The organism is Mycobacterium heidelbergense (genome assembly GCF_050205645.1).
Lineage (GTDB): Bacteria > Actinomycetota > Actinomycetes > Mycobacteriales > Mycobacteriaceae > Mycobacterium > Mycobacterium heidelbergense_A.
This window is the reverse complement of record NZ_JBNMQT010000011.1, coordinates 1-57,671: the sequence shown is the minus strand read 5'-3', so window position 1 is coordinate 57,671 and position 57,671 is coordinate 1. Positions and strand designations below refer to the sequence as shown.

The following is a 57,671-nucleotide window of genomic DNA, read 5'->3' as shown; positions in this document are numbered from 1 at the left end:
GCAATATCAATTCCTGGTGCCGCCATCGGCGGTCGAAGAGTTCAAACAGATCATCCGAGACATTCAAGCCAGCGGTCACTACTCGGCGCTCAACGTCTTCAAACTGTTCGGGGCCGGAAACCAAGCCCCGCTTAGCTTTCCGATCCCCGGCTGGAATGTGTGTCTGGACTTCCCGATGAAGCCCGGCCTCAACGAGTTCCTCAACGAACTCGACCGCCGGGTGCTGGAGTTCGGCGGGCGGGTCTACACCGCCAAGGACTCCCGCGCCACCGCGGAAACCTTTCACGCCATGTATCCGCGCATCGACGAGTGGATCGCCGTGCGCCGCAAGGTCGATCCGCTAGGGGTCTTCGCCTCCGACATGGCCCGACGACTGGAGCTGCTCTAAATGGTGCTCGACGCGGTAGGCAATCCGCAGACCATCCTGCTGCTGGGCGGCACGTCCGAGATCGGGCTGGCCATCTGCGAGCGCTACCTGCAGAACGCGCACGCGCGCATACTGCTGGCCGCCATGCCCGACGACCCGGGCCGCGACGACGCGGTGGCCCAGATGAAGGCCGCGGGTGCGCGGTCGGTGGAGCTGATCGACTTCGAGGCCACCGACACCGAAAGCCACCCCAAGATGATCGAGCAGGCCTTCTCGGGCGGCGATGTGGACGTGGCCATCGTCGCGTTCGGCTTGCTCGGCGACGCCGAAGAACTGTGGCAGAGCCAGCGCAAGGCGGTGCAGATCGCCGAAATCAACTACACGGCAGCGGTTTCAGTGGGCGTCCTGCTGGCCGAGAAGATGCGCGCGCAGGGCTTCGGCCAGATCATCGCGATGAGCACCGTGGCCGGGGAACGGGTGCGACGCTCCAACTTCGTCTACGGCTCCACCAAGGCGGGCCTGGACGGCTTCTACTTGGGCTTGTCAGAAGCGTTGCGCGAGTACGGCGTTCGCGTCCTGGTGATCCGTCCCGGCCAGGTGCGGACTCGGATGAGCGCACACATCAAGGAAGCCCCGTTGACCGTCGACAAGGAGTATGTCGCCAACCTCGCGGTGACCTCGGCCGCCAAAGGTAAGGAATTGGTTTGGGCACCAGCAGCATTCCGTTATGTGATGATGGTGTTGCGACACATCCCGCGGAGCGTCTTCCGCAAGCTGCCAATCTGACCATGCGTAACGCACTGGCCAGCCTCGGCCAGCTGGTCTTGGCCGCGGTGGTGGCCGCGATCGTCTCGGTGGTGTCGCTGATCGCCATCGCCGGGGTCCAGTGGCCGGCCTTTCCGTCGTCGAACCAGCTGCACGCGCTGACCACCGTCGGGCAGGTGGGCTGCCTGGCCGGGCTGATCGGCGTGGGCTGGCTGTGGCGACGCGGCGGTCGCTACCCTCGGCTGCTGGCCCAGCTGGGCGGGGTGGTGTTCGTCTCCGCGTTCTCCGTCGTCACCCTGGGCATGCCGCTGGGCGCCACCAAGCTGTACCTGTTCGGCATCTCCGTCGACCAGCAGTTCCGCACGGAATACCTGACCCGGCTCGCCGACAGCCCCGCCCTGCACGACATGACCTACGTCGGGCTGCCGACGTTCTATCCGCCGGGCTGGTTCTGGATTGGTGGGCGCGTCGCGGCGCTGACCGGCGTGCCGGCCTGGGAGATCTACAAGCCGTGGGCCATCACCTCGATCACCATCGCGGTCGCGGTCGCGTTGGTGCTGTGGTGGCGAATGATCCGCTTCGAGTACGCGTTGATCGTCACCACCGCGACCGCCGCGGTGACGCTGGCGTACAGCTCACCGGAGCCCTATGCCGCGATGATCACCGTGCTGCTGCCGCCGGTGCTGGTGCTGACGTGGTCGGGCCTGCGTGCCGGTGAGCGCGAGCGTGACGCCACAGTCACGTTGGAGGCCGAGCGTGACGGCAGCGTCACGCTCGAGCCGGGGACCCAAGGCTGGGCCGCCGTGATCGGCGCCGGGATCTTCCTGGGCTGGACGGCCACGTGGTACTCGCTGCTGTTCGGCTTCGGCGCCTTCACGATGGCGCTGATGGCCCTGGTGCTGGCCGCCGCGCGGTGGCGGCAACACGGCGTCAGGGCCGCGCTCGACCCGCTGCGCCGGGTGGCCGTCATCGCCGTGATTGCGGCGGCCATCGCCAGCACCACCTGGCTGCCGTTCCTGTTGCGCGCGGCCACCAGCCCAATGAGCAACAGCGGCAGCGCCTTTCACTACCTGCCCGCGGACGGCGCCGAGCTGACCTTCCCGATGCTGCAGTTCTCGCTACTGGGCGCCATCTGCCTGCTGGGCACGCTGTGGCTGGTGGTGCGTGCCCGCACGTCGGTGCGGGCCGCCGCCCTGACGATCGGCGTGGTGGCCGTCTACCTGTGGTCGCTGCTGTCGATGCTGACCACGCTGGCGCGCACCACGCTGCTGTCGTTCCGGTTGCAGCCCACGTTGACTGTGCTGCTGGTCGCCGCGGGCGTGTTCGGCTTCGTGGAAGCCACCCGGTCGCTGGCCGGGCGAAGCCGCGCCGCCGTCCCGGTCGCAGCGGCGATCGGGCTGGCCGCGGCGATCGCGTTCAGCCAGGACATTCCCGATGTGCTGCGGCCGGATCTGACCATCGCTTACACCGACACCGACGGCCACGGCCAGCGCGGCGACCGCCGCCCGCCCAGCTCGGAGAAGTTCTACGCCGACATCGACGCCGCGATCCTGCGCGTCACCGGCAAGCCGCGCGACCAGACCGTGCTGATGACCGCCGACTACAGCTTCCTGTCCTACTACCCCTACTGGGGCTTCCAAGGATTGACGTCGCACTACGCCAACCCGCTGGCGCAGTTCGACCTGCGGGCCGCCCAGATCGAGAAGTGGTCCAAGCTCAAGACCGCCGACGACCTGATCCACGCCCTGGACACCTCGCCCTGGCCGGCACCGACGGTCTTCCTGATGCGCCGCGGCGCCAACGGCAACTACACGCTGCGCCTGGCCGAGGACGTCTACCCCAACCAGCCCAACGTGCGCCGCTACACCGTCGATCTGCGCGCCGCCCTGTTCGACGACCCGCGCTTCGTCGTCCAAACCATCGGCCCGTTTGTGCTGGCCATCCGCAGGCCGGGGGCCCAACCGGTGACGAGCGGCTGATGGCTACCGAGACCTCGCCCGACTTGGCCGAAGAACTACCATCTACCTCCGTGAGCGACACGGGAGCAAACCACCGGATCGCTCGCATCGTTGCCGTCGTCGCCGGTCTGCTGGGGGCGGTGCTGGCAATCGCCACCCCGGTCCTGCCGGTCAACCAGACCACCGCCCAGCTCAACTGGCCGCAGAACGGCACGTTCGAGAGCGTCGAAGCGCCGTTGATCGGCTATGTGGCCACCGAACTGAACGTCAGCGTGCCGTGCGCGGCCGCCGCCGGATTGACCGGACCGCAGAACGCCGGCAAGACGGTGCTGTTGTCGACGGTGCCCAAGCAGGCCCCGAAGGCCGTCGACCGCGGGCTGCTCATCCAGCGCGCCAACGACGAGCTGGTGCTCGTGGTCCGCAATGTCCCGGTCGTCACGGCCCCGTTGAGCCAGGTGTTCAGCCCCGCCTGCCAGCGGCTGACCTTCACCGCGCACGCGGAGCGGGTCACGGCGGAATTCGTCGGGCTGACGCAGGGGCCCAACACCGAGCATCCAGGCTCACCGCTGCGCGGCGAGAAGAGCGGGTATGACTTCCGGCCGCAGATCGTCGGGGTGTTCACCGACCTGGCCGGGCCGACGCCGCCGGGACTGAGCTTCTCGGCGACCGTCGACACCCGCTACAGCAGCAGCCCCACCCCGCTGAAACTAGCCGCGATGATCCTCGGGGTGGTGTTGACGGCCGCGGCGCTGATCGCGCTCTACGTCCTCGACAGCGCCGACGGCACCCGGCACCGGCGCTTCCTACCGCCGCGGTGGTGGTCGATCGGCGGCCTGGACGCCCTGGTCATCGCGGTGCTGGTGTGGTGGCACTTCGTCGGCGCCAACACGTCGGACGACGGCTACATCCTGACGATGGCCCGGGTGTCCGAGCATGCCGGCTACATGGCGAACTACTACCGATGGCTGGGCACGCCGGAGGCGCCGTTCGGCTGGTATTACGACCTGCTCGCGGTGTGGGCGCACGTCAGCACCACCAGCGTGTGGATGCGCCTGCCCACCCTGGTCATGGCGCTGACGTGCTGGTGGGTGATCAGCCGCGAGGTCATCCCCCGGCTGGGCCATGCCGTCAAGCGCAGCAGGGCCGCGGCGTGGACCGCGGCGGGCATGTTCCTGGCGACGTGGCTGCCGCTCGACAACGGGCTGCGCCCCGAGCCGATCATCGCCCTGGGCATCCTGCTCACCTGGTGTTCGGTGGAGCGCGCGGTGGCCACCAACCGGCTGCTGCCCGTGGCGATCGCCTGCATCATCGGCGCCTTGACGCTCTTCTCCGGGCCCACCGGCATCGCGTCCATCGGCGCCCTGCTGGTCGCGATCGGGCCGTTGCGAACCATCGTGCATCGCCGGTCCAAGCGTTTCGGCGCGCTGCCACTGCTGGCGCCGATCGCCGCCGCGGTCACCGTCACCGTGATCCTGATCTTCCGCGATCAGACCCTGGCCGGCGAGATGCAGGCCACCGCCCTCAAGCGCGCCCTGGGGCCCAGCCTCAGCTGGTTCGACGAGCACATCCGCTACGAGCGCCTGTTCATGGCCAGTCCCGACGGGTCGGTCGCGCGCCGCTTCGCCGTACTGGCGCTGGTTCTCGCGCTCGGCATCACGGTGGCAATGTCGTTGCGCAAGGGGCGAATTCCGGGCACGGCCGCCGGACCGAGCCGGCGCATCGTCGGCATCACCATCATCTCGTTCGTGGCGATCATGTTCACTCCCACCAAGTGGACGCACCACTTCGGGGTGTTCGCCGGGCTGGCCGGATCCCTGGGGGCGCTGGCCGCGGTGGCGGTGACGTCCGTCGCGATGCGTTCGCGCCGCAACCGAACCGTGTTCGCCTCCGTGGTGCTGTTCTTGGTGGCGTTGTCGTTCGCCAGCGTCAACGGCTGGTGGTATGTCTCCAATTTCGGTGTGCCATGGTCGAATTCGTTCCCGCAATGGCATTACGCCTTCGCCACCACGCTGCTCGGGCTGACCGTGCTGGTGCTGCTGCTGGCCGCGTGGTTCCACTTCGTCGCGCCGGACTCCTTGCGGACCCAAGCGCCCCCCAGTAATCGAGTGGCCGCAATCATTCAGTCCCCCTTGGCAATTGCCGCGTGGGTGCTGGTGGTTTTCGAGGTGGCATCGTTGACCCTGGCGATGACCGCCCAGTATCCGGCATGGTCGGTGGGGCGGTCCAATCTCGAGGCACTGACCGGCAAGTCCTGCGGCCTGGCCGAGGACGTACTGGTCGAGGAGGACCCCAACGCCGGCATGCTGGCACCGGTGACGGGCCCGGTCGCCGACGCCCTGGGGGCCGGACTGTCGGAAGCGTTCACGCCCAACGGCATTCCCGCCGACGTCCGCGCCGACCCGGTGATGGAACGCCCCGGCGACCGCAGTTTCGTCACCGACGAAGAGAAGGGCACCACCAACCAGGCCGGCACCGAGGGCGGCACCAGCGCCGCACCGGGAATCAACGGCTCCCGCGCCCAGCTGCCCTACAACTTGGATCCCGCGCGCACGCCGGTGTTGGGCAGCTGGAAGTCCGGCATCCAGGTGCCCGCCCGGCTGCGGTCGGCGTGGTACCGACTTCCCGCGCGCGACCAGGCGGGACCGCTGCTGGTGGTGTCGGCGGCGGGCCGGTTCGACCCGCGCGAGGTGCAGTTGCAGTGGGCCACCGACGACGGGGCGGCGAGCGGACACCCCGGCGGATCGTTCCAGTTCTCCGACGTCGGCGCGTCGCCAGCGTGGCGTAACTTGCGGCTGCCGATGTCGTGGATTCCGCGCAATGCCACCCAGATTCGCCTGGTCGCCGACGACGAGGATCTCGCGCCGCAGCACTGGATCGCGGTCACGCCGCCGCGGATTCCGCAGCTGCGCACGCTGCAGGAAGTGGTGGGCTCGCACGACCCGGTGTTCCTGGACTGGCTGGTCGGTCTCGCGTTTCCGTGCCAGCGGCCGTTCGGCCATCAAAACGGTGTCGACGAAACGCCGAAATGGCGGATCCTGCCGGACCGGTTCGGCGCCGAGGCGAACTCACCGGTCATGGACAACAACGGGGGCGGCCCGCTGGGCGTCACCGAGCTGTTGGTCAAGGCGACCACGGTGGCCAGTTACCTGAAGGACGACTGGTCCAGGGACTGGGGCAGTTTGCAGCGGCTGACGCCCTATTACCCCAACGCCCAGGCCGCCCGCCTGCAGTTGGGCACGGCGACGCGCGGCGGCCTGTGGAGCCCGGCGCCGCTGCGCAGGGGTTAGCGCGCATTACAGCCCGGGCAGGCAGTTGATGAACGGTATGCACGGCGGCGACGGCGGCCGCGGCGGCGGAAACCCTTCGATGATCGTCGAATTGGTCACCGGGCTGTTCTGATCGAAATACCAAGGGTGACAGGCGTTTCTGTCCCAGTCCGGCATGTTCTTCATCACCGGCGAACCCGGGCACCATTGGTAGGTGCAGCTGTTCGTCGGGCTAGGTACCGTGCCGCCGTCCTGGCACACCATCGGGGCGGGCTGGGCGTGGCCGGTTCCCGCCGTCAGGCCCAACCCGACGACGGCGAAGCCGCCCGAGAGCAACGCCCCCGCGAGCATCCGGTTCATGTTGTGAGAAATGTTCATGCCGCGAGTGCATCCGGTCAAGGTTGCTACCGATCCCAAATCAGGTATTGAAGCCGGACCATCGGTAAGCCTAGACTTACGGTTCGTGGTCACTTACCAAGCCGGTGGCGATGCCTGGCTGGCGCTGGCGGATCGAACGCGACGGGCGATTGTCGAGCGCCTAGCGCATGGCCCCGCGGCGGTCGGCGAACTGGCGCGCGACCTACCGGTCAGCCGGCCGGCCGTTTCGCAGCACCTCAAAGTGCTCAAATGCGCCGGGCTGGTGCGTGACCGCGCGGCGGGAACCCGGCGCGTCTATCAGCTCGACCCGACCGGCCTCGAGGCGTTGCGCGCCGACCTGGACCGGTTCTGGACGCGGGCGCTGGCCAACTACGCGAAGGCCGTTGAGATCGAAGGAGATGCTTCATGACCCGAACCCCGAGCATCCGGCACCACGTCGTCGTCAACGCCGGGATCGAGCGCGCGTTCGCCGTCTTCACCGAGCGGTTCGGCGACTTCAAGCCGCGCGAGCACAACCTGCTGGCCGTCCCGATCGCCGAGACGGTATTCGAGCCCCACGCCGGCGGGCACATCTATGACCGCGGGGTCGACGGCAGCGTGTGCCAATGGGCGCGCGTACTGGTCTACGAGCCTCCCAGCCGCCTGGTGTTCAGCTGGGACATCGGCCCGACCTGGCAGCTCGAACCGGATCACTCGAACACCAGTGAGGTCGAGGTGCACTTCACCGCGGAGTCCGACCAGCGCACCCGCGTCGACCTCGAGCACCGCCACCTGGACCGGCACGGTGCGGGCTGGCAGTCGCTCGCCGAGGGAGTCGACGGCGACGCGGGCTGGCCGCTCTATCTGGCTCGCTACGTCGGCCTCTTCGCCGCCGGGGTGCGGCGATGACTGGGGCCCAGTCCCTGATGAGCATGGCCCGCGCCGAACGGGCCGATCTCGCGGACTTCCTGGCCACCCTGACCCCGGCGGACTGGGAGGCCCCCACCCTGTGTTCCAAGTGGACCGTCAAAGACGTTGTCGCGCATGTGATCAGCTACGAAGAGCTCGGCACCCTCGGCCTGCTGAAGCGCTTCGCGAAGGGCTGGATCGTGCGGGCCAACCAGGTGGGTGTCGACGAATTCACGGCGCTGAGCCCGCAACAACTGCTGGAGTTTCTGCGCGCTCACCTCGAACCACGTGGATTGACAGCAGGTTTCGGCGGCATGATCGCTCTCGTCGACGGCACGATCCATCACCAAGACATCCGGCGCTCGCTGGGGCGGCCGCGCACCATCCCGGTGGATCGGCTCGAGAGGGTTCTCGGCCTGGTGCCCGGCAATCCCAGACTGGGCGCCGGACGCCGGATCCGGGGATTGCGACTCCGCGCCACCGACGTCGACTGGGCGCATGGCCGCGGCCCCGAGGTGACCGGCACCGGCGAAGCCTTGCTGATGGCGATGTCCGGCCGCCGCGCGGCGCTGGCAGACCTCGACGGCCCCGGCCGCGCCACGCTGGCCGCTCGACTCGGGGCGCCGGCGTAGCGCTATTTACAAGCCGTCATCCCCGCGTCCGTCGCCGGGGTCCATAGCGCCGTCCCCTACGATCGAGCCTCGTGCCCCACGACGGTAGTCAGCGATCGCAGCGGACCCCGCGGTTGATCGCCGCCGTCGCGGGCCTCGTGGGTCTACTGTTGTGCGTCGTCGTTCCGTTGCTGCCGGTCAAGCAGACGACGGCGACCGTCCTGTGGCCGCAGGGCAGCGCGGACGGTCACGTCACGCAGATCACCGCGCCGCTGGTGTCCGGCGCGCCGCGGGCTCTCGACATCTCCATCCCCTGCCCGGCGATCGCCACGTTGCCCGCCGACGGCGGCCTGGTGCTGTCGACCCTGCCGGCCGGCGGGGTGGACGCCGGCAAGAACGGGCTCTTCGTGCGGGCCAACAAGGACACCGTCGTCGTTGCGTTCCGGGACACAGTGGCCGCGGTCGCACAGCGCTCGGCGATCGCCGCGGGCGCCTGCAGCGTGCTGCACATCTGGGCCGACGCCGGGGTTGCCGGCGCGGATTTCGTCGGCATCCCCGGCGCCTCGGGACTGCTGCCGTCGGAAAAGAAGCCGCAGGTCGGCGGGATCTTCACCGACATGAAAGTGCCCGCACAGCCCGGGCTGTCGGCCCGCATCGACGTCGACACCCGCTTCATCACGGCGCCCACGCTTATCAAGACGGTGGCGATGGTCGTGGGCGCGCTGGCGGTGCTCGTCGCCATCCTGGCGATGGCGATCCTGGACCGGCGCAGCCGCGACGACACACTGATCAACTGGCGCTCGCCGATCGCGTGGCTGTCGCGGTACCGGCCGCGCGCGCAGTGGGCGACGTGGTGGCGGGTGGGCGCCGCGACGTGGCTGGCTGACGCCGGGGTCATCGGGACCCTGCTGCTCTGGCATGTCATCGGCGCCACCTCGTCCGACGACGGCTACAACCTGACCATCGCCCGCGTCGCGCCGAAGGCCGGCTACGTCGCCAACTACTACCGGTACTTCGGCACCACGGACGCGCCGTTCGACTGGTATCTCGCGGTGCTGTCCAAACTGGCGTCGGTCAGCACCGCCGGCGTGTGGATGCGGCTGCCGGCCCTGCTGGCCGGGATCGTCTGCTGGCTGATCATCGGTCACTGGGTGCTGCGACGGCTGGGCCCCGCGCGGGGCGGCCTGGCCGCCAACCGGGTGGCGGTGTTGACCGCGGGCGTGGTGTTTCTGGCCGCGTGGCTGCCGTTCAACAACGGCCTGCGGCCCGAGCCGCTGATCGCGCTCGGCGTGCTGATCACCTGGATGCTGGTGGAGCGCGCCATCGCGCTGGGGCGGCTGGCCCCCGCCGCGGTCGCGATCATCGTCGCAATGCTGACCGTGACGCTGGCGCCGCAGGGCCTGATCGCCGTCGCCGCGTTGCTCACCGGCGCCCGGGCCATCGCCCGCACGATCCGTCGGCGCCGGGCGACCGACGGCCTGCTGGCGCCGCTGCTGGTGCTCGGCGCCTCGCTGTCGCTGATCACCCTGGTGGTGTTCCGCAGCCAAACGCTGGCCACGGTGGCCGAATCGGCACGCATCAAATACAAGGTCGGTCCGACGATCGCGTGGTATCAGGACTTCCTGCGCTACTACTTCCTGACCGTGGAATCCAATCCCGACGGGTCGATGTCGCGGCGATTCGCCGTGCTGGTGATGCTGCTCTGCCTGTTCGGCGGGCTGGTGGTGCTGCTGCGGCGCGGCGGGGTGCCGGGTCTGGCCAGCGGCCCGGCGTGGCGACTGATCGGAACCACCGCGGTCGGCCTGCTGCTGCTGCATTTCACGCCGACGAAGTGGGCCGTGCAGTTCGGTGCGTTCGCCGGACTGGCCGGCGCGCTCGGCGCGCTCGCCGCGTTCACTTTCATGCGGATCGGCCTGCACAGCCGGCGGAACCTGACGCTCTACGTCACCGCGCTGCTGTTCGTGCTGGCGTGGGCGACGTCGGGCATCAACGGCTGGTTCTACGTCGGCAACTACGGGGTGCCGTGGTACGACATCCAGCCGGTCATCGCGAGCCACCCGGTGACGTCGATGTTTTTGACCTTGTCGATCCTGACCGGCTTGCTGGCCGCTTGGTATCACTTCCGCATGGACTACGCCGGGCACACCGAGGTCAAGGACAACCGGCGCAACCGCGTGCTGGCCTCCACCCCGCTGCTGGTGGTCGCGACGATCATGGTCGTCGGCGAGGTCGCCTCGCTGGCCAAGGGCGCGGCGATCCGCTACCCCCTCTACACCACCGGCAAGGCCAACCTGGCCGCGATCACCTCGGGCCTCTCGCCGACCAGTTGCGCCATGGCCGACGACGTGCTGGCCGAGCCCGATCCCAATGCCGGTCTGCTGCAACCTGTTCCGGGACAGAGCTTCGGCCCCGACGGCCCGCTCGGGGGCGCCAAGCCGGTCGGCTTCAAGCCCGAGGGCGTGGGCGACGACCTGCAGTCCGACCCGGTGGTGAGCAAGCCCGGGGTGGTCAACTCCGACGCCTCGCCCAACAAGCCCAACGTCGCCTACAGCGACTCCGCGGGCACCGCGGGCGGCAAGGGTCCGGTCGGGGTGAACGGTTCGCACGCGGCGCTGCCGTTCGGCCTGGATCCGGCCCGCACCCCGGTGATGGGCAGCTACGGCGAGAACACGCTCGCCGCCACCGCCACGTCGTCGTGGTACCAACTGCCGCCGCGCACCGCGGACCGGCCGCTCGTGGTGGTCTCGGCCGCGGGCGCAATCTGGTCGTACAAGGAGGACGGCACCTTTACCTACGGCCAGTCGCTGAAACTGCAGTGGGGCGTCAGCCGTCCCGACGGCACCACCCAGCCGCTCGGTGAGGTGTATCCGATCGACTTCGGGCCGCAGCCGGCGTGGCGCAACCTGCGCTTCCCGTTGACGTGGGCGCCGCCGGAGGCCAATGTCGCGCGCATCGTCGCCTACGACCCGAACCTGAGTTCCGAGCAGTGGTTCGCGTTCACGCCGCCGCGGGTCCCGGTGCTCGAAACCCTGCAGCAGCTGATCGGATCGCAGGCGCCGGTACTGATGGACATCGCCACCGCCGCCAACTTCCCGTGCCAGCGGCCCTTCTCGGAACACCTTGGCGTTGCGGAACTTCCGCGCTACCGCATCCTGCCCGAGCGTAAACAGACGGCGGTGTCGTCGAACCTGTGGCAGTCCAGCGAGGCCGGCGGTCCGTTCCTGTTCCTGCAGGCAATGCTGCGCACCTCGACGATCTCGACCTACCTGCGCGGCGACTGGTACCGGGACTGGGGATCGGTCGAGCAGTACTACCCGCTGGTGCCGACGCAGCAGGCGCCCGACGCCGTCGTCGAACAGGGTGTGATCACAGTGCACGGCTGGAGCCGGCAAGGACCGATTAGGGCCCTCCCATGAGCGCGACCACCGTTGACAGCAATGTCCGGGTGACGCGCTGGGTCGCGACGATCGCCGGGCTGATCGGGTTCATCCTGTCGGTCGCGACACCGCTGCTGCCCGTCGTGCAGACCACCGCGACGCTGAACTGGCCGCAAAACGGCCAGCTGAATAACGTTACGGCGCCGTTGATTTCGCTGAACCCGGTCGATGCGACGGCAACCGTGCCGTGCTCGGTGGTGCGCGACCTGCCGCCCGAGGGCGGGGTCGTGCTGAGCACCGCTCCCAAGAAGGGCAAGGACGCAGCGCTCAATGCGTTGTTCGTCGTCGTCAACGGCCAGCGCGTCGACGTCACCGACCGCAACGTGGTGATCGCCAGCGTGTCCCGGGATCAGGCCGCGTCGCCGCAATGCCAGCGCATCGAGGTCACCTCCACACGCGCCGGCACCTTCGCAACCTTCGTCGGGTTGACCGACGCCGCGGGCAAGCCGGCGGGCGGCGGTTTCGCCGATCCCAACCTGCGCCCGCAGATCGTCGGGGTGTTCACCGATCTGAGTGGTCCCGCCCCGCCGGGGCTGCGGCTGTCGGCGACGATCGACACCCGCTTTTCCACCACGCCGACGACGCTGAAGTTGCTTGCGATGGTGCTGGCGATCGTGTCGACGATCGTCGCGCTGATCGCGCTGTGGCGCCTGGACCAGCTGGACGGCCGCCGGATGCGGCGCTGGATCCCCACCCGATGGCGCAAGTTCACGCTCGTGGACGCCGCGGTGATATTCGGGTTCCTGCTGTGGCACATCATCGGCGCGAACTCCTCCGACGACGGCTACATCCTGGGCATGGCCCGGGTCGCGGACCACGCCGGCTATATGTCCAACTACTTCCGTTGGTTCGGCAGCCCGGAGGATCCGTTCGGCTGGTACTACAACCTGCTGGCGTTGATGACCCACGTCAGCGACGGCAGCCTGTGGATGCGGTTGCCCGATCTCCTCGCGGGGCTGGCGTGTTGGCTGCTGTTGTCGCGTGAGGTGCTGCCGCGATTGGGGCCGGCGGTGACGTCCAGCACGGCCGCGAACTGGGCGGCGGGAATGGTGCTGCTGACGGCGTGGATGCCGTTCAACAACGGCCTGCGCCCCGAGCCGATCATCGCGCTCGGTTCGCTGCTCACCTGGGTGCTGATCGAGCGGTCGATGTGCGCCTCGCGGTTGACGCCGGCGGCGCTGGCGGTGGTGACCGCCGCGTTCACGCTGGGGGTGCAGCCCACCGGGCTGATCGCGGTGGCCGCGCTGGTCGCCGGTGGCCGCCCGATCCTGCGCATCTTGGTCCACCGCCATCGCGTGGTCGGTACCTGGCCGCTGGTGGCCCCGATGCTGGCAGCCGGGTTCGTGATCCTCACCGTGGTGTTCGCCGACCAGACCCTCGCAACGGTGTTGGAAGCCACCAGGATTCGCACCGCGATCGGGCCCAGCCAGGCCTGGTACACCGAGAACCTGCGCTACTACTACCTGATCCTGCCGACCGTCGACGGTTCGTTGTCGCGCCGCTTCGGTTTCCTGATCACCGCGCTGAGCCTGTTCACGGCGGTGTTCATCATGTTGCGGCGCAAGCGGATTCCCGGTGTCGCCCGCGGACCGGCGTGGCGGCTGATGGGCGTCATCTTCGCCACCATGTTCTTCCTGATGTTCACGCCGACCAAGTGGGTGCACCACTTCGGGCTGTTCGCCGCGGTGGGCGCGGCGATGGCGGCGCTGGCCACCGTGCTGGTGTCACCGTCGGTGTTGCGCTGGTCGCGCAACCGGATGGCGTTCCTGGCCGCCGTGCTGTTCCTGATGGCGTTGTGCTTCGCCACCACCAACGGTTGGTGGTACGTCTCCAGCTACGGCGTGCCGTTCAACAGCATCATGCCGAAGATCGCTGGAATCAGCATCAGCACAATCTTTTTCATCCTGTTCGCCATCGCCGCGCTCTACGCGGTCTGGTTACACTTCGCGTCCAGGAGCCATGGCGAAGGCCGGCTGGCCCGGGCGTTGACGACCGCGCCGATCCCGATCGCGGCCGGCTTCATGGCGCTGGTGTTCGTCGCGTCGATGGTGGCCGGGATCGTGCGCCAATACCCCACCTACTCCAACGCCTGGGACAACCTGCGCGAGTTCGCCGGCGGCTGCGGCCTGGCCGACGATGTGCTCGTCGAGCCGGACAGCAACGCCGGCTTCATGGCGCCCCTGCCGGGCAACTCGGGTTCTTGGGGCCCCTTGGGCCCCTTGGGCGGGGTCAACCCGGTCGGGTTTACGCCCGACGGGGTGCCGGAACACACTGTGGCCGAGGCGATTCGGATGACGCCCAACCAGCCCGGCACGGACTACGACTGGGACGCGCCGACGAAGCTGGCCACGCCGGGCGTCAACGGGTCGGTGGTACCGCTGCCCTACGGGCTCGACCCCGCCCGGGTGCCGCTCGCCGGCAGCTACACCACCGGTGCGCAACAGCAGAGCAGGCTGACGTCGGCGTGGTACCAGCTGCCCAAGCCGGACGACGGGCATCCCCTGGTTGTGGTGACGGCCGCGGGCAAGATCGCCGGAAACAGTGTGCTGCATGGTCATACCACCGGGCAGACGGTGGTGCTGGAATACGGCATGCCCGGCCCTGGCGGCGACGTCGTGCCCGCCGGCAGGCTGGTGCCGTACGACCTCTACGGCGAACAGCCGAAGGTGTGGCGCAACCTGCGCTTCGCGCGGTCACAGATGCCCGCCGGCGCGGTTGCGGTCCGGGTGGTGGCCGAGGACCTGTCGCTGACGCCGGAGGACTGGATCGCGGTGACGCCGCCGCGGGTGCCCGAGCTGCGCTCGCTGCAGGAGTACGTCGGCTCGTCGCAGCCCGTGCTGCTGGACTGGGCGGTCGGGCTTGCCTTCCCCTGCCAGCAGCCGATGCTGCATGTCAACGGCGTCACCGAAATCCCGAAGTTCCGGATCACCCCGGACTACACGGCCAAGAAGATGGACACCGACACGTGGGAGGACGGCACCAACGGCGGGCTGCTGGGCATCACCGACTTGCTGTTGCGGGCCCACGTGATGTCGACCTATCTGTCCCATGACTGGGGCCGCGACTGGGGTTCGTTGCGCAAGTTCGACACCATTGCCGACGCCCATCCCGCGGAGCTCGACCTGGGCACCGCGACCCGCACGGGATGGTGGTCGCCCGGCGAGATCCGCATCAAGCCCTGATTGACGGTCCAGTAATCGCGGGCCGGGGGTTTAATTTCGGCCCGCTGCGGTCAATACTTATTTCCCTTGTGAGCTGGCCAACATATGCGGGAAAAGGTGACCCAATGCACACACTGACTCGTCTGGGCGCGTGCGCGGCAACGCTGGGCGTGATGATCACTCCCGCGACGACGTTTGCAATGGTCAAGGCCGCCGCCGAGAGCGGCACCAGGGTCGGCCTGATGGCCGATCTCCGCCGGTGCGATTTCAGCCTGGTGGTCAACGGGCCTCCCGTGCAGCGCCCGAGGCTCGGCAGCGGCTCGGTCCTGATAACCAGGGCCGGGTCAAAAGCGATCGCCCAAGTGCAACTGGCGGACCCAGCCCAGCCGGGCACGCATTTCGATGTCGGCCTGATTCAGGAACCCCTGCCGTCGATGGCTACGTGCGGGCCCGGGGATCCCGGCACCGCCTTTACCGGAATGGACACCGACGGGGCCGGCAATGCGACGGTGACGATTCAGGACACCATTCGGCAGGGCACCACCGGAGTCTGGGTGATCATCGAGCGGGGTGATCCGCACTCGCAGAACCCGGCCGAGTACTACACCTCCGAGTACCTGGTACCCGTATAGGCCGGCGCGCAACGGCCGCCGGGGGTGCCATGGCGCCCCAACGCGGGATGAAACACTGGGGCATATGCTCTCGACGCGCCTGTGCCTCGCATCGCTGGTCGGTGCCGCGGCGGTCGCTTGCGCCGGACCCCACGCGGCCACCCCGCCGCTTGGCCGGCTGAACTATGTGGCGCTGGGCGACTCGATGGCCGCCGCGCCCGGCGTGCCGGACCCCGCACCTCCCACCGGATGCCGCAAGTCGACCAACGACTACCCGTCGGTGCTCGCGCGGCGGCTCGGCGCGACCGGGTTCACCGACGTCACCTGCAGCGGCGCGATCACCGAGGACATCACCGATCACGCACAAGAGACCAAGGATGGGATGGTCGGACGCCAGATCGACGCGGTCCGCGCGGCCACCGACCTGATCACCATCACCATCGGGGCCAATGACGTCGGGCTGGCCGCCGACGCGGAAGGGTGCGAGGTCAAATCGCCCAACCCCGCGCCGTGCACCGAGGATTTCGTCTCCGGTGCGGTCGACCGGATTTCGGCGGCGATCGACGGGCATGTCCGCGGGTGGAGCATGCTGATCGACCAGGTCCGCGCCGAGGCGCCGAAGGCGCGGATCGTCTTGGTGGGGTACGGGACCCTGATCCGGCCCGGTGGCTGCTTTCCCGGGCAGCCGGTGTTGCCGCACGACTCCGACTACCTGCAGGCCAAATTCAACGAACTCGACGACCGGCAACGTCAGCTGGCCGCCGACAAGGGGATCGAGTACTTCGACACCAGGCCGATGTTCCAGGGCCACGACATCTGCGCCCCGCCCGGCGATCGCTACGTTTCCGGATATGGGGTGACCGACCCAGCGGTTCCCTTGCACCCCACCGCTTTTGGCGCGACGGCTGTGGGCGACGCGCTGGCCGGCTTCATCGGCCCGGCCGGCGCTCGTAGGTGAGCAGCACCAGGCCGTCGCCGACCGTGCGGACGTCGACGAGGCGCAGGTGTTTCGTGCCGCCGGTGTCGCCGAAAGGGCGATCGCCGGCGCCGAGCACGAACGGGAAGACCATCAATCGCAACTCGTCGACCAGGTCGTGTTCCACCAACGCGTGCACCAGCCGCAAGCTCCCATAGACGACGATGTCCCCGTTGACGTTTCGGCGCAAAGCGGTGACCTCGCGCAGTGGGTCGCCCGTCAGCACCGTCGTGTTGTTCCACTGCGGGTCGTGCAGGGTCGTCGACACCACGTGCTTGGGCAGGCTGTTCAATCGGTCGGCCCACGGGCCGGTGCGCGACGGCCAGCGCGCGGCGAAGAACTCATAGGTCCGCCGGCCCAGCAGCAGGGCCTCGGCGCCCAGCGCCTCGCCGAGTTCGACCCCGGCCCACGCGTCGTGGTCGCGTTCGTCGATCTGGCCGAACCAGCCGCCGGCCCCGAAGCCCTCGTCGCCGGTCGGGTCCTGCCCGACTCCATCGAGCGAGACGTTCTCGCTGACGATGATCTTTCCCATCCTTGACCTCCAGTCGGTGTTGTCGGCTACCACTAATGGAGACACCGCCCCGTGCGCCGTCGGGTCGGTGTCTATACGGATGGAGGTGACGCGAGGTGGTGGTCGGCGATCCGTACCGGGAGCTGATCGAGCCGTACCGCCGGGAGCTGCTGGTGCATTGCTACCGGATGCTGGGATCACTGCAGGATGCCGAGGACGCCCTGCAGGACACGCTGCTGGCCGCGTGGCAAGGACTGGCGGGGTTTGAGGGACGCTCCTCGCTGCGCACCTGGCTCTACCGGATCGCCAACAACCGCTGCCTCAACGCCCGTCGTTCGGCGAGCCGGCGCGCGGCCAAGGAGTGGGACGTGCCCAATGTCGAACCGCCCGAGCCCAGCCGTCTCGGGGAAGTCGTCTGGCTCGAGCCATTTCCCGACGGGCCGGAGGCTCGCTACGAGCAGACCGAAGCGATCTCACTGGCTTTCATTGCCGCCCTTCAGGTTCTGCCGCCTCGTCAGGTCGCGGTGCTGGTGCTGCGCGACGTCCTCGGATTCGACACGAGCGAGGTGGCCGACATGCTCGACGCCAGCGTCGAATCGGTCAAGAGCGCCCTCAAGCGGGCGCGTGCCGGGCTTCGGCGCAGCCTGACGACCGCCGGCGAACCCCCACCGGCCCGCGGCTCGCCCGCCGAGGACGCGATCGTGGCGAAGTTCGTCCGCGCGTGGGAGTCGGCCGACCTCGATGCACTGGTGGCCCTGCTGACCGACGACGTGTTCATGTCGATGCCGCCGATGCCGTTCGAATACGAGGGACGCGACGTCGTGGTCCGCTTCTGCGCGGCCCTGTTCGACGCGGGCCGCCGGTTCGACCTCGTGCCCACCCGCGCCAACGGTCAGCCGGCGTTCGGCGCCTACCTGCGCACGCCCACCGGGATCAGCCACGGCGTCGGCCTGTATGTCCTGGGCCTCGCCGGCGAGCGCATCCGCGCGATGACCCGCTTCGACAACAGCGTGCTCGCGAAGTTCGGCCTGCCGCGGTCGATTGCGCGCGAGGAACGTTAAACCGGGATCAGCCCGTGCTTACGTGCGGTGCGGAACCACAGTTGCTTGTCCCGCAACAGATGCAGCGACCTGCGCAGCAGCAGCCTGGTCTGGTGCGGGTCGATGACCGCATCGATGAATCCGCGCTCGGCGGCGGTCCACGGGATCGCCATGTTGAGGTTGTAACCCTCGATGAAGTCCTTCTTGATCTGCTGTGCCTCGGGGATGGTCGGGTCGGGGAACCGCTTCATCAGCAGCTGCGCGGCCCCCTCGGCGCCGATCACCGCGATGCGCGCGGTCGGCCAGGCGAAGTTGAAGTCGGCGGTCAGCTGCCGCGATCCCATGACGGCGTAGGCGCCGCCGTAGGACTTGCGCACGGTGATGGTGACCTTCGGCACGTCGGCCTCGACGACCGAGTACAGGAACCGGCCGCCGCGCTTGATGATGCCGTTCTTCTCCTGCTCGGCGCCCGGCAGGAAGCCGGGTGTGTCCACGACGAAAACCAGCGGGATGTTGAACGCGTCGCAGAACCGGATGAATCGCGCGGCCTTGTCGGAGGCCTCGTTGTCGATCGACCCGGACAGATGCATGGGCTGGTTGGCGATCACGCCCACCGGTCGCCCGTCGACCCGGGCGTACCCGGTGATGATGGCCGGCCCGTGTTGCGCGGCGACGTCTAGGAAGTCACCGTCGTCGAAGATGCGCAGCAGGATCTCGTGCATGTCGTAGGCCATGTTGTCCGAGTCCGGCACGATCGAGTCGAGCTCCAGATCGGTCGGGGTGGTCTCCGGCTCGAGGCCGGGGTTCACGATCGGCGGCTCGCCGACGGCGCTCGACGGCAGGAACGACAGGAAGTCGCGCACGTACTGGAACGCCTCGGCCTCGGAGTCGACCACCTGGTGGATGTTGCCGTAGCGGGCCTGTGCGTCGGAGCCGCCGAGCTCGTCGAGGGTGACCTCCTCGCCGGTGACTTCCTGGATCACGTCGGGCCCGGTCACGAAGAAGTAGCCCTGGTCGCGCACCGAGACCAGCAGGTCGTCCTGGATCGGCGAATACACCGCTCCCCCAGCGCATTTGCCGAAGATGAGGGAGATCTGCGGCACCAGTCCGGACAGCGCCTCGTGGCGGCGGCCCAGTTCGGCGTACCACGCCAACGAGGTGACCGCGTCCTGAATCCGGGCACCACCCGAGTCCTGGATGCCGATGATCGGGCAACCGACCATCGCGCACCATTCCATCAGCCGGGCGACCTTGCGGCCGAACATCTCACCGACGGTGCCCTGGAACACCGTCTGGTCGTGCGAGAACACCCCGACTGGCCGGCCGTCAATCATGGCGTGTCCGGTGACGCACCCATCGCCGTAGAGCGCGTTCGGGTCGTTCGGCGTTTTGGCCAGCGCCCCGGTCTCCAGGAACGTGCCCGGATCGACCAGCGCGTGCACGCGGGCGCGGGCGCTGGGGATGCCCTTTTTGTCGCGCTTGGCGACGGCCTTCTCGCCGCCGGGCTCTTTGGCCAATTCCAGGCGACGGTGGAGCTCGGCCAGCTTCTCCGCGGTGGTGTGCTGGATGGGAGCTGGCGCCATCTCCGTCACTACTTGCCTACCTCACTTGTCTGACCGGCTTGCGCCTCCACCTTATTCAGCGCGTCGGTGAGGTGGGCAGCGACCTTGCCGATGGTCGGTTCGTCGATGGCCTGGATGTGCTCGCCACCGATCGGAACCACTTCCAGGTCCGCCACGTACTCGCCCCAGCCGCCGTCGGGCTGACGGATCGCGTACCGCGGCTCGAATTCGATGACGTCGTCGTGGTAGCGATCGGCCATGTAGAGGGTCACGTGGCCGTCGTACGGCTCGATCTCGACGGTCTCGAGCGCCCGGTTGTCCAGATAGGACGTCCGCTGGTGCTCGACGATGCCGCCCGGAATTTGCACGCCGCTCTGCTGGACGATGTCCAGCACGAACTTGACCTGCCCCTCGTCGTCGAGCTCCTCGAGCTGCTCGTAGGGGATCGCCGGAATCTCGACGTTGAAGGTGCGTTCGGCGAACTTCGCGTAACGGTCCCAGCGCTTGCGGGTTTCCTCCCGGGTCTGCGGGATCTCCTCGCCGGCGCGCACCGTGTCGATCAACCCGACGAACGCCACGTTGGCGCCCATCCGCTTGAGCCCGATGGCGCAGGCGTACGCCAGCGCCCCGCCGAGCGACCATCCGACAAGGACGAACGGCTTGTCCCCGTTGAGTTCCAGCAGCTTGGGTACGTACTGGGCGGCCCGCTCCTGAACGGAACCTTCGACCCGCTCGAACCCGTACATCGGGGTATCCGCCGGCAACCGATTGAGCAGCGGCTCGTACACCACGGTCGAACCGCCGGCCGGGTGGAACACGAACACCGGTATCTGCGAATCGTCCTGCGGGGCTCTGATGGTGCGGACGAAGCCGTCGATCTGGCCCGCCTCCAAGAAGGTGCGCACCTTTTCGGCGAGCGCCTCGATGGTCTCCGACGTCAGCACGTCCTCGGCGGTGATGGAACCCTCGGTCCGCTCCGAGAGCCGCTCGGCCATCTTGCCGGCACTGTCCTCGTCGAGCTTGGGCAGCGGGTTGAAGATGCCGCCCGGCGACTTGCCCGTGACGATCGCCCAGGTGGCGAACGTGACCCGCTCGGCGGCGTCGCGCGGGGGCACGTCGGAGTTCAGCGCCTTGGCCACCGCCTCCTGGCTCAGCGCTCCCGCCAGGTTCGGCTGCGCGCCGTTGCCCGAGGGTCCCGACGGATCCGTCGGCGGCGGGGGAATCGGCGCGTCCGACGACGGCGGTGCCGGCTGCGCCTCGGGCTCGGCCCCCCCGCGAGCGGGAGGTGCCCCCAGCGGATCCGGCGTGGGCGCGACGACGGACGACGGCGTTGCGCCGCTGAGTATTTCGGCCTGCTCCCGTGCGATCTCCTCGGGTGTCAGCGTCTTCTGGTGCTCGTGCAGCTGCTCGACCTCGTCGCGGTGCTCGATCGCGTACTCGATCAGCTTCTCGACGGCATAGAGGTTGGCGTCGCGCACGGCCGTCAATTGGATTGGGGGAAGGTCGAAGTCGTACTCGACGCGGTTCTTGATCCGCACCGCCATCAGCGAGTCCAGGCCCAGCTCGATCAGCGGCACCTCCCACGGCAGGTCCTCGGGCTCATACCCCATGGCCGCCGAGACGATCAGGCCGAGCCGCTCGGCGATGGACTCGCCGGAATCCGGTGACCACCTGCCCACGCCGCTTGGCAGGTACCGGTTGGTCAGGCTGTCCGACAGCGTTTCGGCGTCGTACTCCTCGACGGGCGCCGCGGACGCCTCGGGTGCGGCGACCGTGCTGGGGGCGGCGGCGATCGTCGCTCCGGCGCCCACCGCGGTAGGCAACGCGGCGACATCCGAACCCGCACGGGACACCAGCGCGTCGTACACCAGGGTGAAGGACTCGTCGATGCGGGCGTGCACCTGAACCGAGGCCCCGCCCGGATGCCGAGTCATCGTCGTCACCAGCCGCGCGCCCGCGCCGGGCACCGCGCGCTGCTCGGACGCCACCAACTGCGCATCCGGAAGCACCTGTGTCGCAGCGGATCTCACCAACGCGGCCAGGTCCGTCTCGCCGTCGCGCGGCGCGAATTCCCACACGTGGCGGCCGTCCGGCAACGCGACGTGGGTCCCGGGCATGATCACCGAGCCGTCGCCGGAGAAGTGCACGTCCAGCCAGTGCTCTTTGCGCTTGAACCTCGTCGGCGGGATGTTCGCGTAGTCCTCGGGACCCTGCGCGCGGCTGAACAGGGTGCGGATGTCCAGATCGTGGCCGTGGACGTAGAGCTGGGCCATGGCCGAGATCATCGACTCGACGTCGTCCTGCTTTTTGGCCAGCGTCGGAATCAGTTGGGCGTCATGAAGACCCGCGGCGGCCGTGGTCAGGCCGATCTGCATCAGCGCCACCGGGTTGGGTGCGAGCTCCAGGAACGTGGTGTGGCCGCTGTCGACGGCGTTGCGGATGCCGTGGGTGAAGTAGACGGAATGCCGCATTCCCTTGACCCAGTAGGCGACGTCGTGGATCGGCTCGCCGCCGGGCTTGATGTAGTTGCCCTCGTGCACGGTCGAGAAGATTCCGACGGCCGGGCTGTGCGGTGCGATGCCCTGCAGCTCCGCGGAGAACTCGCCGAGCAGCGGGTCCATCTGCGAGGTGTGGCCGGCGCCCTTGGTCTGCAGCTTGCGCGCGAAGCGGCCCTCCGCCTCGGCGCGGGCGACGATCGCGTCGATCTGCTCGGGCGGACCGCCGATCACGGTCTGACTGGGTGCGGCGTAGACGCACACCTCGAGGCCGGGGAAATCACCGAACACGGTCTTCAACTCGTCGGCGGAGTACTCCACGAGGGCCATCAGCCGGATGTATTCGCCGAACAGCATCGCCTCGCCCTCGCCCATCAGGTGCGAGCGCGAGCAGATCACGCGGGTCGCGTCGGCCAGTGACAGCCCGCCGGAGAAGTAGGCCGACGCGGGCTCGCCGAGCGATTGGCCAACCACCGCAGCGGGTTTGGCGCCGTGGTGCTTGAGCAGCTCACCCAGGGCGATCTGGATCGCGAAGATGACGACGTTGGAAGTCTCGATGCCGTATTCGTGCGAGTCGTCGAGGATCAGCTCGAGCACGGAGTAATCCCGCTCGTCCTGGATCAGCGCGTCGACCTTCTCGATCCATTCGGCGAAGACCTCGTTACGCAGGTACAGGCTCTTGCCCATCTTGCGGTGCTGCGCACCGAAACCGGCCATCGCCCACACCGGGCCGCTGGTCACCGGCCCGTCGGTGCTGAACACGTTCGGCTTCTGCTTGCCCTCGGCGATCGCCCGCAGACCCTTGATGGCCTCTTCGTGGTCATGGGCCAGCACCACCGCACGCGAGCGTCCGTGGTTGCGACGCGACAGCGCCCGGCCGATCGACTCCAGCGACGACGCCTGCCCTTCCGGGCTTTCCATCCAATCGGCTAGCTCGGCGGCGGCGGCCCTCTTGCGCGACGTCAAAAACGCCGACACTGCGAGCGGGATCAGTGGCGCTGATTCTTCTTGTGCCGCAAGCTCTTCCAGCGCAATCTCTTTGAGGCGCAGCGCCTCGTCGGTGACGCCGGGTAGCTCGTATTCTTCCTCCTGCGCCTCGGAGGCATCGGGGATGATGTTGCCGAAATCGTCGAACCGCAGCGAGTGGCTTTCCAGCACCGGGGCTTCGGCCGGCTCGGTTTCGGCCGCCGACTCGACCTCGGGCGCGGGTTCGGGCTCCCGCTCCACGACGTCGCGGGGCAGCACCTCGCGCACCACCAGGTGCGCGTTGGCCCCACCGAAGCCGAAGCTGGACACCCCGGCCAGCGCGTAACCGCCGTAGCGCGGCCAGTCGGCCGCGGAGTCGATGACCTTCAAGTGCATGCCGTCGAAGTCGATGTAGGGGCTCGGCCCGGCGAAGTTGATCGACGGCGGCAGCTTGTCGTGCTGCAATGCCAGCACCACCTTGGCCAGGCTCGCCGCACCGGCGGCCGACTCCAGGTGTCCCACATTGGTTTTCACCGCGCCCAGCAGTGCCGGACGGTCCGCGGGACGGCCCCGCCCGACGACGCGACCCAGCGCCTCGGCCTCGATCGGGTCACCCAGGACGGTGCCGGTGCCGTGCGCCTCGATGTAGTCGACGGTGCGCGGGTCGATGCCGGCGTCCTTGTAGGCGCGGCGCAGCACCTCGGCCTGGGCGTCCTGGTTGGGAGCGATCAGGCCGTTGGACCGGCCGTCGTGGTTGACCGCGCTGCCGGCGATGACGGCCAGGATCTGGTCGCCGTCGCGGCGGGCATCGTCGACCCGCTTGAGCACGAACATGCCGCCGCCCTCGGAGCGGGTGTAGCCGTCGGCGTCCGACGAGAACGATTTGATCCGGCCGTCGGGCGAAAGCACCTGACCGATCTCGTCGAAACCGAGCGTCACCAACGGGGTGAGCAGCGCGTTGACACCACCGGCGACCGCCACGTCGCACTCGCCGTTGCGCAGCGCCTGCACCGCCTGATGCGTCGCCACCAGCGAGCTCGAGCAGGCGGTGTCCAGCGCGACCGAGGGGCCGCGGAAGTCGTAGAAGTAGGACACCCGGTTGGCGATGATCGAGCTGGCGGTGCCGGTGATCGCGTACGGGTGCGCGACGGTGGGGTCGGAGACCGCGAGGAATTGGTAGTCGTTGTTGGAGAAGCCGACGTACACACCGACGGCCTCGCCGCGCAGGCTCGACGCCGGGATGCGGGCGTGCTCGAGCGCCTCCCAGGTGAGCTCCAGCGCCATCCGCTGCTGCGGGTCGATGTTGTCGGCTTCGGTCTTGGCGACCGCGAAGAATTCCGAGTCGAAGCCCTTGATGTCCTTCAGGTAGCCGCCCCGGGTGCGGGCGGTGCCGACGCGCTGGGCGATGCGCGGCTCTTCGAGGAATTCCGACCAGCGGCCCTCGGGTAGATCGGTGATGGCGTCGCGTCCCTCCAGCAGGGCCTGCCAGGTTTCGTCGGGGCTGTTCATGTCGCCGGGCAGCCGGGTGGACAGGCCCACGACCGCGATGTCGACGCGCTCGGCCGGGCCCGGGCGCGACCAATCCGCGCCGTCCAGCTCGTCGGCGACCTCGGGCTCGCCCTCGATGATGCGGGTGGCCAGCGACTCGATGGTCGGATGCTGGAACGCCACCGCGACCGACAGCGTGACGCCGGTCATGTCCTCGATGTCGGCGGCCATCGCCACGGCGTCCCGCGACGCCAAACCCAGCTCGACCATCGGCACCGACTCGTCGATGTCGTCGGGTGATCTCCCGACGGCCCTGCCCACCCAGTTGCGCAGCCACTCGCGCATCTCGGCGACCGTCATCTCGGTCTTTTCGGCGGGCAGGTTCTCCTGAGGTTCGTCTGTGTCAGTCATGGTTCCTGATTCAGTCGTTGGCGCCGGCGAAGGCGGTCGGTGACCCGACGCCGCTGCGCAGACTGCCGTCAAGGTAGGCGGCGCGGCAGGCGCGGTGCCCGATCTTGCCGCTGGACGTACGCGGGATCGTTCCCGACTGCACCAGCAGCAAGTCGCGGACCGTGACGCCGTGGCGCACCGCGATGGCCGCGCGGATGTCGTCGGCGATCGGCTGGTAGTCCAGCTTGTGCGAGCCGGCGGCGCGCTCGGCGACGATCACCAGCTGCTCGGAGCCGTCGTCGGGGTCGTACTTGATACCGGCGTGCGGGTTGTCGAAGACTTCCTGCGGCAGTTGGTTCGCCGGCACCGAGAAGGCCGCCACGTAACCGGTCCGCAGCGCCTTGCTCGCTTCCTGCGCCGAGTACTCCAGGTCCTGCGGGTAGTGGTTGCGGCCGTCGATGATGACCAGGTCTTTGATGCGGCCCGCTATATAGAGGTGTCCCTTGTAGTAGGTGCCGTAGTCGCCGGTGCGCACCCACATGCCGTCGTCGGGGGCGCCCTCGGCGTGCGACTCGCTGATCCGCGACTTGAGGATGTTGCGGAAGATCTCGGTGGTTTCGGCTTCCCTGCCCCAGTAGCCGCTGCCCATGTTGTTGCCGTGCAGCCAGATCTCGCCGATCTGACCGTCGGGCAGCTCGCTGGCGGTGTCGGGGTCGACGATGACTGCCCACTCGTCGACGCCGATGACGCCCGCGGACACCTGCGCCACCGCGCTCGGCGAATCCGCGGCCACCTCGACGAAGCGCTGGTTGTTCAGCTCGGCACGGTCGACGTGGATGACCCTGGGCGCCTCGTCCATCGGTGTGGTGGAAACGAACAGCGTCGCCTCGGCCAGACCGTAGGACGGCTTGATCGCCGTCTCGCGCAGGCCATAGGGCGCGAACGCCTCGTAGAACTTGCGCATCGACGCCGGCGACACCGGCTCGCTGCCGTTGAGGATCGCTTTGACGTTGCTCAGATCCAGCGGCGGCTCACCTTCCTTGGGCGCACCGCGCAACGCGGCATGCTCGAAGGCGAAGTTCGGCGCGACCGTGATGACCTCACAGTCCGGAGCGTCGTCGGGCTTGCGCGCCATCTCCCGGATCCACCGGCCGGGCCGGCGCACGAACGCGGCGGGCGTCATGAAGGTGAAGTTGTGACCGATCACCGGCGACAACAGCGCCGTGATCAGGCCCATGTCGTGGAAGAACGGCAGCCAGGACAGGCCGCGGTCCACTTCCTTGCCTTCGAGCCCCTCCAGCACCTGCAGCACGTTGGTGGGCAGGTTCAGGTGGGTGATCTGCACGCCGGTCGGGGTGCGGGTGGAGCCCGAGGTGTACTGCAAGTAGGCGATGGTGTTCTCGTCGGCCACCGGCTCCTGCCACGTGGATGCCACCTCGTTGGGCACCGCGTCGACGGCCACGACACGGGGTCGCTCCTTGGCCGCGCGGCCGCGGATGAACTTGCGCACACCTTCGGCGGCCTCGGTGGTGGTCAGGATCGTCGACGGCGTGCAGTCGTCGAGCACGGCGTGCAAACGCCCGACGTGCCCCGGCTCGGAAGGGTCGAACAACGGCACCGCGATCCTGCCGGCGTACAGCGCGCCGAACAACGCGACGAGATAGTCCAGGTTCTGCGGGCACAGGATCGCGATGCGGTCACCCGGCTGGGTGACCTGCTGCAGCCGGGCGCCCACGGCGCGGTTGCGGGCACTGAAGTCCGCCCACGAGATGTCCTTGTATTCACCGTCACGTTCGGTGGAGAAGTCGACGAATCGATAGGCCAGCTTGTCGCCACGAACCTTCGCCCACTTCTCAACGTGACGAACCAGGTTCGTGTTCTCCGGGAACTTGATTCTTCCGTTGACGATGAACGGGTTGTGGTACGCCATGCCAGATTCTCCTGTCACAACACAATTAGGTCGGCTGCTCCGACGTTATAACCGCGCGCAAGCCGGCCCTGTCACGGCGCATGCTGAGGCGCGCGTCGATTGGGTGCCAGCTTCGACCCAAACGGGTCACGATCACAATGCTCTTACTTTTCTCTTAATGTTAAGGGGCGGCACGCGGCAGACCAAATCACAAGGTACCGCCGATTCCGTTACGTATCGGCCTCACTCGCGGCCATATCAGCCGTGTTTGGGATGCGGCGCGTTGTCGAGGAGCCCGTGGGCCCAGTTCAACGTCCAATCCGTCGCGGGGGTCCCATCCAAGTTCCAGAACTGGGTGGTGGCGTACAGCGCGTGCACCGGCTGCCCCGCGCCGCCGGCGAGCGTGTTCAGCGTGGCCGGCAGGTTGGCGACGCTGAACGCCTCGTTCGGGGCGGCGCAGATGAGATCGCCCGGCGCGCAGATCTCGTTGGTCTTGTCGTTGAGCGCGCCGAAGCCGCCCGGCCTCGCCCCGGTCATGGTCAACCCGAAACCGGACAACATCGGCACCTCCGCCAAGGTGACTTCGGCGCCCTCGCCCGGCGGGTTGGGCCCGATGTCGTTGCCCACCCCTTGCTGGCGACGGCCGTCGGCGATCAATGTCACACCCAGCACCAGGTCGTCGTCGACGGGGCCGCGGCCGTTGCCGATGTCGCTGGCGATGTCCCCGGCGATTACCGCACCCTGCGAAAAACCCATCAGCACATAGCTCGTCAACGGGCACTTGTTGTTCATGTCGGTCATCGCCTGGACTGTCGCGCGGGTGCCTTCGGCGCGGCTGTCGTTGTAGGACATCTGCGTGTCACCGCTCAGCGGGTTGTGGAACTGCGCCGTGTACGGGGTGGTGTACGACACCACCCGGGCGGCCGGAAACTGCTGGCCGAGCTGGGCAGTCACCTTGTGCAGCAACGCATTCGGGAACTGCATCGGATTGCCGGGGTCGTCCTGCACCGAGGACTCCCACGTGCCCGGGACGTTGATCAACTGCACGTCGGGACACGAAGCGTCTTGCGAGGCGGGTCGCGGCTTGTGCGGGTGGCTCGTCGTCGACGACGGGGGCAGCACGCCGGGCGGCACCGCGCTGGGCGGCGACGAAGGGCTGCGCAGCAGCATCACCACGCCCACGATGACCAGCAATACGACGCCGGCCATCGAAAGGGCGGCAACCCAGGCGAGGATTCGGCGTCTACGCCGGGCGTTGGTGGCCATGTTCTCCTGCTAGCAGAGTCGGAAGTCGCAGCTCGTATAGAGATAAGCGGCCGTCCCGCCCTCTGCTGCACCCACCACCGTACCGGCTCGTCGCGCCGGCACCGTCCGTGCGCTCGCTAGCGAATGGCGCCGACGATGTCGCCCGACATGGCACCCAGCTGCCCCGACCACGAACCCCAGCCGTTGTCGCCGCCACCCGGGAAGTCGAAGTGTCCGTTGTGCCCGCCGTTGCTGCGGTACTGCTGGTAGAACTCCCGGGAGCTGCCCATCGCCGCGCCCGCCTGGCCGGCCATGGCGGCGTCGTCACCGCCCATGTTCGTCGGGCTGTAGACCCATACCCGGGTGTTGTTCTGCGCCAGCAGCGTGGAGTGCACGTACGGGTCGTGCCACTTCCACCGGCCCAGCTGCGGCGCGCCCCACATGCCGTTGCCGTCCACGCCACCGAACTGCTGCAGGCCGGCCAGGATCGCGCCGTTGTAGTTGGTGCTCGACGGGTACAGGAAGCCGGACAGCGAACCCGCCATGCCGAAGCGGTCGGGGTGGAAGGCGGCCAGCGCCATCGCGGCGTAGCCGCCCTGTGAGGCGCCGACGGCGGCGTGGCCGCCGGGGGCCAGGCCCTTGTTGGCGGCCAGCCAGTTGGGCAGTTCGCTGGACAGGAACGTGTCCCACTGCTTGCTGCCGTCGTTCTCCCAGTTGGTGTACATGCTCCAGGCGCCACCGGCGGGCGCGACTACCGAGATCCCCTTGCCGGCCAAGGTGTTCATCGCGTTACCCGCGGTCACCCAGTTGCTGACGTCCGGGGCGGCATTGAAGGCGTCCAGAAGGTAGACGGCGTGCGGCCCGCCGCCCAGGAAGGCCACGGGGATGTCGCGGCCCATGGCCGCCGACGGCACCATCAGGCTTTCGTAGCCCGCGGCCTTGGCTTTGCCGACGGTTCCAGGCGTCACCAACCCCAGAGCCGCACCGCCGAACCCGACCGATAGTGCGGCAACGCAGAACACCCGCAGCAGCGCTGACAGACCCCTCATGTCCACCCTCCATCGTCTAGTCGCTGTGAGCACACTATCCACACCCGATGGGCGACGTAAATCACTAATGGCGGCGACCCCGAGGGATCGCCGCCATTAGTGGTTTGGTTTCGGCTGGCTGCTACGTGCCGGTGGTGCTGCTGCCGGCGTTGGTGGCGGCAGCGGTCGCGGGGCCGGCGCCGGGCGTGGCACCGAGCACCTGCTGCAGGTCAGGCTTCATGGCCTGCAGCTGCGCTCCCCAGTACGGCCAGTCGTGGGTGCCGTTGGCGTCGAAGTTCCACACGGCGTTGTGACCGCCCGCAGCGTTGTACGCCTCCTGGAACTTCATGTTGCTGGTCCGCACGAAGCCCTCCAGGAACTTCGCCGGCAGGTTGTCGCCACCCAGGTCCGACGGCTTGCCGTTACCGCAGTACACCCAGATGCGAGTGTTGTTCGCGACCAGCTTGCCGACCTGCAGCGACGGGTCGTTGCGCTGCCACGCGGGGTCGTCCTTCGGTCCCCACATGTCGGCGGCCTTGTAGCCACCGGCGTCACCCATAGCCAGGCCGATCAGCGACGGGCCCATGCTCTGCGACGGGTCCAGCAGCGCCGACAGCGAGCCGGCGTAGACGAACTGGTCGGGGTGGTAGGCGGCCAGGATCAGGGCCGATGACCCGGCCATCGACAGGCCAACCGCGGCGCTGCCGGTGGGCTTGACCTGCTTGTTGGCCGACAGGTACTGCGGCAGCTCGCTGGTCAGGAAGGTTTCCCACTTGTAGGTGGTGCAGCCGGCCTTACCGCAGGCGGGCTTGTACCAGTCGGAGTAGAAGCTGGACTGCCCGCCGACCGGCATGACCACGGCAATGCCCGACTGGTTGTACCACTCGAACGCGGGGGTGTTGATGTCCCAGCCGTTGAAGTCGTCCTGCGCGCGCATGCCGTCGAGCAGGTACAGCGCGGGCGCGTTGGCGCCACCGCTCTGGAACTGAATCTTGATGTCGCGGCCCATACCTGCGGAGGGCACCTGCAGGTACTCCACCGGCAGACCCGGGCGAGAGAACGCCCCGGCGGTCGCCGGGCCCCCCACGACGCCGATCAGGCCCGACAGCAGGGCTGCCCCAACAGCACCCACCACGAGCCGGCGCGGCATAGCCGCTACGGCACCGCGAACTCTGTCAACAAGCTTCATCCTTGCTTCCTCATCCTTTCGGGCGCATCTTTCGTCCCCGCGCATGATCGATTGGGTCCGACTGCATGCGTTTAGACGCAGCAGTGCCCGTGTAGTCAATCACAACATCGGGCATCGGGTCGCATCGAGGAGCTCCCGCAAACCGTCCACCGGCCGTCAGTTCCGCTGATTTTCGCGCCGAGCCCGGCGGCCGAGAAGGCCGTTTCCGCATGTGCCCACCCGGTGCCGCACGCTGGTGGCGCGTTAGATGTGATTTTGCTGTCAATCTGCCGCGCCCGCGCGATGCGGGCGGTTTGAGACCCGTCGAAAAAATCTGGCGGGAACTCACTCGCGGGGCGGCGGCGGGCCCGCCTCGGGCACCGGCAGCCCGCACCTGGCGAGCTCGTAGAGCGGCACGCGGTCGATCTGATACTGGGTGAATTTGAAGGAATGCAAGAAGTTTGAGACGAACCGGTGCGGCGTCATCGGGGCTCGCACCGAGCTCAGCACCGCCTGGGTTTCGGGGCATTGCAGCGCCGCGGTCGCCTGGGCGACCCAATTCGCGTCCAAGTAGCCCGGAACGCCCGGATAGACCTTCACCCAGGGGCCGTCGGCGATCACCCAGTCGGGGAAGAGGTTCTTGTCATGCCCGATCCGGCCGTGCTGCAGCCGCCCCGTGTGTTGTGCGATGGGGTTGGCCAGCCCGATTTGGTCGATCACCCGCACGTCGAGCCCGACGTTCATGCCGACCATGCCCAGGTTGGTGAAAAACACCGTGTGTTGCGGCTTTTGGGGTGGCTTGCCGCTGGGCGGACTTCCCGGCGGGGGCGGCGCCGGCTGACTCATCGGCACCAGGTCCCACTGCGTGTAGTTGCCCGACGGCAGCAGCAACGCCCCGTCCGGGGTGTTGTTGAGGGCGGTCAGGATCGCCGCCATGCGCGGGTAGTCGAGGTAGTCGGCGGCGGTCAGCGGGTGGGCGCGCCCGGTTGCCTGCGCATAGAAGCGCCGCTCGTCGACGATGCCCGAATAGGTGACGTGGGTGGCGTCGTCACCCATCCCGGGTGAGTTTGCTGCCCACAGCGACCAGCCCGCGATGCCCAGCCACAAGACCCCGGCCGCACCGGACAGCCACAGGCCGGTCTCGCGCAGATACACCTTGCCGTCGGGGATGACCACCGGGATGACGGCGACCGGGGCCAGCAAACAAAAAAGCGGTGCCAGCAACACCCGCGCGTGCATGAAGTCGCCGCCTTGCCGGATCCAATACAGCGCCTGCAACAGACCGCTCACCAGGACGAAAACCACCACGGCGGGCGGGCTTTGCACGGCCCGGGCGAACCGCCCGTAGTTGGGCGCCAGGGCGGGCCGCAGGAACGACGGCCGCCGCCGCGCCGCCATCAACAGCAGGCCCAGCGGCACCAGCAGCACGACGGGTGCCCATATCGCGTAGGGCGCGTTGAAGTTCGAGAGATAGATCATGCCCTGCGACCACTTGTCGCCGGCCGCGTCCTTCGCCAGGGCGGTGCCGGGCACTAGCAGCCCGTAGTAGCCCATCCGGAAGATCTCGTAGGCGACCGGCAGGAATCCGCCCGCCACCACGATCAGCACGCGACGCTGCCAGGTGCGGGCCGCGATCAGCATCATGATCAGAGCCAGGCCGCCCATCAGCGCGAAGTCGGGCCGCACCAGGACGCTGAAGCCCGCAACGAAGGCCAGCGCGGCGAGGAAGAACCGGTTATCCGGGCGGGTCCGCAGCGGCTGCCCCCAGCAGACCATCATCCACCACAGCAACCCCAAATAGGCCAGCGCCAAACCACTTTCGAGGCCGGACGTTGCGAAGTCGCGCGCCGGCGGCAGCGCGATGTAGACCAACGCGCCGGCGGGCAGCATGATCGCCCGCGCGCCCCGCAGACTGGGTGCGTAGAGCCGCCCGGCGCCGAGCATGAGCAGCGCCACGCCCAGCACGGACAGCCCGAGGGCCAGCGCCAGTGCCACGTACTCCATGCGCATCGGGCCGCCGACCCAACTGCCCACGTACATCAGATAGGTCCAGGCCGTGGAGGTGTTCGCCTCGACGCGCTCGCCCTGATTGAACACCGGCCCGTTGCCGGCCAGCAGATTGCGCACCGTGCGCAGCACGATCAGCCCGTCGTCGGCGATCCAGCGCCGCTGCCAGCTTCCCCACCCGAACAGCACCGCGACCACCGCCACGCTGATCCACAGGCTGACCCGGACCACGGTGGCGTAGGCGAACACCGGCCGGCCGACCCGCCTGACCGCCGCCCGGCGGCGCATCACTTCACGCTTGATGGCCTCCAGACCGGGGCTAGCCGAAGGCAACCGCGGCTCCGACCGTCGCGATCCACGCCAAGGCCAACAGCTGCAGCACCCGGTCACGCAGCGCGATGTCTTCGGGCTCCCCGGCCAGCCCGCCGTCGACGTCGACCGCGTAGCGCAGGATCGCGATGGTGAACGGGACCATGGACACCGTGAACCAGCGCGCGGAGCCATGGTCGCGCTCGAACGCCCACAGCCCGTAGCACATCACCACCGCGGTGGCCGACATCGTCCAGACGAACCGCAGGTAGGTTCCCGTGTAGCTTTCCAGCGCCTTGCGGATCGCCGCGCCGGTGCGCTCGGCCAGTTGCAGCTCGGCGTACCGCTTGCCGGCCGCCATGAACAGCGACCCGAACGCCATGATCAGCAAAAACCATTGCGACAGATTGGTATCGGTGGCCGCCCCGCCCGCAATGGCCCGGAGCAAGAACCCCGACGACACGATGCAAATGTCCATCACCGCTTGATGTTTCAGGCCGAAGCAGTAGCCCAACTGCATGGCGATGTAGACCGCCATCACCACCGCGAGGTTCGGCGTCAACCACCAGGCCAGACCGAGCGACGCCACCGCGAGGAGGACCGCTAGAACGTAGGCCAGCCATTCGGGCACCACGCCGGCCGCGATCGGACGGAACCGCTTGGTGGGGTGTTCGCGGTCGGCCTCGACGTCGCGGACGTCGTTGATCAGGTATATCGACGAGGCCGCCAGGCTGAACACCACGAACGCCACCGCCACCTGGATGCCCAGCTGGCCGTAGTCGTACCGGTGGCCGCGGCCCGCCGCGCTCAGTGGCGCGGCCAGCACCAGCACGTTCTTCACCCATTGCCGCGGCCGGATCGCCTTGACCACCCCGACGATCACGTTGCCCGGCGGCCCGACCACCACGTCTTCACTCATTCGGCGAACCTCTTTCGCAACCTTTCGCCGCTTCTGCGTGCGACCCCGGCGACGCCGGCGCCCAGCGCGATGCCGAAGGCCACGTCGCTGGGATAGTGCACCCCCAGCAGTATCCGCGACAGGGCCATCGGGGGGACGAGCAACACGGGCAGGGGCAACCCGGTAGTGCGGGCCATCAGGATCGCCGCGGCCGTGGTGGAGGTGGCATGCGCCGACGGGAAGCTCAGCCGGCTAGGCGTGCCGACGTTCACCGCGACGGCGGGATGGCTCGGTCGCTGGCGCCGCACCACGCGCTTGATCAACACGGCGGCCGCGTGTGCGACGAACGCGCCGGCCCCGGCCACCAGCCAGTCCCGGCGATGCCGCGGCACCAGCAGCGCACCGAGCAGCGATACGGCCACCCAGCCGATGCTGTGCTCTCCGAAGTGCGATAGGCCGCGTGCCGTGGTCAGCACCCCCGGACGGTCGGCCAGCGCCGCCTGGACGGCGACCATCACCGCGACTTCGCCGGTCGGCGGCGCCGAAAGAGGGATTTCAGCCATTGTCCGCTGCTGGCAGCAACGCCGTCTCCCACTTCTGCTTGCTGGACAGCACGGGAAGCGCGCCGCGGTACACCCGGCGCATCTCGTCGAACCGGCTCAACAGCAGACGCTGGCGGCGCAGCGATTTGAACAGCAACGAAAACATCTTGCGTCGGTTGCGCTGTCGATAGACGACACCGCACCCGTCGGCCGTGGTGACGGTCACCCCGTCGACCGTGCACAGCCGGAACCAGCGCGCGTCCTGGGTCGGCACGTTGTACTCCGGACGCCGGTGGGCTTCCGGATCGGCCTTGGTCGCGTTGTGGAGTATCCCGCGGGCCAGCCGGTAACTGATCGACAGCGGGTTCACCGGGGGATTCATCGCCTTGCTCTGGTGCATCGGCTGCGGCAGCTCGCTGGCCGCCGGCAGGACGACGGCATCCGGGAACTCCTTGCGCATCCGATGCACCTCGGGCAGCGCCGATTCCAGGATCGAGAAGATGTGCTCCGGGCCGGCCAGAAAGTCGTCGATGGCCTTGTTCTGGATTGCCACCGTCGAATATTCAAGGCAGGCAAGGTGTTTCAGCGTTGCCTTCAGGTGACTGCGCACCAGGCCGGTGACGTCACCGTCCCAATGCATCGCCGCGACCACCAGCCGGTTGCGCAGATGGAAGTAGGCCTGCCAATCGATGGCGTCGTCCTTGTCGCTCCAGGCCATGTGCCAGATCGCCGCCCCGGGCAGCGTCACCGTCGGGTATCCGTGCTCGGCCGCCCGCAGTCCGTAGTCGGCGTCGTCCCACTTGATGAACAGCGGCAGCGGCTGGCCCAGCTCCTCGGCGACCTGCCGCGGGATCATGCACGTCCACCAGCCGTTGTAGTCGACGTCGATGCGCCGGTGCAGCAGCTTGCTGCGAGGGTTGTTGTCGTTCAACGGATTTTCGGCGAAATCGTGGTCGTATTCGGTGTGCGGCGCCGCGGTCCACATGAAGTTCGATGGGTCCACGACCTCACCCATGATGTGCAGGTGCGACGGCTCCTGCAGGTTGAGCATCTGGCCGCCCACCAGCATCGGGCTCTTGGCGAATCGGTGCATGGCCAACACCCGCAGGATCGAGTCGGGCTCGATGCGGATGTCGTCGTCCATGAACAGAATCTGTTGGCAATCAGTGTTTTTCAGCGCCTCGTACATCACCCGGCTGTACCCACCGGACCCGCCGAGGTTGGGCTGGTCATGGATCGACAGCCGATCGCCCAGGCGGGCGGCCGCGGCGGGAAAGTCCGGATGGTCGCGAACCTTGCGCACACCCTGATCCGGCACGATCACCGCACCAATCACCTCGTCCACCAACGGATCCGCGGTGAGAGCGGCCAGCGCATTGGCGCAGTCCGCGGGGCGGTTGAACGTCGGGATGCCGACGGCGACGTTGGCCGTGCCCGGCGCGGGCTCGGTGGCATACCAGCCACCGCTGAGCAGGTTGACGTTCGTGTCGGTGGTGATGTCGAACCAGATCCAGCCGCCGTCCTCGAACGGCTTGAGCGGCACCTCGATCTCGACGACGGCCGGCTGCTCGTCGGTGCCGACGAATTGACGTCCGTCCACCGAGATCCGCACCGCGTTGGCCTTCGTCCGGTAGACGTCGACGCGACCGGTTCCGGTCAGCTCGACGCGCAACACCACCGACGTGCAGATCGACCACCGGCGCCAGTAGCTGGCCGGGAACGCGTTGAAGTACGTCGCGAACGACACCTCGGACTCTTTGGCGATCTCCAGCGAGGTGCGGCTCGTGGCGTGCGCGCGCCGCGAGTTGGTCTTCGACTCCGCCAGGTAAAGCTTGCGCACGTCGAGGGGCTCACCCGGACGCGGCAGGATGATTCGGGACAGCAGGCTCACGGCGGTCATCTGTGCCGCTCCTCCTCATCACTTCGTTCTGCGTCGTCGCCGGCACGGGTCATCCGCGCGCACCCTCCTCGAGTGGCGTGCCGTCGCGCAGGTGCGGCGCGAGGACGTTGTCGTACATGTTCAGTGCGCTGGCAATGGCCATGTGCATATCCAGATACTGATAGGTGCCCAGCCGGCCGCCGAACAACACCTTCGACGACGCGGTTTCGGATTTCGCCCGCTCCCGATAGGCGGCCAGCAAGGCGCGGTCGGACTCGGTATTGATCGGATAGTAGGGCTCGTCGTCGTCCCCGGCGAACCGGGAGTACTCCCGCATGATCACCGTCTTGTCGGCCGGGTAGTCCCGCTCGGGATGGAAGTGCCTGAACTCGTGGATGCGGGTGTAGGGCACGTCGAGATCGTTGTAGTTCATCACCGACGTCCCCTGGAAATCACCCATGGGTAACACTTCCACTTCGAAGTCCAGTGTGCGCCAACCCAGCCGGCCTTCGGAGTAGTCGAAGTAGCGATCCAGCGGACCGGTGTAGACGACCGGGGCCGACGGGGATTCCCGGCGCAGCTGATCCCGGACGTCGAACCAGTCGGTGTCCAGCCTGACCTCGATGCGGTCGTCGGCGGCCATGTTCTGCAACCAGGCGGTGTAGCCGTCGACCGGCAGCCCCTCGTACACGTCGCTGAAGTAGCGGTTGTCGAAGGTGTAGCGGACCGGCAGCCGGGTGATGTTGGCCGCGGGCAACTCCTTGGGGTCGGTCTGCCACTGCTTGGCCGTGTATCCCTTGACGAACGCCTCGTAGAGGGGCCGGCCGATCAGTGAGATGGCCTTCTCCTCCAGGTTCTGCGCGTCCGCGGTGTCGATCTCGGCGGCTTGTTCGGCGATGAGCTGCCGCGCCTCCGCCGGGGTGAAGTACTTGCCGAAGAACTGCGACACCAGGCCCAGCCCCATCGGGAACTGGTATGCCTGCCCGTTGTGCATCGCGAAGACGCGGTGCCGGTAGTCGGTGAAGTCGGTGAACTGGCGCACGTAGTCCCAGACCCTCTTATTAGAGGTGTGGAACAGGTGCGCGCCGTACTTGTGGACCTCGATACCCGTCTGGGGCTCGGCCTCGGAGTACGCGTTGCCGCCGATGTGCGGACGCCGTTCGACGACCAGCACGCGCTTGCCGAGTTGGGTAGCCACGCGCTCGGCAATGGTCAGGCCGAAGAATCCAGAGCCGACGACGAAGAGGTCAAAACGAGCTGTCATCGGTTGCCTAGGGTATCTGACCCCGCCGCGTATCCCGACTCGGCGACGCCATGCGAGGGCCCGGAGGTTACCGCCAAGGTCGCAATTGCCTCACGATTCAATATCACCACTCTAGCCACAGCAATCTCACTCGTACCATCGACTCTGTGTGGTTCATGCCGGATAGGACGGGCAGCACACGCCGAGGAAACACATAGTCCAGATTGAGGAGACTTCCGTGCCGAACCGACGCCGACGCAAGCTCTCGACAGCCATGAGCGCGGTCGCCGCCCTGGCAGTCGCGAGTCCTTGCGCATACTTCCTGGTTTACGAATCGACGGCGGGCAGCAAGCCCGAGCACCGCGAATTCAAGCAAGCGGCGGTGATGAGCGACCTGCCCAGCGAGCTGATGGGCGCGTTGTCGCAGGGCCTGTCGCAGTTCGGGATCAACCTGCCGCCGGTGCCCGCGTTGAGCGGCAACAGCGGCACCACCACCGGCCTGACAAGCCCGGGCCTCACCAGCCCTGGCCTGGGAACGCCGGGCCTGACGAGTCCTGGCCTGACCAGTCCTGGCCTGACCAGTCCCGCGCTGACCAGTCCGGGCGTTGGTACCCCGGGCCTGGGTACCCCGGGCCTGGGTACACCGGCGCCGACCACCCCGGGTCTGGGTGCACCGGGTTTTGGCACGCCGGGGCTGGCCAACCCGGGCACGACGCCCGGGACGCCCGGGCTGACCGCACCGGGTGCGCTGCCGACCACGCCGGGCGCGGGGATGAACCCCGCGCTGTCTAACCCGGGTCTGACCAGTCCGACTGGACTGGCGCCGGGCCTGGGCGGCACCGGGGTCACTCCGAGCGAGGTGCCGATCGGCGCCGCGCCGGCCGGATTGGACCCGGGTGCCGACGGCACCTACCCGATCCTTGGTGACCCGTCGACATTGGGCGGCGCCTCGCCGATCGGGACGGGCGGCCTCGGCGGTGCCGGTACCAGCGGCGGTAGCAGCGGCGGTGGCGGGCTCGTCAACGACATGATGCAAGCCGCCAACCAGCTGGGCGCCGGTCAGGCCATCGACCTGCTCAAGGGTCTGGTGATGCCCGCGATCATGCAGGGTGTCCACGGTGGCGCGGGCGCACCAGCGGCCGCAGCCGGCGCGTTGCCGGGCGCGGCGAGTGCCCTGCCGGGCGCGGCCAGTGCCCTGCCGGGCGCGGCCAGTGCCCTGCCGGGCGCGGCGAGCGCTCTCCCGGGTGCCGCGGCTGCCCTGCCGGGTGCCGCGGGTGCCTTGCCGGGTGCCGCGGCCGGTGCCCTGCCGGCGGCCGCCGGTGCTTTGCCGGCCGCCGCGCCGGCGTTGCCTCCGGTCTAGAGCTTCGGGGGACCTGTCACCTGACGGCACCGCAGAGTCACGCGCGGATTCGGGGAGCTAGCCACCCGCCCGGCGACAACACCTCTGCGGTGCCGTCGAACAGGTTTTCGTGAGTTTCCACACTGCATACATCGTGTCGCCTCACGAATAACAATAGGCACACACGTAACATCAGCTGGTGTCGTCTCGTAGTCGCACGCCAACGATGCTGCTCACCGCTATCGCGGCGACAGTCGTCATCGTCTCGGCGGTGGGGGAGGCGACCCACGATCGCGGCGTCCACGCCACGGGCCCGGCTCACGACACCCAGCTGAGCGAGCAACCGCTGATCGGGCTCGGGGCCGGTGTCACGGTCCGTGAAGTCAGCCAGGACCAGCCCTTCTCGCTGGTCGCGCTGACCGGCGACCTGGCCGGCACCTCGACGCGGGTGCGGGCAAGGCGGCCCGACGGGTCGTGGGGCCCCTGGTATCAGACGGAGTACGAAACCGCCGCACCCGACGACGCCGGCGCCGCGGGATCCGCCGGGTCGCCGCCGGCGGCCGGCCCGTCCGAAGGCCCTCGCAGCACGGATCCGGTGTTCGTCGGCACCACCACCACGGTGCAGATCGCGGTCACCCGCCCCCTCGACGCGGCGGTGGGGGCGGGGTCACCGCCGAGCGGCGAGCCGGCGTCAAACGACCTCGGATACAAGCCGGCGTCCAGGGAACAGCCGTTCGGCCAGAACATCTCCGCGATCCTCATCTCCCCGCCGCAAGCGCCGGCCCACACACAGTGGACGCCGCCGTCCGGCGTCGTGATGCCGGGGCAGGCGCCCCCGATCATCAGCCGGGCCGAATGGGGCGCCGACGAATCGCTGCGGTGCGGTAGCCCCCAGTACGACAACGGGATTCGCGCCGCGGTCATCCACCACACCGCGGGCAGCAACGACTACTCGCCGCTGGAATCGGCCGGGATCGTCAAGGCCATCTATACCTACCACAGCAAGACGCTGGGCTGGTGCGACATCGCCTACAACGCGTTGGTGGACAAATACGGCCAGGTGTTCGAGGGCAGCGCCGGTGGACTGACCAAGGCGGTCGAGGGCGTCCACACCGGCGGATTCAACCGCAACACCTGGGGTGTGGCCATGATCGGCAACTTCGACGACGTACCGCCGACGCCGGTGCAGCTGCGAACCGTGGGCCGGCTGCTGGGCTGGCGGCTGGGGCTGGACGACGTCGACCCCAAGGGCACGGTGTCACTCGAGTCGGCGGGCAGCCACTACACCACCTTTCCGGCCGGGGCCGTCGCGACGCTGCCCACCATCTTCACCCACCGCGACGTCGGCAACACCGATTGCCCGGGCAACGCCGCCTACGCACTGATGGACGAAATCCGGGACATCGCATCGCATTTCAATGATCCGCCCGAGGAGTTGATCAAGGCGCTGCAGGGTGGCGCGATCTACGAGCACTGGCAGGCCATCGGCGGCATGAACAGCGTTCTCGGCGCGCCGACCTCGCCGGAAGACAGCGCCGAGGGTGACGCCCGCTATGCCACCTTCGCCCGGGGCGCCATGTACTGGTCACCCGAGACGGGCGCGCAGCCGGTCACCGGCGCGATCTACGAGGCGTGGGCCTCGCTGAGCTTCGAGCGCGGCCCGCTCGGGTTGCCAACGAGCGCGGAAATCCAAGAACCCCTGCGGATTACGCAGAACTTCCAGCATGGCACCTTGAACTTCGAGCGGATGACCGGGGACATCACCGAGGTCGTGGACGGCATCGCCACGCCGCTGTCGACCGAGCCGCCGAGCGGCCCGACGGTGCCGCCGGAACACTTCTCGCTGCCGGCGCACCCGGCGGCCGCCTAGACCAGGTTTCGCCGGCGTGCGCGGAGCATTAGTCTGCGAGCTGTGCCCGAGACGCCGTATTTGACGATCGATCTCGACCGGGTGCGAGAGAACTTCCGGACGCTGCGGGCCTTGTTGCCCGACGCGCGGATCCGCTACGCGGTGAAGGCGAACCCGGCCGAGCCGATCCTGCGTCTGCTCGCCGGCGAGAGCGCCGCGTTCGACGTTGCCTCCATCGGCGAGGTCGACGCGTGCGTTTCCGCCGGCATCGACGGGAGCCTGCTGAGCTTCGGGAATACGATCCAAAAACCCACGGAGGTGGCTCGGGCTTACGCGCACGGGGTTCGGCGGTTTGCTATCGACACCGAGCACCGTCTGACGGCGATCGCCGCCCAGGCGCCCGGGGCGGCATTGGAATGCCGCATTGCGGCGGGCTTCCCGTCGTCGGTGACGCCGTTCGGCCACAAGTTCGGCTGCACCCCCGCACAGGCCGCGGAATTGCTCGGCGGCGCCCGCCGCCTCGGCCTGCGGCCCGACGGCGTGTCGTTCCACGTCGGGTCGCAACAACTCGACCCGGCCGCATGGGAGCTCGGAATACGCACCGCCGCAACGGTATTCGACGCAGTGGGCGATCTCACGACGATCAACGTCGGAGGCGGGTTCCCCCTCGCGTATGCCGCCGACGCGCCACCCCTCGAGGCCTTCGCCGAGGCTTTGATGTCGGCGCTGACGCGCCACTTCGGCGCCAAACCACCGCGGCTCGTGGTCGAACCGGGACGGGTGATCGTCGGTTCGGCCGGCACGATCCGCTGCGAGGTGGTCGCGGTCCGAACCGGTACCGACGACCGGCGCTGGGTGTACCTCGACGTCGGCCGTTATGGGGGTCTGGCCGAGACCGAGAACGAGTACATCCGCTACCGCCTGCGGACCGGCCGCGACGGCGATCCGCTCGATGATGCCGTCGTCGCGGGCCCGACGTGCGACGGCGACGACGTGCTCTACCGGCACTATCCGCTTCCTGTCACGCTGCGGCCCGGCGACCGGGTCGAGATCGACGACGCCGGCGCGTATACCGCGAGCTACGCGTCGGTTGCCTTCAACGGATTGCCGCCGCTGCCAACGCATTTCGTGAACGCGCCTGAGGAGGGTCTACCCACCCGGGAGATCAGCGAGCATCTGGCCCCGGGGCTGACCCGAAACTGGCGCCTGTCCGACGTCCGCTGCGACGTGCGCACCGAGTTTCAGCATCTGGTGATCGGCCGGACGGAACAGGGAGTAACACTGTTCACCGACGGCGAGCGTCAGAGCACCGAGTTCAGTCAACTCGTCTACCACGAGGCGCTGCTGGTGCCGGCGCTGCTGCTGGCGGCGCGCATCGAACGGGTCCTCGTCGTCGGGTCCGGCGAGGGAGTGGCGAGCCAGCTGGCCGTCGCCGCCGGGGCGACGCACGTCGACCACGTCGACATCGATCGCGAAGCGGTCCGGCTGTGTGCACAGCATCTGCCCTACGGCTATACGGTGGACGAACTGCGCAGGGCGGAAAGCGGACTCGGCCCTGTCGCCATGCATTACGGCGACGGCTGGGACTTCGTCGCCCGGTGCGGCGCGCCGTATGACATCGTGGTGGTCGACCTTCCCGACGAGAGAACGGCGCCCGCGCAGCACAACCGGCTCTACGACGCCGACTTCCTGGCACGGTGCCGCAAGATCGGCTGCGTCGTCATCGGCCAGGCCGGCTGCCCGACGCTGTGGCGGAACCAATCGCTGCGCGCGTCGTGGCGGCGCTTTCACGAAACATTCGACACCGTAGTCTATTTCGGCAGCGACGAGCACGAGTGGGCATTCCTGTCGGGGCTCGACCACATCTGCGAGGATCCCCTCGCCGTGATGTCAGCGAGATTGCCGTCGCTGGCCTATCGGCCCCGCACCATCGATGCCGACACGCTCGTCGCAGCCACGATCCCGCCGAAGTCGCTGCGGGACAAGCCCGCCCGCTAGCGTCAAAGAATCGCGACGGCCACCACGATGCCCAGCGCGAACTGCGCCGCGGCCACCATCAGCGCCTCGTAGTTGAACTCGTCGGAGGCGAACAATGCGTTCATGTCGATCCCGATCACCATCGCCGCGATCCGCATCATCACCACCTGCGCCACGATCCCCACGATCCCGAAGACCGCTGAGCCCACCAGCCCCTCGAGCAGCTTTCCCGACGACGAGTAGATGGCCAGCACGACGATGAGCGCCATGCTGACCATGCCGGCCGCAGCGACGATGATGGCATTCGGCTTTCCCGCGTCGACCATGCTGCGCAGCGGTCCCGGAGTGGTGAGGTCGATCGCGTAGAACCCGATCATCATCAGCACCAAGCCGACGATCGCATACAAGAAGATCGCTCCGGCACCACGGCCGAGCACGGCCATGTAGCCCGCATCCCAGTAGCTCGAATTCAGCGCGGCTGTTGTTGTCATCGATGATCAACTCCGTTCATTTCTGCGGGATTCGATGCGGGACGAAGGCTGCGCCGTCGTCGGTGATCAGTCCGCCGGTCTCGCGGATGCCCAGCCCGGCCGCCGAATCGCCGACGATCCAGGCCCCCAGCGCGGGCCGCATGTCGTCGAACTCCGGCAACGGGTCCAGCAATTGGTACACGAACCCCTCTTCGCCGTAGACCCCGCCGGTGGCGGTCTCCAATCCGGCGCCGACGACGGTGACGTTCGCTCCCTCGCGCCCGAGCTTGGGCTTGCGGACGTACTCGGTGAGCTCGTGCGGGTCGTCGATGTATGCGGGCAACAGGTTCGGGTGGCCCGGATACATCTCCCACAGCATGGCCAGGATCGCCTTGTTCGACAGCAGCGTCTTCCACAGCGGCTCGATCCACATCGTCTGCGGCAGGCTCGACACGACGTTGTGGCCGAACTCGTCGTCGAGCACCCACTCCCAGGGGTAGAGCTTGAAGATCGCGTGGATCGGATCCTCTTCCAGGTCGACGAACCGCTGCAGGGCGGAGTCCCAACCCAGGTCCTCGATCACCAAGCCGACGGTCGAAAAGCCCGCCTCGGCCGCGGTTTCCTGCATGTAGGTGGTCGTGATCTGGTCTTCGCCGGTGGCCTCCACCCCGGACCAACTCAAGTGCAGCTCGTTGGTGGGCAGCAGGTCACGCAACTGCTTCCAACGGGCGACCAGCTGTTCGTGCAACGAGTTCCACTGGTCGTCGCCGGGGAACTTGTCTTTGAGCCAATACCATTGCAGGATGGCGGCTTCCAGCAGCGTCGTGGGTGTATCGGCGTTGTACTCGAGCAGCACCGCCGGGCGTCTCCCGTCGTAGCGCAGGTCGAAGCGCCCGTAGACATGGGGGTCGGAACGGCGCCACGATTCGGCGATCGGCTGCCAACTCCATTCCGGCAGGCCGAAATCCGCGTACCGCTCCATCAGCACGACCTGCTCGACGGCGTTCAGGCACATCGAGTGCAGCAGCTCGACGTCGGCTTCCAGCGCGAGGATCTCGTCCATGTCGAATTCGTAGTACACCGACTCGTCCCAATACGGGCGGTCCGCGCCGCGCGCGTCACGGGCCGGTGTTCCGTACACCAGCCCCTGCGATTCGACGATCGACCGCCAGTTCGGCCGCGGCTTTTCCCTGCCGCGCTTCACGAACCGCTGCCCTTGCCGCCGCCGAGCTTGCCGCCCAGCCCGCCGCGGGAAATGGTGGAGCCCGACTTGGTCTTGATCGTTGCGCCCTTGGGCGCGCTCGTCGTCCCGCCGATCGGGCGCGAACCCACCGATCCCGAGCTGCCGTAGTAGTAGCGGTACTGGTGCCCGCCGAAGAAGAAGAAGCCGTTGAGGCCCGCCGTGTGATCGGTGCAGTAGCTGTCCGGCACGATCACCGGCTGGCCATTCGGGTCATCCCGGACGCACTGCGCGGTCACGGTGGGCGCCGACAACGCCCAATATCCCAGAGCCGCAACGACTCCCACCACGCCGACGGCGGCCGCGGAACCCATCAGCACCCGACGCTGCCGGCGCCGCTTGGCTTCCGCTTCGAGTCGCGCCTCTTCGGCCTCCTGCTGCTTCTTGGCGAACTTCTCCCGCGCGCGCAACTCGGCGGGCGTTGCGGGCCGCGGCTTCGTCGTGGCCGCGTCCTGGAATTCCATGCTGCCGCCGGACGGGTACTGCGCGGAGTCGTCTTCCTCCGGCCGGGCGTCTTCGCCCTCGGGTGGCTCGGCCGGGGCGGGCTTGTCGCTGTCGGGCTCGCCGCCGTTCGGCGGCTTTTCCTCGGAGCCCACTACCGGTCCTTCGGTCCGGACAGATCGCCGCGGCCCGCCCCATCACCCCTCAGGTAGGTGACGGCGTGACGCGGCGCGACGGGCCGAAAGGCGGGCACGCGGGCAGTCTGCCACATTTGCTACCCGTGCGGCAGTGAACTTCCCGGGCCCGTCGCAGGGCTAAAGCCACCAGCGTTCCAGCACCCGCCCGACCCCGTCGTCGTCGTTGGTCGCGGTGACCTCATCGGCGGCGGCCCGCACATCCGGATGCGCATTCCCCATCGCCACGCCGTGACCCGCCCACAGCAGCAGCGGCACGTCGTTGGGCATGTCCCCGAAGGCCACCACCTCGTGATCGGCAATGCCCAGCGGTTTGGCGACCTCCTCCACGCCGGTGGCCTTGCTGATCCCCAGCGGGACGACCTCCACCAGCCCGTTGTTGGTGGAGAAGGTGATGTCGCCCTCGATGCCGACGTGCTTGGTCAGTTCGGCGGCCATGTCCTCGCTGCGGGCACCGGCCTTGCGGATCAGCAGCTTGATCGCCGGCGCGCTGAGCAGGTCCTGGATCGACACCTCGGTGTTGTCCGGGTTGAGCCACGCGTGCTCGTAGCCCGGCGAGCTGATGAACTGAGGCGTCGCGGTGTCATGCGCGCGTTCGCCGATCCGCTCGACGGCAAGCCCCACGCCCGGGATGGAGCGCGTCGCGATCTCGGCCAACTCGGCAAGGGTGTCGACGGACAGCGTGCGTGCGGACACCACCCGGTCGGACTCGGGGTCGTAGACGACGGCGCCGTTGGCACACACCGCCATTGGCGCGAACCCGAGGGCGTCGACGACCGGGCGTATCCAGCGCGGGGGGCGGCCGGTGGCCACGACGAACCGAGCGCCCGCGGCCACCGCGGCGCGTATGGCAGCGCGGGTGCGCGGGGAGATGGTTTCGTTTCCGTCGAACAAGGTGCCGTCGACGTCGCATGCGATGAGCGACGGCAATATCGGGTCGGTCAATGCAATCCGCTTTGGGATTGCCCCGGACGGGTCACGCCATCAGTTCCGTGCCGCTTGATCCGCTCCTGCAATTCGGACAACCGGATCGCCTGGGAATCTTCGCGGCTGGGCGCGCTGCCGCCGAGGCGCCGCGGAACCCAGTACTCGCCCTCGGGGTGCGGATACTCCTCTTGCACTTGATAGAGCAACTCCGTCATCGCGGTGCGCAGCGCGACGTTGATTTGCTCCGGGGTGCCGTGGGGCGGCAGTGGCCGCCCGACCGCCACGGTGATCGGAACCTTGTTGCGCCACACCTTCTTCGGATGGTCCTTGGGCCAAATCCGATGCGCGCCCCAGACGACCACGGGAAGGATCGGCGCCCGGGCGTCCAGCGCCATCCGCGCGGCACCGGTCTTGAATTCCCTGAGCTCGAAGCTGCGGCTGATGGTCGCCTCGGGATGCATCCCGATGAGTTCGCCCTCGCTCAGCCGCTGCACGGCGACGTCGAAAGCGTCGTGTCCGCGCCTGCGGTCCACCGGGATGAGCCGGGCGTGCTTGATCACGTAGTTGACCGACTTCACCTCGCCCATCTCGGCCTTGATCATGAAGTACATGCGACGGCCGCGTTCCTTTACGGCCAGCATCGTCGGAAGCCAGTCCAGATAGCTGGTGTGGTTCTGGGCGAGTATCGCTCCGCCGCGCTGCGGAATGTTCTCCAGGCCGCGGTAGGTGAATTTGGTTCCCTGCATTGCGACGACCGGCGGGACGATCAACTCGCCGAACCGGTAAAAGGCGTTTGCCATGTCCTTCTCCTTCGCCCTACCGCGATCGATGCGGGGTGTGGTTTGCGGCCTTATCGGCCAATCGGGCCGCGGCCTCGTCGGCTTCGATCTGAGCCGCCTCGGCCAACGTCGGTGCGCCGCCGCCCAGCCGGCGCGGCACCCAATAGGCGCCGGGCGGACGCGGATATCCCTGCTGGGCCCGATCCAGCAGCGCGGTCATCGAGTCCCGCAGCGCGGCGTTGGTTCGCGCGACGTCGTCGGCGGCTCGCAGCGGCGGGCCCACCTGCACGATGACCGGCACCTTGTGGCGGCCGACGTGTCGCGGGTGGTCCTTGGTCCAGATCCGCTGCGCGCCCCAGACGATCACGGGAACGATCGGGACATCGGCCTCGAGGGCCATGCGGGCGGCGCCGGTCTTGAATTCCTTGAGCTCGAAGCTTCGGCTGATGGTGGCCTCGGGGTAGACGCCGACCAGTTCCCCCTCGCGGAGCCGCTCTACGGCCACCGCATAGGCGGCGGCGCCGGCGTCTCGATCCACCGGGATGGTCTTGGTGTGGTTGATCAGGAAGTTGACGACCTTCACCCGCTGCATTTCCGCCTTGATCATGAACCGCAGTCGGCGGCCGCGGCGGTGCATGGCCAGCGCGGCCGGCAGAAAGTCGACGTAGCTGGTGTGATTGATCGCGACCACCGCGCCACCGTGGGCGGGAACGTTCTCCTCGCCGCGATAGGTGATCTGCGTGCCGGTCGCCATGACGACCAGCTGCGCCATGATCTCGAGCGTGCGGAAGGTCGGCTCCACCATCGACTACGACTCCGACGCTCCTGCGGCCTGGGCGCGACGGGCCGCGCGCGCGGCCGCCTCCTCGGCCTCGAGGCGGGACGCCTCGGCCAACGACGGGGCGCCACCGCCCAGCCGGTGCGGCACCCAGAACTCCCCGGCGGGATGCGGCCCATACTGTTCCTGCGCCCGTTCCAGCAGGTGTTGCATGCGCGAGTGCAGCAGGCCCTTCAAATCCTCGATCGCCAGCGTCGGAGCGATCGGTTCGCCGACCAGCACTGTGATCGGCACCTTCGGGCGAAGCAGTTTCTTGGGATGGCCCTTGGTCCAGATCCGTTGCGCACCCCAGACGATGTGCGGAACGATCGGCACGCCGGCCTCGATCGCCATCCGGGTGGCCCCGGACTTGAACTCCTTGATCTCGAAACTGCGGCTGATCGTGGCTTCGGGGTACACCCCGACCAGTTCGCCGTCCTTCAACATCCGGACGGCGGCCTCGTACGACGCGGCCCCGTCCAGCCGGTCCACCGAGATGTGCCGCAGGCTGCGCATGATCGGCCCGGTGATGTTGTGGTCGAAGACCTCCTGCTTGGCCATGAACCGCACTTTGCGGCCCAGGCCCTGCTTGTAGGCGGGCAAACCGGCGAAGGTGAAGTCGAGGTAGCCGGTGTGGTTGATCGCGACGACGGCCCCGCCGCTGGTCGGCAGGTTCTCGACCCCGGACACGGTGATTTTCAGGCCCTGTAGGCGCCAGACCAACCGGGCAAGCTGGATGACAGTCCCGTATACCGGTTCCACAGCCATTCAGCGTAATGCTCCCGGCTGTGCGCGGGGTCGCGGCAGCGGCCCCACGCTAAACTTGGGGCGATTCCCAGAACTCTGAGAAAGGCATTTGTGCAGGTCACGAGCGTAGGTCACGCCGGATTTCTGATCCAGACCCATGCGGGCAGCATCCTGTGTGACCCCTGGGTGAATCCGGCCTACTTCGCATCCTGGTTTCCATTCCCGGACAACAGCGCGCTGGACTGGGACACGCTCGGCGACTGTGACTACCTCTACGTCTCGCACCTGCACAAGGACCACTTCGACGCGAAACACCTCAGCGCGCACGTCAACAAAGACGCGGTGGTGCTGTTGCCCGACTACCCGGTGCCCGACCTGCGAAATGCGCTGCAGGAGTTAGGCTTTCACAGGTTCGTCGAGACCACCGACTCGGTCAAGCACCGGATCAGCGGGCCCAAGGGTGACCTTGACGTCATGGTCATCGCGCTGCGCGCACCTGCGGACGGCCCGATCGGCGATTCGGCGCTGGTGGTTTCCGACGGCACCACAACGGTTTTCAACATGAACGATGCGCGGCCGGTGGATTTGGATGTGCTGACATCCGAGTTCGGCCACATCGACGTGCACCTGCTCCAGTACTCGGGGGCGATCTGGTACCCGATGGTCTACGACATGCCGGCCCGCGCCAAGGAATCGTTCGGCACCCAGAAACGGCAGCGCCAAATGGACCGCGCCCGCCAATACATCGCCCAGGTGGGGGCGACCTGGGTGGTGCCGTCGGCGGGGCCGCCGTGCTTCCTGGACCCCGAGCTGCGCCACCTCAACGACGATCACGGCGACCCGGCCAACATCTTCCCCGACCAAATGGTGTTCCTCGACCAGATGCGCAGCCACGGGCACGATCGCGGTCTGCTGATGATTCCCGGATCGACCGCGGACTTCACCGGCACGGAACTGAATTCGCTGCGCCACCCGCTACCCACCGCCGAGGTGGAGGCCATCTTCACCACCGGCAAGGCGGCCTACATCGCCGACTACGCCGACCGGATGGCGCCCGTCCTGGCGGCCGAGCGGGCCGGCTGGGCGCCCGCCACCGGCGAGCCGCTGCTGGACGGGCTGCGCGCGCTGTTAGAGCCGATCATGCTGCAAAGCGACGAAATCTGCGACGGCATCGGCTACCCCGTCGAACTGGTGATCGGCCCGGAGACCGTGATCCTCGACTTTCCGAAACGAGCCGTGCGCGAACGGATTCCCGACGAAAAGGTTCGCTATGGTTTCGCGATCGCGCCCGAGCTGGTGCGCACCGTGCTGCGCGACCGCGAGCCGGACTGGGTCAACACCATCTTCCTGTCGACCCGTTTCACCGCGTGGCGGGTCGGTGGCTACAACGAGTACCTGTACACCTTCTTCAAGTGCCTCACCGACGAACGGATCGCCTACGCCGACGGTTGGTTCGCCGAGACCCACGACGACTCCGCCTCGGTCACCCTGGACGGCTGGGAGATTCAGCGCCGCTGTCCGCACCTCAAGGCCGACCTATCGAAATTCGGTGTGGTGGAAGGCAACACGCTGACCTGCAACCTGCACGGCTGGCAGTGGCGACTGGACGACGGCCGGTGCCTGACCTCGCGGGGTCATCAGCTGCGGAGCTCGCGGGCATGAGCGAGACGTATGACGACGGTTTAGTCCAGCTGGACCGCAGGGCGATCACGTTGCGCCGCTATCACTTTCCCTCCGGTACCTCCAAGGTGATCGCGTTGGCCACGATCCGCGGGTACAAAGCCGAATCGCTGGGCATGTTCATGCAGCGGTTCCGTATCTGGGGGAGCTCGGACTTACGTCGCTGGCTGCCGCTGGACGTGCAGCGGCCGCTCAAGTCGACGTTGATCACCCTGGACGTCCCGGGAACCTGGCCGAGCCCCGCGTTCACGCCGGCGCGCCCGGACGAGTTCACCGCCCTGCTCGACGTGTTGCTGAGCGGGCTCGCCTAATACCGCGCCGAGAGACTAGCGGTCGACCAGGGCAGCGAGAGCGGCGTTGTAGCCGGGGATGAACGTGATTCCCGGGCCCCCATGGCAACCCGCGCTGCCCAGGTACAGTCCCTCGATCGGAATCGGCTGACCGAGAAAGCCTTTCGGGCCGGGCCGGTTCGGGCCGATCTGATTGGGATTCAGCAGCCCGTGGCAGAAGTCGCCGCCCGGGGCGCCGAACATCACGCCCATGTGCTTGGGCGTGAAGGTGGTGTGCCGGATGATGCTGCGTTCGAAATTCGGTGCGAGCCGGGTGATCTTGTCTATCACCCGCTGACCCATTTCGACCTTTGCCTTGCCATAGTCGGCACCGCCCTCGATGGGGAACCACATCGCGAACGCCGACGCGGCGTGCTTGCCCTCGGGCGCGAGGTCCGGATCGTTCTGCGACGGGATCTGCAACACCACCGTCGGGTCGGCCGGAACGATCCCGCGCCGGGCATCCTCCCACTGCCGCTGGACTTCCTCCGGCGTACAGAACAGGCCGAGGGAGGCCTGCATGGCCGGGTCGTTGAGGGCCTCGTACGGCGCGCTGAAGGCGGGGGCCTCATCGAGCGCGAAGTGCATCTGCAGATAGCTGCCGCGGTGATCGATTCGCGCATAGCGTTCCCGGATGTCGGCGGGCAGCGCGGCCGGATCGATCAGTTCGTTGAGCGTGACGTCGGGCGCGATGCCGGAGACGACGATCGGAGCCGTGAGCGTCTCCCCGGCCTCGGTCCGCACCCCGCTCACGCGGCCGTCGGCGACGACGATCTCGGTCACCTTGGTGCGCAGCCGGACCTCGCCGCCCTGGCTCTCGAGAAGAGTGCACAGATGCGCCGTGAGCGCGCCGATGCCGCCGCGGAGCTTCTTCATCTGCATGGTGTTCCCGTCGGGAACGCCCAGCCCGAAGGCCAGCGCGGCCGCGCTGCCCGGCGTCGACGGCCCGCGGTAAAGGGTGTTGACGGCCAGCACCGTCATCGAGCCGCGCAGGGCGCCGTGCTTCTCGCGGTCGGGAAGATAGCGGTCCAAGATGTCGGTGACCGAACCGAACAGCATGTCATCGATGGCTGAGCGTTCGAATTCGTTTGTGGCGCAGGCATACATCTCGTCCAGCGTCTTGGGCGGCGCACCCGCGTCGAAGCGGCCCAGCGCCCTCGTCGGCGCCTGGCTCCAGGCCATCAGTCCCGCCATGCCGTTGACCGCGTCCGCGCCGTGCACCTCGTTGAGGTGAGTGAACAGCTTGACCGGGTCGCTGTACTGGACCAGCGGGTCGTCGCCCACACCGCGCACGGCCACCGACATCACGTCCAGGTCGATGGTCTCCAGGGTGTCCAGGCCCAGTTCCTCGACGACCACCGAAGCCGTCGGGAATTGCACCGACCCCGCGATCTCAAACTGGTACCCGTCGAACAGCTCCACCGTCGAGGCCATCCCACCGGCGTACAGCTTGGGGTCCACGCACACGGTCCGCAGGCCCGCCTTCTGCAGCAGCACCGCCGCGGCCAGGCCGTTGTGCCCGGCGCCGATAACTATCGCGTCATATCCGGTCATGTCGTCCCTCCGCACGCAGGCTGGCATGGACGCAAAGTTTTGTCAATTATGACGAAACTTTGTCGGGCGCCCAGGCGTCGGTGATGCCGGCGCGCAGCGATTCCAGTGCCGTGTGGGAGACCCTGGCCAGCTCCCCCAGGGACCGGTCCTCGCCGAGCATCCAGACTTCCATCGCACCGAAGACGGCCGCAGCGATGCAGCGCGCGGTCACCGCGATGCGCAACCGCTCATCCGTCGTGCGGTGCGGTGTCCGGCTACGGCGCTGCAGCTGCGCCTGGATGGCATCGGCGAAGTCGGCCTGGACTTCCTGGATGTGCCGGACGATGCGGCCCGGGTCCAGCTCGCCGCCTCGCAGCGCGGCGATTTTGGTAACCGCTTCAACGTCATACGGAAACGCGAAGATCGCCGCCTGCACCGAATCGATGATCGGTTCGCCGGCCGGCCTGTCGTTGAGCGCGGCGCGAAACCAGTGCAGCCCGGTGAAGTCGGCAAACAGCAGATCGTGTTTCGAACGGAAGTGACGATAGAACGTCCGCAGCGACACCCCGGCGTCCGCCGCGATCTGTTCGGCCGACGTTTCCTCGACGCCCTGGGCCAGGAATCTCACCACGGCGGCCTGGCGCAGCGCTTCGCGCGTGCGCTCGCTGCGCGCCGTCTGAGCGGGCCGGACCATGCCAGTAACGTACCCCTTCACGTTGTGTCAATATTGACAAAACTTCGGAACACGAGCGAGACTTCGCCCATGGTCTCGCTACTCACGCACGCGGTACTTGGACTGGCGGTCATCGTCTGGATCGTCAGGGCCAACTCAAAGGTTTTCGCCCGCCCCGCCACCGGCCCGGTCTTCTCGCCGATGGAAATCGTGTACTACGTCGTCGGCATCGCGTCGGTCGGGCTCGGTTGGTATTTCAACATCACCTACGTGGAGGAATACTCGCACGGGGGATCGACCAATCCGCTGTGGGGCGAACACGGCAGTTGGGTCGAATACATGAAGTTGATGTTCACCAATCCCGCCGCCAGCTCGGCCAGCCAGGACTACACGATCGCGAATGTCATTCTGCTGCCGCTTTTTACCATTGTCGACGGCTATCGCCGGGGCCTGCGGCACCCGTGGCTGTACTTCGTGTCCAGCCTGTTCACCAGCTTCGCGTTCGCGTTCGCCTTCTACTTCGCAACCATCGAGCGGCAGCGCCGCCACGAGCAGGCCCGCGAGACGGTGAGCGCCTGAGCTCAGCCCGTTTCCCGGGCCCAGCGACGGGCCCAACCGTCCAACGGGGCCAGCGCCTCTCCCAGGGACTGACCCAGGCCGGTCAGTTCGTAGCACTGGTCGTCACGCTGCGCGATGAGGCCCGCGACCGTCAGCTCGCCGAGGCGCTCGTACAGCACGCTGGGCGACATGCCGTCGCAGCGCTCGCGCAACGGCCTGGCTCCCAGCGGTCCGTCGCGCAACTCCCACAGCACCCGCAGCGACCACCGCCGGCCGAGCAGGTCCAGCGCGGCCATGATCGGGCGCCCGGTGGTCGATCCGCGCACCGGCCGCCCGGGCCGGGCCGCCGGTTGACGTTTCGGTTTCCGTAACGTAGCTTTCTTCTCCATGGTTACGGAAATCGTAACGCCTCGCATTGGCGCCCTGGAACCGCCCCATCCGCCGGCGGTGACCGCACAGCTGGAGAAGATGATGCCGCCGGGCGTGCCGCCGATCGCGCTGTTCCGCACCGTGGCGCGCAACCTGCCGATGGCCGAGGCGATGACGCTCTGGGGCAGCTACGAGCTGAGCCGGGCTCTGTCGCTGTCGCTTCGCGATCGCGAAATCGTGATCGACCGAACCTGCGCGCGCTGCGGCTGCGAATACGAATGGGGCGTCCACGTCGCGTTTTTCGCCGCGCGAGCGGGGCTGGATGACGATCAGGTCCGCTCTTTGACACATGGCTTCGCCGGCGATGCGTGCTGGGCCCGCGAGCGGGATCGGTTGTTGATCCGCGCCGTCGACGCGCTCTACGACCACCGAGACATCGACAACGCACTCTGGGCGGCGCTGCGCGACGAGTTCGACGAACGCGAGGTTCTCGACCTCACCATGCTGTGCGGGTGGTATCACGCGATCAGCTTCACCGCGCGCGCCGCTCGCGTCCCGCTCGAGGCGGGCAGCCCGACATTCGCCGACTTCGCCTAGGGCTCCGGCACCTCGGTGCCATCACGCGGCGAGCGGTTTGATCGCCCGCCATCTCTGTCGGCCACCCTTGGCGTCGACGCGGATGTCGGTGAATCCCGCCGCTCCAAGCCGCCGGCGGAGATCCGGCGGCGCGATCGGGTTGTAGGTGTCGGCGATGTGGATCAGCCGGAATGCCAGGGAGGGCACACCGTCGCTGCCGGCGAAGGTGCCCCCGGGTTGCAGCACCCGAAACGCCTCCGCGAACAGCTGATCTTGGAGCCCCGTGCTGGGCACGTGATGCAGCATCGTGAAGCACACCACCGACGAGAAGTGGTCATCGGGCAGCCCGGTGCTGGTGCCGTCGCCGTGGATGATGCGTGCCCGGTCGCCATAGCGGCGGTCCAGCTCATCGGCCATCGGACCGTCGACTTCGACGGCGGTGAGCGAGCCGGTCCGGTCGAGCAGAGCCCGCAGCGTCGCGCCATAGCCAGGGCCGATTTCCAGTGTGCGCGCGCCCAATTCGACGTGGTGTAGCGACCAGGGCAGGAGCTCGTCGGCCACCATTTTCGCCCAGTCGGCCGAGCTGCACCGGCGTCGGTGTAGGAGGTTCATTGCCATACGCAGAACGCTAGGCCCTACCCGCTGCGGCCAGCTTCCGATATTCTGCCGAGTTATGTCGGAAAACGGCCACCACGGATTGGCGACGTCGTCGCAATCGCTGCCGCCGGGAGCGCGGATCGACCGTCACCGCCATCCGCTGCACCAGATCGTCTACCCGTCCTCGGGAGCGGTCTCGGTCACCACTCCGGCGGGAACCTGGATCACCCCGGTGAACCGCGCCATCTGGATACCGGCCGGCCATTGGCACGAGCACCGGTTCCACGGCCACACGCAATTCCACGGCGTCGCGCTGGATCCGAAGCGCTACCGGGGCGGTCCGGCAACACCGACCGTGCTCGCGGTCAATCCGCTGATGCGCGAACTGATCATCGCCTGTTCGCAAACCGAGGGCACCGACACCGACGAGCATCACCGGATGCTGGCCGTGTTGCACGACCAACTGCAAAACACGAGCATCCGTGAGCCACTGTGGATTCCCACGCCGGTCGAGGGCCGCTTGCGGCAGGCATGCGCGTTGGTCGCCGACAACCTGACCGAGCCCTTGACGTTGCGGCAGATCGGTGAGCAAATCGGCGTCGGCCAGCGCACCCTGAGCCGACTGTTCAGCGACGAGCTGGGGATGACCTTCCCGCAATGGCGCACCCAACTTCGGCTGCACCACGCGCTGATGCTGTTGGCCGAGCACCGCGACGTCACCTCGGTGGCCGCCGAATGCGGATGGGCCACGCCCAGCGCCTTCATCGACACCTACCGGCGCGCGTTTGGGCACACGCCGGCGCGATCAAGCCGGCCTTAACCGACGGGCTCGAGCAGCTCGGTGCCGACGAAGGGAACCAGCGCGTCGGGGACCCGCACGCTGCCGTCGGGCTGCTGGTGGTTCTCCAGGATCGCGACCAGCCACCGGGTGGTGCCCAGCGTGCCGTTGAGCGTCGCGGCGATCTGCGGCTTGCCGTTGTCGTCGCGGTAGCGGGTGGCCAGCCGGCGCGCCTGAAACGTGGTGCAGTTCGACGTCGACGTCAGCTCGCGGTAGGCCCCCTGCGTGGGAACCCACGCCTCGCAGTCGAACTTGCGCGCGGCCGACGAGCCGAGATCGCCTGCGGCCACGTCGATTACCCGATACGGCACGTCGATGAGCGCGAGCAGCTCGCGCTGCCAGCCCAGCAGCCGTTGATGCTCCGCCTCGGCGTCGGCGGGTGTGCAGTAGACGAAGCCCTCCACCTTGTCGAACTGATGCACCCGGATGATGCCGCGGGTGTCCTTGCCGTAGCTGCCGGCCTCGCGGCGGAAACACGACGACCACCCCGCGTAGCGCAGCGGCCCGCCGGACAGGTCCAGGATCTCGTCGGCGTGGTAGCCGGCCAGCGGCACCTCGGAGGTGCCGACCAGGTAGAGGTCGTCGGCTTCCACCCGATACACCTCGTCGGCATGGGCGCCCAGAAATCCGGTGCCCGCCATCACTTCTGGGCGCACCAGCACCGGCGGGATCATCGGGATGAACTCGTTGTCGACGGCCAGCCGCAGCGCCAGCTGCAGCACGCCGAGCTGTAACAGTGCGCCGCGACCGGTCAGGAAGTAGAACCGTGAGCCGGACACCTTGGCGCCGCGTTGCATGTCGATGAGGCCCAGCGCCTCACCGAGTTCCAAGTGGTCCCTGGGGTTTTCGATCGCCCTGGGTTCGCCGACGACGTCGAGGACCGCGAAGTCGTCCTCCCCGCCCGCCGGGACTCCGTCGATGATGACGTTGGAGATCGCCATGTGTGCCGCGGTGAACGCCGCCTCGGCTTCGGTCTGGGCGGCTTCGGCGGCCTTCACCTGCTCGGCGAGTTCCTTGGCGCGCGCGAGCTTGGCCGGCCGCTCCTCGGCCGACGCGGCGCCCACGCTCTTGCTGGCGGACTTCTGTTCGGCGCGCAGGGCGTCGCCGTTCGAAATCGCGGCCCGGCGGTTCGCGTCGGCCGTCAGCAGGGCGTCCACGAGCGCCGGGTCTTCGCCACGGCTGAGTTGGGAACGGCGTACGGCGTCGGGATCCTCGCGAAGCAGCTTCAGGTCGATCACGGCCTGAAGACTACTTTTGGCCCACGGACGGCGTCGCACAGCACCACCCGCAGGCGATCACACGACGCACATGCGCCACATCCGTCACGCGGCTCCGCGGCTCCTGTCAGAATGGAGCCGATGTTGGATACCCCCGAAGCGGAAGTTTCTCCACCCGGCCGCGCCGCCGGGGAGGCGGGAGCTCCGGCTGCCGCGTTCCAGTGGCCGCGCGGTTTGCAGGCGACCGCGACCAGGCGGGCGCTGCTCCTCTTCGCGCTCGGCGGCCTGCTGATCGCCGGACTGGTGACCGCAATCCCGGTTGGCGGCGGGCAGGGACGGCTGGCCGGCTACCTCGACAGCGGTCCGGTGCCCAGCACCGGAGCCAAGAGCGACGCCGCCTTCAACCGCGCCAAAAGTGGTGACTGCCTGATGTGGCCGGACATCACGCCGGAGTCGGCGAGCATCGTCAACTGCGCGGACGACCACAAGTTCGAGGTCGCCGAGTCCGTCGACATGCGGACGTTCCCGGGCTCGGAATACGGGCCCAACGCGGCCCCGCCGTCGCCCGCGCGTATTCAGCAGATCAGCCAGGAACAGTGCGAGGCCGCTGCGCACCGCTACCTCGGGCCGAAGTTCGATCCCAACGGCAAGTTCATCGTCAGCATGCTGTGGTCGGGTGACCGGGCGTGGCGCCAGGCCGGCGAGCGCCGCATGCTGTGCGGCCTGCAGCTGCCCGGACTGAACAACCAACAGGCCGCATTCAAGGGCAAGGTCGCCGACATCGACCAGTCCAAGGTCTGGCCCGCCGGCACCTGCCTGAGCATCGACCCGGCCACCAACCAACCGATCGACGTTCCCGTCGACTGCGCCGCGCCGCACGCGATGGAGATCACGGGCACGGTCAACCTCGGTGAGAGGTTCCGCGGCCCCCTGCCCGCCGAGCCCGAGCAGGACGGCTTCATCAAAGACTCCTGCACCAAGATGACCGACACCTTCCTCGCGCCGGTCAAGTTGCGCACCACCACCCTGACGCTGATCTACCCCACCGTGTCACTGCCCAGCTGGCAGGCGGGCAGCCGTGAGGTCGCCTGCAGCATCGGCGCCAGCCTGGGCAACGGGGGCTGGGCCACGCTGGTGAACCACGCCAAGGGGCAGCTGCTGATCAACGGTCAGCCCCCGGTCCCACCGCCGGACATCCCCGAAGAGCGGCTCACGATGCCGCCCATTCCGGTTCAGGCGCCGGAGCCCAGCTCGCCGCCGGACGCCATCCCGCCGAACAATCAGCACCTTCCGCAACAACAGCCGGTCGTGACGCCGCCCCGCGAGCCGGCGTCGCAGGCTCCGGCGACGCAACCACCTCCGGAAGGGCCACCGCCCCCGGCGGACGGCGGGGCACCGCCACCGCCCCCTCCGGCACCCGAGG

At 68.0% G+C, this 57,671-nt stretch carries 46 protein-coding genes (1 of these 46 running past the window's edge); 21 read left to right on the top strand and 25 right to left on the bottom strand.

The genetic code is table 11. The features are described from left to right. The 4 genes in view from ACQI5H_RS14505 to ACQI5H_RS14490 are tightly spaced (at most 2 nt apart) and all read left to right on the top strand, a layout consistent with a single transcriptional unit that may run on beyond the window. Positions 1-388 carry the final stretch of an FAD-binding protein gene (locus tag ACQI5H_RS14505; protein ID WP_427080057.1) on the top strand. The gene continues 968 nt to the left of window position 1, outside the view, so 388 of the gene's 1,356 nt are visible here — the last part of the coding sequence; its start codon lies off the left edge, out of view; the stop codon is at positions 386-388. Beyond that, complete coding sequence (locus ACQI5H_RS14500; protein ID WP_427080056.1) at positions 389-1,153, top strand: decaprenylphospho-beta-D-erythro-pentofuranosid-2-ulose 2-reductase; 765 nt, start codon at positions 389-391, stop codon at positions 1,151-1,153. It abuts the gene before it with no gap. 2 nt (positions 1,154-1,155) lie between these two features. Further along, positions 1,156-3,111, top strand: coding sequence for a galactan 5-O-arabinofuranosyltransferase (locus tag ACQI5H_RS14495; RefSeq protein WP_427080055.1), 1,956 nt, complete (start codon positions 1,156-1,158; stop codon positions 3,109-3,111). After that, positions 3,111-6,377: an arabinosyltransferase domain-containing protein gene (locus ACQI5H_RS14490; RefSeq protein WP_427080054.1), complete on the top strand. Its 3,267-nt coding sequence runs from the start codon at positions 3,111-3,113 to the stop codon at positions 6,375-6,377. The genes ACQI5H_RS14495 and ACQI5H_RS14490 overlap by 1 nt, the downstream gene beginning before the upstream one ends. 6 nt (positions 6,378-6,383) lie before the next feature. On the opposite strand, the gene ACQI5H_RS14485 is transcribed toward ACQI5H_RS14490, so the two are convergent. Then, a complete protein-coding gene (locus ACQI5H_RS14485) occupies positions 6,384-6,734 on the bottom strand; it encodes a hypothetical protein (protein ID WP_076114929.1) in 351 nt (116 codons plus the stop codon). Positions 6,735-6,819: 85 nt separating this feature from the next. Between ACQI5H_RS14485 and ACQI5H_RS14480 the strand changes: the two genes are divergently transcribed. From ACQI5H_RS14480 to ACQI5H_RS14450, 7 genes are all read left to right on the top strand, one after another. Beyond that, positions 6,820-7,143, top strand: a complete 324-nt coding sequence (locus ACQI5H_RS14480; RefSeq protein WP_427080053.1) for an ArsR/SmtB family transcription factor — start codon at positions 6,820-6,822, stop codon at positions 7,141-7,143. Further along, positions 7,140-7,622, top strand: coding sequence for an SRPBCC family protein (locus ACQI5H_RS14475; protein ID WP_427080052.1), 483 nt, complete (start codon positions 7,140-7,142; stop codon positions 7,620-7,622). The genes ACQI5H_RS14480 and ACQI5H_RS14475 overlap by 4 nt, the downstream gene beginning before the upstream one ends. Beyond that, the gene (locus ACQI5H_RS14470) at positions 7,619-8,254 is read left to right on the top strand and encodes a maleylpyruvate isomerase family mycothiol-dependent enzyme (RefSeq protein WP_427080051.1); all 636 of its coding nucleotides are present in this window, start codon (positions 7,619-7,621) and stop codon (positions 8,252-8,254) included. The genes ACQI5H_RS14475 and ACQI5H_RS14470 overlap by 4 nt, the downstream gene beginning before the upstream one ends. Positions 8,255-8,325: 71 nt before the next feature. Further along, complete coding sequence (locus tag ACQI5H_RS14465; RefSeq protein ID WP_427080050.1) at positions 8,326-11,649, top strand: arabinosyltransferase domain-containing protein; 3,324 nt, start codon at positions 8,326-8,328, stop codon at positions 11,647-11,649. Beyond that, complete coding sequence (gene embB / locus ACQI5H_RS14460; RefSeq protein WP_427080049.1) at positions 11,646-14,852, top strand: arabinosyltransferase EmbB; 3,207 nt, start codon at positions 11,646-11,648, stop codon at positions 14,850-14,852. The genes ACQI5H_RS14465 and embB overlap by 4 nt, the downstream gene beginning before the upstream one ends. Positions 14,853-14,956: 104 nt before the next feature. After that, positions 14,957-15,463 carry a hypothetical protein gene (locus ACQI5H_RS14455; RefSeq protein WP_427080048.1) on the top strand — a complete coding sequence of 169 codons (507 nt, stop codon included), beginning with the start codon at positions 14,957-14,959 and terminating at the stop codon, positions 15,461-15,463. Positions 15,464-15,527: 64 nt separating this feature from the next. Next, complete coding sequence (locus ACQI5H_RS14450) at positions 15,528-16,400, top strand: SGNH/GDSL hydrolase family protein (protein ID WP_427080047.1); 873 nt, start codon at positions 15,528-15,530, stop codon at positions 16,398-16,400. On the opposite strand, the gene ACQI5H_RS14445 is transcribed toward ACQI5H_RS14450, so the two are convergent. Then, complete coding sequence (locus ACQI5H_RS14445) at positions 16,372-16,950, bottom strand: dihydrofolate reductase family protein (RefSeq protein ID WP_427080046.1); 579 nt, start codon at positions 16,948-16,950, stop codon at positions 16,372-16,374. The genes ACQI5H_RS14450 and ACQI5H_RS14445 overlap by 29 nt on opposite strands. A 95-nt stretch (positions 16,951-17,045) precedes the next feature. Here ACQI5H_RS14445 and ACQI5H_RS14440 point away from each other — a divergent pair, with 95 nt between their 5' ends. Further along, the gene (locus ACQI5H_RS14440; RefSeq protein ID WP_427080045.1) at positions 17,046-17,990 is read left to right on the top strand and encodes an RNA polymerase subunit sigma-70; all 945 of its coding nucleotides are present in this window, start codon (positions 17,046-17,048) and stop codon (positions 17,988-17,990) included. Here the strand turns inward: ACQI5H_RS14440 and ACQI5H_RS14435 are convergent. The 11 genes from ACQI5H_RS14435 to glf form a co-directional block, all read right to left on the bottom strand. After that, entirely contained in the window at positions 17,987-19,552 is a 1,566-nt protein-coding gene (locus tag ACQI5H_RS14435; protein ID WP_427080044.1) for an acyl-CoA carboxylase subunit beta, read from the bottom strand. The two genes, ACQI5H_RS14440 and ACQI5H_RS14435, sit on opposite strands and share 4 nt — an antisense overlap. 8 nt (positions 19,553-19,560) lie before the next feature. Continuing rightward, the gene (gene pks13 / locus ACQI5H_RS14430) at positions 19,561-24,891 is read right to left on the bottom strand and encodes a polyketide synthase Pks13 (RefSeq protein ID WP_427080043.1); all 5,331 of its coding nucleotides are present in this window, start codon (positions 24,889-24,891) and stop codon (positions 19,561-19,563) included. Positions 24,892-24,901: 10 nt separating this feature from the next. Next, complete coding sequence (fadD32, locus tag ACQI5H_RS14425; RefSeq protein WP_427080042.1) at positions 24,902-26,800, bottom strand: long-chain-fatty-acid--AMP ligase FadD32; 1,899 nt, start codon at positions 26,798-26,800, stop codon at positions 24,902-24,904. A gap of 237 nt (positions 26,801-27,037) precedes the next feature. Next, positions 27,038-28,045: a cutinase family protein gene (locus tag ACQI5H_RS14420; RefSeq protein ID WP_427080041.1), complete on the bottom strand. Its 1,008-nt coding sequence runs from the start codon at positions 28,043-28,045 to the stop codon at positions 27,038-27,040. Positions 28,046-28,161: 116 nt separating this feature from the next. Next, positions 28,162-29,073 (bottom strand): alpha/beta hydrolase-fold protein, encoded by a 912-nt coding sequence (locus ACQI5H_RS14415; protein ID WP_427080040.1) that lies wholly within the window; start codon positions 29,071-29,073, stop codon positions 28,162-28,164. 121 nt (positions 29,074-29,194) lie between these two features. Then, positions 29,195-30,241: a diacylglycerol acyltransferase/mycolyltransferase Ag85A gene (gene ag85A / locus ACQI5H_RS14410; protein WP_427080039.1), complete on the bottom strand. Its 1,047-nt coding sequence runs from the start codon at positions 30,239-30,241 to the stop codon at positions 29,195-29,197. Between the two features lie 324 nt (positions 30,242-30,565). Further along, entirely contained in the window at positions 30,566-32,560 is a 1,995-nt protein-coding gene (gene aftB / locus ACQI5H_RS14405) for a terminal beta-(1->2)-arabinofuranosyltransferase (protein WP_427080038.1), read from the bottom strand. Further along, positions 32,547-33,455, bottom strand: a complete 909-nt coding sequence (locus ACQI5H_RS14400; RefSeq protein WP_427080037.1) for a decaprenyl-phosphate phosphoribosyltransferase — start codon at positions 33,453-33,455, stop codon at positions 32,547-32,549. The genes aftB and ACQI5H_RS14400 overlap by 14 nt, the downstream gene beginning before the upstream one ends. Continuing rightward, positions 33,452-33,997, bottom strand: coding sequence for a phosphatase PAP2 family protein (locus ACQI5H_RS14395; RefSeq protein ID WP_427080036.1), 546 nt, complete (start codon positions 33,995-33,997; stop codon positions 33,452-33,454). Before ACQI5H_RS14395 ends, ACQI5H_RS14400 begins: the two co-directional genes overlap by 4 nt. After that, positions 33,990-35,876, bottom strand: a complete 1,887-nt coding sequence (locus ACQI5H_RS14390; RefSeq protein WP_427080035.1) for a glycosyltransferase — start codon at positions 35,874-35,876, stop codon at positions 33,990-33,992. Before ACQI5H_RS14390 ends, ACQI5H_RS14395 begins: the two co-directional genes overlap by 8 nt. A gap of 49 nt (positions 35,877-35,925) precedes the next feature. Continuing rightward, entirely contained in the window at positions 35,926-37,119 is a 1,194-nt protein-coding gene (glf, locus tag ACQI5H_RS14385) for a UDP-galactopyranose mutase (RefSeq protein ID WP_427080034.1), read from the bottom strand. Positions 37,120-37,336: 217 nt separating this feature from the next. On the opposite strand from glf, the gene ACQI5H_RS14380 reads away from it, so the two are divergent. The 3 genes from ACQI5H_RS14380 (at position 37,337) to ACQI5H_RS14370 (ending at position 42,284) form a co-directional block, all read left to right on the top strand. Continuing rightward, on the top strand, positions 37,337-38,458 hold the full coding sequence (locus ACQI5H_RS14380; RefSeq protein WP_427080033.1) for a PirG: 1,122 nt from the start codon (positions 37,337-37,339) through the stop codon (positions 38,456-38,458). Positions 38,459-38,636: 178 nt separating this feature from the next. Next, the gene (locus ACQI5H_RS14375; RefSeq protein WP_427080032.1) at positions 38,637-40,307 is read left to right on the top strand and encodes an N-acetylmuramoyl-L-alanine amidase; all 1,671 of its coding nucleotides are present in this window, start codon (positions 38,637-38,639) and stop codon (positions 40,305-40,307) included. Between the two features lie 42 nt (positions 40,308-40,349). Beyond that, positions 40,350-42,284, top strand: coding sequence for an alanine racemase (locus tag ACQI5H_RS14370; RefSeq protein WP_427080031.1), 1,935 nt, complete (start codon positions 40,350-40,352; stop codon positions 42,282-42,284). A gap of 2 nt (positions 42,285-42,286) precedes the next feature. Here ACQI5H_RS14370 and ACQI5H_RS14365 read toward each other — a convergent pair whose 3' ends face one another. From ACQI5H_RS14365 to ACQI5H_RS14335, 7 genes are all read right to left on the bottom strand, one after another. Next, entirely contained in the window at positions 42,287-42,754 is a 468-nt protein-coding gene (locus ACQI5H_RS14365; protein WP_427080030.1) for a DUF350 domain-containing protein, read from the bottom strand. A gap of 16 nt (positions 42,755-42,770) precedes the next feature. Beyond that, complete coding sequence (locus ACQI5H_RS14360; RefSeq protein WP_427080029.1) at positions 42,771-43,937, bottom strand: glutathionylspermidine synthase family protein; 1,167 nt, start codon at positions 43,935-43,937, stop codon at positions 42,771-42,773. Beyond that, positions 43,934-44,569 carry a hypothetical protein gene (locus tag ACQI5H_RS14355; protein ID WP_427080028.1) on the bottom strand — a complete coding sequence of 212 codons (636 nt, stop codon included), beginning with the start codon at positions 44,567-44,569 and terminating at the stop codon, positions 43,934-43,936. Before ACQI5H_RS14355 ends, ACQI5H_RS14360 begins: the two co-directional genes overlap by 4 nt. Positions 44,570-44,728: 159 nt before the next feature. After that, positions 44,729-45,553, bottom strand: a complete 825-nt coding sequence (locus ACQI5H_RS14350) for an HAD family hydrolase (protein ID WP_427080027.1) — start codon at positions 45,551-45,553, stop codon at positions 44,729-44,731. Next, positions 45,550-46,335: a lysophospholipid acyltransferase family protein gene (locus ACQI5H_RS14345; RefSeq protein WP_427080026.1), complete on the bottom strand. Its 786-nt coding sequence runs from the start codon at positions 46,333-46,335 to the stop codon at positions 45,550-45,552. Before ACQI5H_RS14345 ends, ACQI5H_RS14350 begins: the two co-directional genes overlap by 4 nt. Before the next feature lie 16 nt (positions 46,336-46,351). Then, positions 46,352-47,119, bottom strand: a complete 768-nt coding sequence (locus tag ACQI5H_RS14340; RefSeq protein ID WP_427080025.1) for a lysophospholipid acyltransferase family protein — start codon at positions 47,117-47,119, stop codon at positions 46,352-46,354. Between the two features lie 3 nt (positions 47,120-47,122). Continuing rightward, positions 47,123-47,893 carry a lysophospholipid acyltransferase family protein gene (locus ACQI5H_RS14335; protein WP_427080186.1) on the bottom strand — a complete coding sequence of 257 codons (771 nt, stop codon included), beginning with the start codon at positions 47,891-47,893 and terminating at the stop codon, positions 47,123-47,125. A 96-nt stretch (positions 47,894-47,989) separates the two neighbouring features. Between ACQI5H_RS14335 and ACQI5H_RS14330 the strand changes: the two genes are divergently transcribed. Together ACQI5H_RS14330 and ACQI5H_RS14325 are read left to right on the top strand one after the other, a co-directional pair. After that, complete coding sequence (locus tag ACQI5H_RS14330) at positions 47,990-49,540, top strand: Rieske 2Fe-2S domain-containing protein (RefSeq protein ID WP_427080024.1); 1,551 nt, start codon at positions 47,990-47,992, stop codon at positions 49,538-49,540. Beyond that, a complete protein-coding gene (locus ACQI5H_RS14325) occupies positions 49,537-49,869 on the top strand; it encodes a hypothetical protein (RefSeq protein ID WP_427080023.1) in 333 nt (110 codons plus the stop codon). The genes ACQI5H_RS14330 and ACQI5H_RS14325 overlap by 4 nt, the downstream gene beginning before the upstream one ends. A gap of 15 nt (positions 49,870-49,884) precedes the next feature. Here the strand turns inward: ACQI5H_RS14325 and ACQI5H_RS14320 are convergent, their stop codons facing one another. Both ACQI5H_RS14320 and ACQI5H_RS14315 read right to left on the bottom strand, forming a co-directional pair. Beyond that, a complete protein-coding gene (locus ACQI5H_RS14320) occupies positions 49,885-51,441 on the bottom strand; it encodes a phytoene desaturase family protein (protein WP_427080022.1) in 1,557 nt (518 codons plus the stop codon). 46 nt (positions 51,442-51,487) lie between these two features. Beyond that, positions 51,488-52,114: a TetR/AcrR family transcriptional regulator gene (locus ACQI5H_RS14315; protein WP_427080021.1), complete on the bottom strand. Its 627-nt coding sequence runs from the start codon at positions 52,112-52,114 to the stop codon at positions 51,488-51,490. Positions 52,115-52,183: 69 nt separating this feature from the next. Here ACQI5H_RS14315 and ACQI5H_RS14310 point away from each other — a divergent pair, with 69 nt between their 5' ends. Next, positions 52,184-52,672 (top strand): DUF2834 domain-containing protein, encoded by a 489-nt coding sequence (locus ACQI5H_RS14310; RefSeq protein WP_427080020.1) that lies wholly within the window; start codon positions 52,184-52,186, stop codon positions 52,670-52,672. Positions 52,673-52,674: 2 nt separating this feature from the next. Here the strand turns inward: ACQI5H_RS14310 and ACQI5H_RS14305 are convergent, their stop codons facing one another. Then, positions 52,675-53,040, bottom strand: a complete 366-nt coding sequence (locus ACQI5H_RS14305; RefSeq protein WP_427080019.1) for a winged helix-turn-helix transcriptional regulator — start codon at positions 53,038-53,040, stop codon at positions 52,675-52,677. Between ACQI5H_RS14305 and ACQI5H_RS14300 the strand changes: the two genes are divergently transcribed. Further along, positions 53,039-53,617 carry a carboxymuconolactone decarboxylase family protein gene (locus ACQI5H_RS14300; protein WP_427080018.1) on the top strand — a complete coding sequence of 193 codons (579 nt, stop codon included), beginning with the start codon at positions 53,039-53,041 and terminating at the stop codon, positions 53,615-53,617. The two genes, ACQI5H_RS14305 and ACQI5H_RS14300, sit on opposite strands and share 2 nt — an antisense overlap. Positions 53,618-53,638: 21 nt before the next feature. On the opposite strand, the gene ACQI5H_RS14295 is transcribed toward ACQI5H_RS14300, so the two are convergent. Beyond that, positions 53,639-54,214: a class I SAM-dependent methyltransferase gene (locus ACQI5H_RS14295; RefSeq protein WP_427080017.1), complete on the bottom strand. Its 576-nt coding sequence runs from the start codon at positions 54,212-54,214 to the stop codon at positions 53,639-53,641. A 55-nt stretch (positions 54,215-54,269) separates the two neighbouring features. Here ACQI5H_RS14295 and ACQI5H_RS14290 point away from each other — a divergent pair, with 55 nt between their 5' ends. After that, positions 54,270-55,013, top strand: coding sequence for an AraC family transcriptional regulator (locus ACQI5H_RS14290; protein WP_427080016.1), 744 nt, complete (start codon positions 54,270-54,272; stop codon positions 55,011-55,013). On the opposite strand, the gene serS is transcribed toward ACQI5H_RS14290, so the two are convergent. Next, positions 55,010-56,269 carry a serine--tRNA ligase gene (gene serS, locus ACQI5H_RS14285; protein ID WP_427080015.1) on the bottom strand — a complete coding sequence of 420 codons (1,260 nt, stop codon included), beginning with the start codon at positions 56,267-56,269 and terminating at the stop codon, positions 55,010-55,012. The two genes, ACQI5H_RS14290 and serS, sit on opposite strands and share 4 nt — an antisense overlap. Before the next feature lie 120 nt (positions 56,270-56,389). On the opposite strand from serS, the gene ACQI5H_RS14280 reads away from it, so the two are divergent. Further along, the coding region (locus ACQI5H_RS14280) for a septum formation family protein (RefSeq protein ID WP_427080014.1) at positions 56,390-57,671 on the top strand (1,282 nt) is incomplete at its 3' end.

Bases quoted from the DNA above. Each gene is read 5' to 3' on its own strand.
- ACQI5H_RS14315 (WP_427080021.1), bottom strand. From the start codon at position 52,114: ATGGTCCGGCCCGCTCAGACGGCGCGCAGCGAGCGCACGCGCGAAGCG.
- embB (WP_427080049.1), top strand. From the start codon at position 11,646: ATGAGCGCGACCACCGTTGACAGCAATGTCCGGGTGACGCGCTGGGTC.
- ACQI5H_RS14390 (WP_427080035.1), bottom strand. From the start codon at position 35,876: ATGACCGCCGTGAGCCTGCTGTCCCGAATCATCCTGCCGCGTCCGGGT.
- ACQI5H_RS14325 (WP_427080023.1), top strand. From the start codon at position 49,537: ATGAGCGAGACGTATGACGACGGTTTAGTCCAGCTGGACCGCAGGGCG.
- ACQI5H_RS14365 (WP_427080030.1), bottom strand. From the start codon at position 42,754: ATGACAACAACAGCCGCGCTGAATTCGAGCTACTGGGATGCGGGCTAC.
- ACQI5H_RS14445 (WP_427080046.1), bottom strand. From the start codon at position 16,950: ATGGGAAAGATCATCGTCAGCGAGAACGTCTCGCTCGATGGAGTCGGG.
- ACQI5H_RS14420 (WP_427080041.1), bottom strand. From the start codon at position 28,045: ATGGCCACCAACGCCCGGCGTAGACGCCGAATCCTCGCCTGGGTTGCC.
- ACQI5H_RS14455 (WP_427080048.1), top strand. From the start codon at position 14,957: ATGCACACACTGACTCGTCTGGGCGCGTGCGCGGCAACGCTGGGCGTG.
- ACQI5H_RS14395 (WP_427080036.1), bottom strand. From the start codon at position 33,997: ATGGCTGAAATCCCTCTTTCGGCGCCGCCGACCGGCGAAGTCGCGGTG.
- ACQI5H_RS14310 (WP_427080020.1), top strand. From the start codon at position 52,184: ATGGTCTCGCTACTCACGCACGCGGTACTTGGACTGGCGGTCATCGTC.
- pks13 (WP_427080043.1), bottom strand. From the start codon at position 24,891: ATGACTGACACAGACGAACCTCAGGAGAACCTGCCCGCCGAAAAGACC.
- ACQI5H_RS14415 (WP_427080040.1), bottom strand. From the start codon at position 29,073: ATGAGGGGTCTGTCAGCGCTGCTGCGGGTGTTCTGCGTTGCCGCACTA.
- ACQI5H_RS14435 (WP_427080044.1), bottom strand. From the start codon at position 19,552: ATGGCGCCAGCTCCCATCCAGCACACCACCGCGGAGAAGCTGGCCGAG.
- ag85A (WP_427080039.1), bottom strand. From the start codon at position 30,241: ATGAAGCTTGTTGACAGAGTTCGCGGTGCCGTAGCGGCTATGCCGCGC.
- ACQI5H_RS14490 (WP_427080054.1), top strand. From the start codon at position 3,111: ATGGCTACCGAGACCTCGCCCGACTTGGCCGAAGAACTACCATCTACC.
- fadD32 (WP_427080042.1), bottom strand. From the start codon at position 26,800: ATGGCGTACCACAACCCGTTCATCGTCAACGGAAGAATCAAGTTCCCG.
- ACQI5H_RS14475 (WP_427080052.1), top strand. From the start codon at position 7,140: ATGACCCGAACCCCGAGCATCCGGCACCACGTCGTCGTCAACGCCGGG.
- ACQI5H_RS14470 (WP_427080051.1), top strand. From the start codon at position 7,619: ATGACTGGGGCCCAGTCCCTGATGAGCATGGCCCGCGCCGAACGGGCC.
- glf (WP_427080034.1), bottom strand. From the start codon at position 37,119: ATGACAGCTCGTTTTGACCTCTTCGTCGTCGGCTCTGGATTCTTCGGC.
- ACQI5H_RS14495 (WP_427080055.1), top strand. From the start codon at position 1,156: ATGCGTAACGCACTGGCCAGCCTCGGCCAGCTGGTCTTGGCCGCGGTG.
- ACQI5H_RS14500 (WP_427080056.1), top strand. From the start codon at position 389: ATGGTGCTCGACGCGGTAGGCAATCCGCAGACCATCCTGCTGCTGGGC.
- ACQI5H_RS14300 (WP_427080018.1), top strand. From the start codon at position 53,039: ATGGTTACGGAAATCGTAACGCCTCGCATTGGCGCCCTGGAACCGCCC.
- ACQI5H_RS14320 (WP_427080022.1), bottom strand. From the start codon at position 51,441: ATGACCGGATATGACGCGATAGTTATCGGCGCCGGGCACAACGGCCTG.
- ACQI5H_RS14340 (WP_427080025.1), bottom strand. From the start codon at position 47,119: ATGGTGGAGCCGACCTTCCGCACGCTCGAGATCATGGCGCAGCTGGTC.
- ACQI5H_RS14295 (WP_427080017.1), bottom strand. From the start codon at position 54,214: ATGGCAATGAACCTCCTACACCGACGCCGGTGCAGCTCGGCCGACTGG.
- ACQI5H_RS14305 (WP_427080019.1), bottom strand. From the start codon at position 53,040: ATGGAGAAGAAAGCTACGTTACGGAAACCGAAACGTCAACCGGCGGCC.
- ACQI5H_RS14450 (WP_427080047.1), top strand. From the start codon at position 15,528: ATGCTCTCGACGCGCCTGTGCCTCGCATCGCTGGTCGGTGCCGCGGCG.
- ACQI5H_RS14345 (WP_427080026.1), bottom strand. From the start codon at position 46,335: ATGGCAAACGCCTTTTACCGGTTCGGCGAGTTGATCGTCCCGCCGGTC.
- ACQI5H_RS14290 (WP_427080016.1), top strand. From the start codon at position 54,270: ATGTCGGAAAACGGCCACCACGGATTGGCGACGTCGTCGCAATCGCTG.
- ACQI5H_RS14400 (WP_427080037.1), bottom strand. From the start codon at position 33,455: ATGAGTGAAGACGTGGTGGTCGGGCCGCCGGGCAACGTGATCGTCGGG.
- ACQI5H_RS14485 (WP_076114929.1), bottom strand. From the start codon at position 6,734: ATGAACATTTCTCACAACATGAACCGGATGCTCGCGGGGGCGTTGCTC.